This window comes from Shewanella sp. NIFS-20-20, from assembly GCF_019209865.1.
Classification (GTDB): domain Bacteria; phylum Pseudomonadota; class Gammaproteobacteria; order Enterobacterales; family Shewanellaceae; genus Shewanella.
Map to the genome: position 1 here is coordinate 1 of NZ_JAHUTT010000016.1, position 55,738 is coordinate 55,738.

General features: G+C 46.8%; 66 protein-coding genes, 4 tRNA genes and 1 other RNA gene (1 of these 71 cut by a window edge). 21 read left to right on the forward strand and 50 right to left on the reverse strand.

Going from position 1 to position 55,738, the window contains the following annotated elements; translation table 11 throughout:
* Positions 1–164 precede the first annotated feature (164 nt).
* The 6 genes from KU855_RS07100 to nagA all read left to right on the forward strand — a co-directional run bounded on the left by KU855_RS07100 (position 165) and on the right by nagA (position 8,888).
* Entirely contained in the window at positions 165–1,682 is a 1,518-nt protein-coding gene (locus KU855_RS07100; RefSeq protein ID WP_218529612.1) for a tryptophan halogenase family protein, read from the forward strand.
* A gap of 144 nt (positions 1,683–1,826) precedes the next feature.
* A complete protein-coding gene (locus tag KU855_RS07105; protein ID WP_218529613.1) occupies positions 1,827–2,525 on the forward strand; it encodes a SapC family protein in 699 nt (232 codons plus the stop codon).
* Between the two features lie 433 nt (positions 2,526–2,958).
* Complete coding sequence (locus KU855_RS07110) at positions 2,959–5,631, forward strand: family 20 glycosylhydrolase (RefSeq protein ID WP_218529614.1); 2,673 nt, start codon at positions 2,959–2,961, stop codon at positions 5,629–5,631.
* A gap of 179 nt (positions 5,632–5,810) precedes the next feature.
* The gene (nagK, locus tag KU855_RS07115; protein WP_218529615.1) at positions 5,811–6,713 is read left to right on the forward strand and encodes an N-acetylglucosamine kinase; all 903 of its coding nucleotides are present in this window, start codon (positions 5,811–5,813) and stop codon (positions 6,711–6,713) included.
* A 10-nt stretch (positions 6,714–6,723) separates the two neighbouring features.
* Positions 6,724–7,722, forward strand: a complete 999-nt coding sequence (gene nagB-II / locus KU855_RS07120) for a glucosamine-6-phosphate deaminase NagB-II (protein WP_218529616.1) — start codon at positions 6,724–6,726, stop codon at positions 7,720–7,722.
* A 29-nt stretch (positions 7,723–7,751) separates the two neighbouring features.
* Entirely contained in the window at positions 7,752–8,888 is a 1,137-nt protein-coding gene (gene nagA, locus KU855_RS07125; RefSeq protein WP_218529617.1) for an N-acetylglucosamine-6-phosphate deacetylase, read from the forward strand.
* Between the two features lie 127 nt (positions 8,889–9,015).
* On the opposite strand, the gene KU855_RS07130 is transcribed toward nagA, so the two are convergent.
* The 46 genes from KU855_RS07130 to KU855_RS07355 all read right to left on the reverse strand — a co-directional run bounded on the left by KU855_RS07130 (position 9,016) and on the right by KU855_RS07355 (position 40,391).
* Positions 9,016–10,650, reverse strand: a complete 1,635-nt coding sequence (locus KU855_RS07130) for a hypothetical protein (RefSeq protein WP_218529618.1) — start codon at positions 10,648–10,650, stop codon at positions 9,016–9,018.
* Positions 10,651–10,717: 67 nt separating this feature from the next.
* Complete coding sequence (locus tag KU855_RS07135) at positions 10,718–11,302, reverse strand: YmfQ family protein (protein WP_218529619.1); 585 nt, start codon at positions 11,300–11,302, stop codon at positions 10,718–10,720.
* A complete protein-coding gene (locus KU855_RS07140) occupies positions 11,292–12,353 on the reverse strand; it encodes a baseplate J/gp47 family protein (protein ID WP_218529620.1) in 1,062 nt (353 codons plus the stop codon). The genes KU855_RS07135 and KU855_RS07140 overlap by 11 nt, the downstream gene beginning before the upstream one ends.
* Positions 12,343–12,807 (reverse strand): phage GP46 family protein, encoded by a 465-nt coding sequence (locus KU855_RS07145; RefSeq protein ID WP_218529621.1) that lies wholly within the window; start codon positions 12,805–12,807, stop codon positions 12,343–12,345. Before KU855_RS07145 ends, KU855_RS07140 begins: the two co-directional genes overlap by 11 nt.
* Positions 12,808–12,814: 7 nt before the next feature.
* On the reverse strand, positions 12,815–13,417 hold the full coding sequence (locus KU855_RS07150; protein WP_218529622.1) for a phage baseplate assembly protein V: 603 nt from the start codon (positions 13,415–13,417) through the stop codon (positions 12,815–12,817).
* The gene (locus KU855_RS07155) at positions 13,407–14,507 is read right to left on the reverse strand and encodes a phage baseplate assembly protein (RefSeq protein ID WP_218529623.1); all 1,101 of its coding nucleotides are present in this window, start codon (positions 14,505–14,507) and stop codon (positions 13,407–13,409) included. Before KU855_RS07155 ends, KU855_RS07150 begins: the two co-directional genes overlap by 11 nt.
* The gene (locus KU855_RS07160) at positions 14,507–15,823 is read right to left on the reverse strand and encodes a DNA circularization protein (protein WP_218529624.1); all 1,317 of its coding nucleotides are present in this window, start codon (positions 15,821–15,823) and stop codon (positions 14,507–14,509) included. Before KU855_RS07160 ends, KU855_RS07155 begins: the two co-directional genes overlap by 1 nt.
* 23 nt (positions 15,824–15,846) lie before the next feature.
* Positions 15,847–17,562 carry a hypothetical protein gene (locus KU855_RS07165; protein WP_218529625.1) on the reverse strand — a complete coding sequence of 572 codons (1,716 nt, stop codon included), beginning with the start codon at positions 17,560–17,562 and terminating at the stop codon, positions 15,847–15,849.
* 125 nt (positions 17,563–17,687) lie between these two features.
* Positions 17,688–18,032 carry a phage tail assembly protein gene (locus KU855_RS07170; RefSeq protein WP_218529626.1) on the reverse strand — a complete coding sequence of 115 codons (345 nt, stop codon included), beginning with the start codon at positions 18,030–18,032 and terminating at the stop codon, positions 17,688–17,690.
* Positions 18,032–18,385 carry a phage tail tube protein gene (locus KU855_RS07175; RefSeq protein WP_218529627.1) on the reverse strand — a complete coding sequence of 118 codons (354 nt, stop codon included), beginning with the start codon at positions 18,383–18,385 and terminating at the stop codon, positions 18,032–18,034. The genes KU855_RS07170 and KU855_RS07175 overlap by 1 nt, the downstream gene beginning before the upstream one ends.
* Before the next feature lie 19 nt (positions 18,386–18,404).
* Positions 18,405–19,883 carry a phage tail sheath subtilisin-like domain-containing protein gene (locus tag KU855_RS07180; RefSeq protein WP_218529628.1) on the reverse strand — a complete coding sequence of 493 codons (1,479 nt, stop codon included), beginning with the start codon at positions 19,881–19,883 and terminating at the stop codon, positions 18,405–18,407.
* Positions 19,884–19,885: 2 nt separating this feature from the next.
* A complete protein-coding gene (locus tag KU855_RS07185) occupies positions 19,886–20,083 on the reverse strand; it encodes a DUF2635 domain-containing protein (protein WP_218529629.1) in 198 nt (65 codons plus the stop codon).
* Between the two features lie 14 nt (positions 20,084–20,097).
* Complete coding sequence (locus tag KU855_RS07190) at positions 20,098–20,691, reverse strand: hypothetical protein (RefSeq protein WP_218529630.1); 594 nt, start codon at positions 20,689–20,691, stop codon at positions 20,098–20,100.
* 10 nt (positions 20,692–20,701) lie between these two features.
* A complete protein-coding gene (locus tag KU855_RS07195) occupies positions 20,702–21,244 on the reverse strand; it encodes a phage virion morphogenesis protein (RefSeq protein ID WP_218529631.1) in 543 nt (180 codons plus the stop codon).
* Positions 21,244–21,675, reverse strand: a complete 432-nt coding sequence (locus KU855_RS07200) for a gp436 family protein (RefSeq protein ID WP_218529632.1) — start codon at positions 21,673–21,675, stop codon at positions 21,244–21,246. Before KU855_RS07200 ends, KU855_RS07195 begins: the two co-directional genes overlap by 1 nt.
* 10 nt (positions 21,676–21,685) lie before the next feature.
* Positions 21,686–22,297: a hypothetical protein gene (locus KU855_RS07205; RefSeq protein WP_218529633.1), complete on the reverse strand. Its 612-nt coding sequence runs from the start codon at positions 22,295–22,297 to the stop codon at positions 21,686–21,688.
* A gap of 38 nt (positions 22,298–22,335) precedes the next feature.
* On the reverse strand, positions 22,336–22,539 hold the full coding sequence (locus tag KU855_RS07210) for a hypothetical protein (RefSeq protein ID WP_218529634.1): 204 nt from the start codon (positions 22,537–22,539) through the stop codon (positions 22,336–22,338).
* 84 nt (positions 22,540–22,623) lie between these two features.
* A complete protein-coding gene (locus tag KU855_RS07215) occupies positions 22,624–22,875 on the reverse strand; it encodes a hypothetical protein (protein ID WP_218529635.1) in 252 nt (83 codons plus the stop codon).
* A 1-nt stretch (position 22,876) separates the two neighbouring features.
* Positions 22,877–23,134, reverse strand: a complete 258-nt coding sequence (locus KU855_RS07220) for a hypothetical protein (RefSeq protein ID WP_218529636.1) — start codon at positions 23,132–23,134, stop codon at positions 22,877–22,879.
* A gap of 63 nt (positions 23,135–23,197) precedes the next feature.
* Positions 23,198–24,097, reverse strand: coding sequence for a Mu-like prophage major head subunit gpT family protein (locus tag KU855_RS07225; protein WP_218529637.1), 900 nt, complete (start codon positions 24,095–24,097; stop codon positions 23,198–23,200).
* Positions 24,097–25,014 (reverse strand): phage protease, encoded by a 918-nt coding sequence (locus tag KU855_RS07230; RefSeq protein ID WP_256260916.1) that lies wholly within the window; start codon positions 25,012–25,014, stop codon positions 24,097–24,099. Before KU855_RS07230 ends, KU855_RS07225 begins: the two co-directional genes overlap by 1 nt.
* 360 nt (positions 25,015–25,374) lie before the next feature.
* Complete coding sequence (locus tag KU855_RS07235) at positions 25,375–26,172, reverse strand: phage minor head protein (RefSeq protein ID WP_218529639.1); 798 nt, start codon at positions 26,170–26,172, stop codon at positions 25,375–25,377.
* Positions 26,165–27,733, reverse strand: a complete 1,569-nt coding sequence (locus KU855_RS07240) for a DUF935 domain-containing protein (protein WP_218529640.1) — start codon at positions 27,731–27,733, stop codon at positions 26,165–26,167. Before KU855_RS07240 ends, KU855_RS07235 begins: the two co-directional genes overlap by 8 nt.
* Positions 27,730–29,316, reverse strand: coding sequence for a terminase large subunit domain-containing protein (locus tag KU855_RS07245; RefSeq protein ID WP_218529641.1), 1,587 nt, complete (start codon positions 29,314–29,316; stop codon positions 27,730–27,732). Before KU855_RS07245 ends, KU855_RS07240 begins: the two co-directional genes overlap by 4 nt.
* A complete protein-coding gene (locus KU855_RS07250; RefSeq protein WP_218529642.1) occupies positions 29,316–29,894 on the reverse strand; it encodes a DUF3486 family protein in 579 nt (192 codons plus the stop codon). Before KU855_RS07250 ends, KU855_RS07245 begins: the two co-directional genes overlap by 1 nt.
* Positions 29,895–29,907: 13 nt before the next feature.
* Entirely contained in the window at positions 29,908–30,201 is a 294-nt protein-coding gene (locus tag KU855_RS07255; protein ID WP_218529643.1) for an ArsR family transcriptional regulator, read from the reverse strand.
* A 121-nt stretch (positions 30,202–30,322) separates the two neighbouring features.
* Entirely contained in the window at positions 30,323–30,646 is a 324-nt protein-coding gene (locus KU855_RS07260) for a DUF2730 family protein (protein WP_218529644.1), read from the reverse strand.
* The gene (locus KU855_RS07265; RefSeq protein ID WP_218529645.1) at positions 30,647–30,865 is read right to left on the reverse strand and encodes a TraR/DksA family transcriptional regulator; all 219 of its coding nucleotides are present in this window, start codon (positions 30,863–30,865) and stop codon (positions 30,647–30,649) included.
* Positions 30,865–31,464 (reverse strand): hypothetical protein, encoded by a 600-nt coding sequence (locus KU855_RS07270; RefSeq protein ID WP_218529646.1) that lies wholly within the window; start codon positions 31,462–31,464, stop codon positions 30,865–30,867. The genes KU855_RS07265 and KU855_RS07270 overlap by 1 nt, the downstream gene beginning before the upstream one ends.
* Positions 31,465–31,716: 252 nt before the next feature.
* Positions 31,717–32,139, reverse strand: coding sequence for a DUF5675 family protein (locus KU855_RS07275; RefSeq protein ID WP_218529647.1), 423 nt, complete (start codon positions 32,137–32,139; stop codon positions 31,717–31,719).
* 77 nt (positions 32,140–32,216) lie between these two features.
* Entirely contained in the window at positions 32,217–32,666 is a 450-nt protein-coding gene (locus tag KU855_RS07280) for a hypothetical protein (RefSeq protein ID WP_218529648.1), read from the reverse strand.
* A gap of 10 nt (positions 32,667–32,676) precedes the next feature.
* Positions 32,677–33,171 carry a Mor transcription activator family protein gene (locus KU855_RS07285; RefSeq protein ID WP_256260917.1) on the reverse strand — a complete coding sequence of 165 codons (495 nt, stop codon included), beginning with the start codon at positions 33,169–33,171 and terminating at the stop codon, positions 32,677–32,679.
* A 34-nt stretch (positions 33,172–33,205) separates the two neighbouring features.
* Positions 33,206–33,718 (reverse strand): gp16 family protein, encoded by a 513-nt coding sequence (locus KU855_RS07290; RefSeq protein ID WP_218529649.1) that lies wholly within the window; start codon positions 33,716–33,718, stop codon positions 33,206–33,208.
* A gap of 10 nt (positions 33,719–33,728) precedes the next feature.
* Complete coding sequence (locus KU855_RS07295; RefSeq protein WP_218529650.1) at positions 33,729–34,235, reverse strand: hypothetical protein; 507 nt, start codon at positions 34,233–34,235, stop codon at positions 33,729–33,731.
* 9 nt (positions 34,236–34,244) lie between these two features.
* Positions 34,245–34,481 carry a hypothetical protein gene (locus tag KU855_RS07300; RefSeq protein WP_218529651.1) on the reverse strand — a complete coding sequence of 79 codons (237 nt, stop codon included), beginning with the start codon at positions 34,479–34,481 and terminating at the stop codon, positions 34,245–34,247.
* A gap of 11 nt (positions 34,482–34,492) precedes the next feature.
* An RNA gene (locus tag KU855_RS07305) (hammerhead ribozyme type II) lies at positions 34,493–34,569 on the reverse strand.
* Between the two features lie 3 nt (positions 34,570–34,572).
* The gene (locus KU855_RS07310; protein WP_218529652.1) at positions 34,573–35,052 is read right to left on the reverse strand and encodes a hypothetical protein; all 480 of its coding nucleotides are present in this window, start codon (positions 35,050–35,052) and stop codon (positions 34,573–34,575) included.
* Positions 35,045–35,221, reverse strand: a complete 177-nt coding sequence (locus KU855_RS07315) for a hypothetical protein (protein ID WP_218529653.1) — start codon at positions 35,219–35,221, stop codon at positions 35,045–35,047. Before KU855_RS07315 ends, KU855_RS07310 begins: the two co-directional genes overlap by 8 nt.
* Complete coding sequence (locus tag KU855_RS07320) at positions 35,218–35,514, reverse strand: hypothetical protein (RefSeq protein ID WP_218529654.1); 297 nt, start codon at positions 35,512–35,514, stop codon at positions 35,218–35,220. The genes KU855_RS07315 and KU855_RS07320 overlap by 4 nt, the downstream gene beginning before the upstream one ends.
* On the reverse strand, positions 35,507–35,728 hold the full coding sequence (locus KU855_RS07325; protein ID WP_218529655.1) for a hypothetical protein: 222 nt from the start codon (positions 35,726–35,728) through the stop codon (positions 35,507–35,509). The genes KU855_RS07320 and KU855_RS07325 overlap by 8 nt, the downstream gene beginning before the upstream one ends.
* A 274-nt stretch (positions 35,729–36,002) precedes the next feature.
* Complete coding sequence (locus KU855_RS07330; protein ID WP_218529656.1) at positions 36,003–36,617, reverse strand: DUF3164 family protein; 615 nt, start codon at positions 36,615–36,617, stop codon at positions 36,003–36,005.
* A 13-nt stretch (positions 36,618–36,630) separates the two neighbouring features.
* Positions 36,631–36,927: a hypothetical protein gene (locus KU855_RS07335; RefSeq protein WP_218529657.1), complete on the reverse strand. Its 297-nt coding sequence runs from the start codon at positions 36,925–36,927 to the stop codon at positions 36,631–36,633.
* The gene (locus tag KU855_RS07340) at positions 36,924–37,151 is read right to left on the reverse strand and encodes a hypothetical protein (protein WP_218529658.1); all 228 of its coding nucleotides are present in this window, start codon (positions 37,149–37,151) and stop codon (positions 36,924–36,926) included. The genes KU855_RS07335 and KU855_RS07340 overlap by 4 nt, the downstream gene beginning before the upstream one ends.
* Before the next feature lie 8 nt (positions 37,152–37,159).
* Positions 37,160–38,104 carry an AAA family ATPase gene (locus KU855_RS07345; RefSeq protein WP_218529659.1) on the reverse strand — a complete coding sequence of 315 codons (945 nt, stop codon included), beginning with the start codon at positions 38,102–38,104 and terminating at the stop codon, positions 37,160–37,162.
* A gap of 45 nt (positions 38,105–38,149) precedes the next feature.
* Complete coding sequence (locus KU855_RS07350; RefSeq protein ID WP_256260918.1) at positions 38,150–40,162, reverse strand: transposase domain-containing protein; 2,013 nt, start codon at positions 40,160–40,162, stop codon at positions 38,150–38,152.
* A gap of 4 nt (positions 40,163–40,166) precedes the next feature.
* Positions 40,167–40,391, reverse strand: coding sequence for a helix-turn-helix transcriptional regulator (locus KU855_RS07355; protein WP_218529660.1), 225 nt, complete (start codon positions 40,389–40,391; stop codon positions 40,167–40,169).
* 172 nt (positions 40,392–40,563) lie between these two features.
* Here KU855_RS07355 and KU855_RS07360 point away from each other — a divergent pair, with 172 nt between their 5' ends.
* The 3 genes from KU855_RS07360 (at position 40,564) to KU855_RS07370 (ending at position 44,246) form a co-directional block, all read left to right on the forward strand.
* Positions 40,564–41,298: an XRE family transcriptional regulator gene (locus KU855_RS07360; RefSeq protein ID WP_218529661.1), complete on the forward strand. Its 735-nt coding sequence runs from the start codon at positions 40,564–40,566 to the stop codon at positions 41,296–41,298.
* A 372-nt stretch (positions 41,299–41,670) separates the two neighbouring features.
* Positions 41,671–42,756: a transmembrane glucosamine N-acetyltransferase NagX gene (nagX, locus tag KU855_RS07365; RefSeq protein WP_256260919.1), complete on the forward strand. Its 1,086-nt coding sequence runs from the start codon at positions 41,671–41,673 to the stop codon at positions 42,754–42,756.
* 173 nt (positions 42,757–42,929) lie between these two features.
* On the forward strand, positions 42,930–44,246 hold the full coding sequence (locus KU855_RS07370) for a sugar MFS transporter (protein ID WP_218529663.1): 1,317 nt from the start codon (positions 42,930–42,932) through the stop codon (positions 44,244–44,246).
* Between the two features lie 132 nt (positions 44,247–44,378).
* Here the strand turns inward: KU855_RS07370 and KU855_RS07375 are convergent.
* The 3 genes from KU855_RS07375 to KU855_RS07385 all read right to left on the reverse strand — a co-directional run bounded on the left by KU855_RS07375 (position 44,379) and on the right by KU855_RS07385 (position 45,567).
* Positions 44,379–44,454: transfer RNA gene (locus tag KU855_RS07375), tRNA-Thr, on the reverse strand.
* Between the two features lie 6 nt (positions 44,455–44,460).
* A tRNA-Phe gene (locus KU855_RS07380) sits at positions 44,461–44,536 on the reverse strand.
* A 164-nt stretch (positions 44,537–44,700) separates the two neighbouring features.
* Complete coding sequence (locus KU855_RS07385) at positions 44,701–45,567, reverse strand: DMT family transporter (RefSeq protein ID WP_218529664.1); 867 nt, start codon at positions 45,565–45,567, stop codon at positions 44,701–44,703.
* Positions 45,568–45,788: 221 nt separating this feature from the next.
* On the opposite strand from KU855_RS07385, the gene greA reads away from it, so the two are divergent.
* Positions 45,789–46,265, forward strand: a complete 477-nt coding sequence (gene greA / locus KU855_RS07390; protein WP_218529665.1) for a transcription elongation factor GreA — start codon at positions 45,789–45,791, stop codon at positions 46,263–46,265.
* A 46-nt stretch (positions 46,266–46,311) separates the two neighbouring features.
* Here the strand turns inward: greA and yhbY are convergent, their stop codons facing one another.
* Entirely contained in the window at positions 46,312–46,611 is a 300-nt protein-coding gene (gene yhbY / locus KU855_RS07395) for a ribosome assembly RNA-binding protein YhbY (protein ID WP_218529666.1), read from the reverse strand.
* Between the two features lie 90 nt (positions 46,612–46,701).
* Here yhbY and rlmE point away from each other — a divergent pair, with 90 nt between their 5' ends.
* From rlmE to infB, 11 genes are all read left to right on the forward strand, one after another.
* Positions 46,702–47,331: a 23S rRNA (uridine(2552)-2'-O)-methyltransferase RlmE gene (gene rlmE, locus KU855_RS07400; RefSeq protein WP_218529667.1), complete on the forward strand. Its 630-nt coding sequence runs from the start codon at positions 46,702–46,704 to the stop codon at positions 47,329–47,331.
* Between the two features lie 44 nt (positions 47,332–47,375).
* A complete protein-coding gene (ftsH, locus tag KU855_RS07405; protein WP_218529668.1) occupies positions 47,376–49,352 on the forward strand; it encodes an ATP-dependent zinc metalloprotease FtsH in 1,977 nt (658 codons plus the stop codon).
* A gap of 56 nt (positions 49,353–49,408) precedes the next feature.
* Positions 49,409–50,251, forward strand: coding sequence for a dihydropteroate synthase (gene folP / locus KU855_RS07410; protein ID WP_218529669.1), 843 nt, complete (start codon positions 49,409–49,411; stop codon positions 50,249–50,251).
* Between the two features lie 103 nt (positions 50,252–50,354).
* Positions 50,355–51,689 (forward strand): phosphoglucosamine mutase, encoded by a 1,335-nt coding sequence (gene glmM, locus KU855_RS07415; protein WP_218529670.1) that lies wholly within the window; start codon positions 50,355–50,357, stop codon positions 51,687–51,689.
* 148 nt (positions 51,690–51,837) lie between these two features.
* On the forward strand, positions 51,838–52,620 hold the full coding sequence (tpiA, locus tag KU855_RS07420) for a triose-phosphate isomerase (protein WP_218529671.1): 783 nt from the start codon (positions 51,838–51,840) through the stop codon (positions 52,618–52,620).
* Positions 52,621–52,623: 3 nt separating this feature from the next.
* Complete coding sequence (gene secG, locus KU855_RS07425; RefSeq protein WP_218529672.1) at positions 52,624–52,950, forward strand: preprotein translocase subunit SecG; 327 nt, start codon at positions 52,624–52,626, stop codon at positions 52,948–52,950.
* 10 nt (positions 52,951–52,960) lie between these two features.
* Positions 52,961–53,047: transfer RNA gene (locus KU855_RS07430), tRNA-Leu, on the forward strand.
* 82 nt (positions 53,048–53,129) lie between these two features.
* A tRNA-Met gene (locus tag KU855_RS07435) sits at positions 53,130–53,206 on the forward strand.
* A 165-nt stretch (positions 53,207–53,371) separates the two neighbouring features.
* Positions 53,372–53,827 (forward strand): ribosome maturation factor RimP, encoded by a 456-nt coding sequence (gene rimP / locus KU855_RS07440; protein WP_218529673.1) that lies wholly within the window; start codon positions 53,372–53,374, stop codon positions 53,825–53,827.
* Positions 53,828–53,854: 27 nt separating this feature from the next.
* Positions 53,855–55,354: a transcription termination factor NusA gene (gene nusA / locus KU855_RS07445; RefSeq protein ID WP_218529674.1), complete on the forward strand. Its 1,500-nt coding sequence runs from the start codon at positions 53,855–53,857 to the stop codon at positions 55,352–55,354.
* 24 nt (positions 55,355–55,378) lie between these two features.
* Positions 55,379–55,738 carry the beginning of a translation initiation factor IF-2 gene (infB, locus tag KU855_RS07450; protein ID WP_218529675.1) on the forward strand. The gene runs 2,307 nt beyond the window's last position, so 360 of the gene's 2,667 nt are visible here — the first part of the coding sequence; the start codon lies at positions 55,379–55,381; the stop codon falls past the right edge of the window.

Here is a 55,738-nt window from a genome sequence, read left to right on the forward strand (position 1 = left end):
CGATTGATATGAGTACGCGCCAAAGCTTCTGAAAGTTGCATAAAAAAATCCGATGACAAGGGGTCATCGGATTTTGATCCTTTCAGTGAGATCGTCAAGCGATCTGTCTTAACTGATCGGCATTACGGCATTTGCTGGGCTTTTTTGCAGCAAAGAGAATGATAATGAAGATAACACGTATCGTGATTGTTGGTGGCGGCACGGCCGGCTGGTTGGCGGCTAATCATCTTGGTAAGGCTTTGATGCATCGGGATGATGTTGAACTCACTTTGATTGAATCGCCAAAGGTTGCCACGATTGGAGTGGGGGAGGGCACAGTGCCAGCGATTCGCCAGTCACTGCAATCCTTTGGTATTAGCGAAACTGAATTTATTAAACATTGCGATGTGACCTTTAAGCAATCTATTAAATTTGTTAATTGGTTAGATAGCGCCAAGCACGGTTCGCTTAATGCTTACCATCACTTGTTTGATAAGCCGAGTCCAAATGGCGAAGACCTCAGCCCATTATGGTGCCAAGACCGTTCGCAAACTTATGCCGATTTAGTGTCATTGCAATATCAGGCGTGTGAAGCGGGTAAGGCACCAAAATCAATCACTACCCCAGAATGGCAGGGGCAACTTGGCTATGCGTATCATCTCAATGCGTTAAAGTTCGCGCAATTATTGGCTGCGAATGCCAAGCAAAAATTTAAGGTTGTGCATAAACAAACCCATATCGAACAGGTTGTGGTGGATGAGTCAGGTCATATTCGCGGCTTAGTCAGCCAAGATCAGGGGTTACTCAACTACGACTTTTATATCGATTGCAGCGGCACTGAAGCCCTGCTGATGTCAAAAGCCTTGCAAGTGCCTTTTCATAGTGTCGCCGAGCAGTTATTGGTCGATACCGCATTAGCGGTGCAAGTACCGACCGCGCCACAGCAAGCGATCCCCCCTTATACCGTGGCTACCGCACATCAAGCCGGTTGGATATGGGATATTGCCTTAACCCAGCGGCGCGGGGTCGGTTTAGTGTACTCGAGTCAACACATGGATGAGGAAACAGCAAGCGCTAAGCTGCGAGCATACCTCGGCCCTGAGCATAGCCAGCTGCCCTTTAGGCGTATCGATATGAAGGTGGGTTATTTAACCGAGAGTTGGCGTGGTAACTGTGTCGCCTTAGGCTTGGCTCAAGGTTTCTTAGAACCCCTCGAAGCAACCTCGATTATGTTGACCGACTTTTCCGCCAAATTATTGGCCGAGCGGATCCCGCAAACGGTCGAACAATTACCTCTCTTAGCGCAGCGATTTAACGCGATTGTCGGCCATGGTTGGCAACGGGTGGTGGACTTCATTAAGTTGCACTATTACTTGTCAGATCGCAGCGATAGTCAGTTTTGGCGCGATAATCGCAATCCGCAACACCTGTCGAGCGAGTTACAGCAGCGATTAGCCCTTTGGCAAGACTCACTCCCTCAGCGTGCAGATTTTTTCAGTAAGTTTGAAGCCTTTGATGTCGATAATTATCTCTATGTCCTTTACGGCATGCATTTTTCGACGCAGTTGCCAGCAAATCCTCCACCTGGCTTATATCAGCAGGCACAGCAATTAGCCGCGGCGGCGCAGCGAGTGCGACAAGCCTTGCCAGAGCACAGAGACTTAATCGAACGCATTCACCAATATGGGCTTCAAAAACATTAATTTCGGAGGCGATGTTGCGTTTGTGTTGAATAACTTTTTATTTTTGCGTCAAAAATAGGTATAACTGTTGCGTCTTTGGCGTAATTGCACGGACAAAAAGCCGAGCCCGCCACCAAAATAAATAATAGGAAAAGGGATATATTCATGACTCAAGCCATTACTTTGCTGGATCATACCAAACACGGTCAATTGAAAATCGGTGCTCAGGATCTGTCGCACTTACAAGACCAACATATTGTTCCAGTGACTCTCCATGAGTTTCCACGTGTCGCTGTTGAATTCCCCATCGTGTTTGTTAAAAATACTGAAACGGGTGAGTTTCAAGCCGTTGCCATGTTAGGGTTAAAACCTGGCCAAAATTTATATGTTAATGACGGACGTTGGACCGGTTTATATCAACCGCACGTGGTCCGTGATTATCCACTGGGCTTAGTCTTAAACCCAGAGGTGAAAGATAAGGTTTGGATTGGAATTCGTGATAGCAGCCCAAGTGTGAACGATAACGAAGGAGAAGCCTTATTTAACGGCGACCAAGAAACCGAGTTTTTAGCCACTCGTAAGCAAGCTTTAATTGAACACTTCCAACAAGATCAAGTAACTAAAACGTTGCTGAATAAATTAGCCGAACTCGAGTTGCTCGAGTCGCAAACTTTAAATGTCGACATTAAAGGCGAAAAGCGCAATATTAATGGCTTGTATTTGATCAGCGAACCTAAGCTGTCGGCCCTGTCGGAAGAGCAATTTAGCGAGTTACGTCGCTTAGGTCTGATTGGTCCTATCTATAGTCACTTGACCTCGCTTAACCAAATCCAGCGTTTAGCGCGGACTGAAGCCAATAGCTAATCAGCGATGACTGCCAAAACAAAAACCGCGACTTAGGTCGCGGTTTTTGTTTGATGGTGAGAAAGTGTCAGTCGGCGATGTTGGTAAAATGATAATAAAAGTAAAATAGATGTAGAAATCTTTTGGTGGCTTGTGTAATCTTAAATGACAGCGTTGTCATTTGCTTGTATGACAGCGCTGGTGAAGGTCTGCATGAATGGATGAGGTCTCCTTCATGCTTGTTGATTGCTGTTACTGTGTTGGTGACGGTTATTTGGAAGGCAATTGCCGACCGTAATGTTTACTAGTCTCTCCCCAGATACTACATGGGCTGGGTTCATCTATGCGATGTATCCAGCCATTTTTTTATCTGGCGTCAGGCGCTGTCAAGCCAGAGTGTCGTCCTTCTTAGGCATGATTGGACTAGACAGAAACAGTTAAACCAAGGAAATCGATGAAACCTATCATTAGCGCATGTGCGTTTGTTATGACGATGTCCGTGTGTGAGTTCAGTTATGCCAAGGCTCACCTTGAAGTCGCAGCCAGCCACCAAGCCACAGTGCTGGCAAGTTCTGCCAGTCAACCCCCAATCAATGAGTCAGAACGCGCTCAGGCGCAGCTCAAGGCGATTGCTGATAATCTTAAGGTGAATTATCAATTGCTCACCAATGTCGCCGATGATGATTGCGTAGCGCTTACCGGCAACAAGCAATGCTTCAGAGCGCAGTTGGTCTTTACTTCCGCTCAGGAGCTTGACCTGAATCAGGTCGCGATATATTTCAGCCATATCCGCCCCATTCATAAAACGTTAGTGGCGGCTGCTAACATTGAACGCCTGCAAGGGGATTTACACCGCGTGGAGCTAAGTGGCGCCGCTGCCCACATTTCGGCGGATACCCCGCTCGTGATCCCATTTATTGCCCAGTTATGGCAATTAGCCGAAAGCGATGTCATGCCTAATTATTATGTGGTTAAAGCGGGACTTGAACCGGAGATCATCGCCAGCACCCGTTTACTTACCGATGCTGAGACTGGCATGGAAGTTAAGCCGTATGCGCAAGCTTTTAGCGATGAGAGTAAGCATTACCGCCGTGGTAGTGAAGATCAACTATCATGGATAACTACCAGCCAATTATATGATGAAAATCAGCCCATTGACTTGAGCACCGCACGGATTGATAGCCAAATTATCCCCAGCCCTACTGATATTAAGCGCCTCGGCTCAGGGTCATTATCGCTGGCGGCGGGAATTAAGGTCAGTGGTGAGGTAAAAGTGGCCGATGTCGCACTCGAGCGCTTAGCCAGTTTGGGGCTAACTCAGCAGCCGGCGGGGGTTCATTTACAGCTCGACTATAACCAGCAATTGGCGGATGAGGCATATACCTTAGTGGTCAATGATGACGGCATCAATATCCAAGGAGGCAGTGCTCGCGGGATGTTTTATGGCTTGATGTCATTAGCGAGTTTGCTCGATGTCGCGCAGCAAAGTGTCGCCAAGGTGTCGATAAGTGACAGTCCGCGCTATCCATTTCGTGGCGTGCATATTGATGTTGCTCGTAACTTTCATGATGTGGGGAAAATCCACAAACTGCTTGATCAAATGGCGGCCTACAAGCTAAATAAATTGCATCTGCACATGGCCGATGACGAAGGCTGGCGTTTGCAAATTCCTGATCTGGCTGAATTGACCGATATTGGGGGTAAACGCTGTCATGATCTCAGTGAGCACTCTTGTTTACTGCCGCAATTAGGCAGTGGTCCCGATCCCCGATCGGCGGTGAATGGTTATTACACGCGCCAACAATATATCGAGCTGTTGCGCTATGCCAAGGCGCGTCATATTCAGATCATTCCCTCAATGGATATGCCGGGGCATTCTCGGGCTGCCATTAAAGCCATGGACGCGCGTAGTGCTAAGCTCAGTGGTGCAGCCGCGCAGCAATATCGCTTAAGTGATCCCCAGGACACCACCCAATATTCGTCTATCCAGCACTATAACGATAACACCATGAATGTTTGCCTCGAGTCGAGTTTTCGCTTTATCGATAAAGTGATCGACGAAATCGCGCTTATGCATCAAGAAGCCGGAACGCCATTGAGCTTATACCATATCGGTGCCGATGAAACGGCAGGCGCTTGGCTTGAGTCACCGGCATGTCATGAATTTGTCGCAAATAACCCCTATGACGTGACGAGTATCGAACAACTGGGAGGCTATTTTATTGAGCGCATTAGTCAGTTGTTAGCGGCCAAGGGCATTGCCGTAGCCGGTTGGAGCGATGGCATGAGTCATACTCGCTTGGGGTATATGCCTGCCAATGTGCAATCTAATATTTGGGATAGCCTCTATCACCAAGGGCATGTGAGGGCGCACCAACATGCAAACCAAGGCTGGGATACCGTGGTGTCCGTACCGGACGTCTTATATTTTGATATGCCTTATGTGGCCGACCCTAAAGAGCACGGTTATTACTGGGCGATGCGGGCGAATTCTACGCGTAAAGTATTTGAGTTTATGGCGGGCAATCTCGCTGCCAATGCCGAACAATGGCACGATATCAATGGTAAGCCTTATGTCGCCGATGACACCAAGCAACTGGACGCAGCAGGCGTCACAATCCAAGCGCCTCTCGCCCCAGGCCGTGATGTTATTGGTATTCAAGGCCAGATTTGGAGCGAGACGATTCGCTCTCATCAGCTGGTGGATTATCTGACGTTTCCGCGCTTGCTAATGTTGGCTGAGCGCGCCTGGCACAAGCCTGAGTGGGAGGTCCCCTATCAAGCGGAAGGGGCCATCTATCATCAGGACAGTGGTTACTTTACTCCATTAATGCGTCAGCAGCAGCTACAGCAATGGCAGGTCATGGCCAATACTTTAGGTCATAAAGAGCTGCGTAAATTAGATCTGGCCAACGTCGCCTATCGAGTGCCTTTAGCTGGCGCGCGGGTCGTCGACGGTTTGCTACACATGAATAGCCGCTTTCCTGGCCTGCCGCTGGAATACCAAACTCAAGATGGTCGCTGGCATCGCTGGATCCAAGCCGTTGCTGTTGATTTACCCGTGAATGTCAGGGTGCGTTCAGCCACTGGCGAGCGAGCCGGTAGGCAATTGACCCTAACTAACTAGCTGAATATATAAGTTTTACTTTCTGGCGAATCTTAATGTTGGCCGCTCAAATCATAACTGGAACCGCTTGAATAATTAAAAATGACAACGCTGTCATTTTTGCGGTAACATGTTCTTAACGATATGCGCTTGCCGTTAACAGGGCGGCGCCCATGGACAGATGTCAAATGAGGGATGAGATGATCTCTAATGCGCACATTCAATTGCCACTGTATTTAGGCATAGATGGCGGAGGCACTAAGTGTCGAGCTTTACTGTATTGTCAGCAACGCGGCGCGTTAGGTGTCGGTGTTGCTGGACGAGCCAATCCTTTACACGGTTTACAGCAAACCTTTGATTCGATAACCCAGTCAGCCTTATTAGCGTTGGCTGATGCTGGATTAGCGGCGAGTCAAATATCAGAATTAATCGTCGGTGCTGGGCTGGCAGGGGTTAATGTGCCGCGGTTATTTGAGCAGGTGATTGCATGGCAACACCCGTTTAAGGTGTTGCATTTAACCACGGATCTCCATACTGCCTGCCTCGGGGCGCACGGCGGAGAAGATGGGGCCGTCATTATTACTGGTACCGGTTCTTGTGGCTATGCTCACATGGGGGATCGCCAAGTTATCTTGGGCGGGCACGGGTTTGCCCTCGGTGACAAAGGCAGTGGGGCATGGCTTGGGCTGAAAGCGGCCGAACATGTACTTTTAGCCCTCGATGGCTTTGCGGAACCTACGAGCATGACCCCCAAATTATTAGACTTTTTTGACTGCAAGGATGCTATGGGGATTGTCGGGCAATTAGCCGGTCAATGTTCTAGCGCTTATGCCAAGTTGTCTCACATCGTTTTTAGCAGTGCTGAAGAAGGCGATGAAGTCGCTCTGGCGATTGTTCACGACGGGGCTGGGTATATTAATCAACTGGCCAGAAAGCTCCTCAGTGTTAGCCCCAGTCGTTTTGCAATGATTGGCGGATTAGCCGAGCCTTTGCATCAATATTTAGCTAGCGATGTGACTCAAGCGATTAAGCCTATTGTAGCCGCACCCGAAATGGGGGCGGTCATGTTTGCCCAATATTCAGAAAATTATGCCGGACATTAAGGAATTACACATGACTCAAACAATTATGGAGCGCGAAGCTCGTCAAGCCCCAGCGTTGATCCGCGAACAGTTACAAGCAAATCAAGACTTAGCCACTGAAATCGGCCAGAAATTACGTGAATTCAAGCCAAAATTTGTGATGATAGTCGGCCGTGGTTCATCTGATCATGCGGGCGTATTTGCCAAGTATTTATTGGAAGTCGAATTGGGCGTGCCAACCTTTGCCGCCGCACCATCGGTTGCCAGTGTGTATGGTAAAACATTGCAACTTGAAGGTGGCTTGGTGATTGTGATTTCACAATCCGGGCGTAGTCCTGACATCTTAGCTCAAGCGCGAATGGCCAAAAAAGCCGGTGCGTACTGTATCGCGTTAGTGAATGACGAGACTGCCCCTATCAAGGATATAGTCGATCAAGTTTGGCCGTTACGCGCAGGTGAAGAAAAAGCCGTTGCCGCCACCAAAAGCTACTTAGCCACCTTATCGGCCTTGTTGCAATTAGCGACTAATTGGTCACAAAGTGATGAGTTGCAAGAGGCTCTCGAGACGTTACCTGGTGCATTACAAGGGGCGGTTGATGCCGAGCCACAGTTAACGGCAACCGCTTTAGAAGGCGTGAAAAACCTAGTGATTTTAGGCCGTGGTTTTGGCTATGCAGTATCGAAAGAAATAGCCTTAAAAATGAAAGAAGTCGGCGGCGTGCATGCCGAAGCCTTCTCCAGCGCAGAGTTTCTCCATGGTCCTGTGACCTTGGTGGAGCAAAAATTAACTGTGATTGATGCTTGTGTGGCCGACGAATCTTATGCCAGCCATATTGAACAAATCGAAAATGTCGCGGCCCGTGGTGCCAATATGATCCACTTAAACCAGACGACTGAAGGCTTAGCCGCCCGAGTCGCGCCCTTGGCATTGTTACAACGTTTTTATATTGATATGGCTGCGGTGGCGATTGCTCGTGGTATCGATCCCGATAATCCTAAAGGTCTGAAAAAAGTTACCCAAACTTTATAATCGATAGTTTTAGTAAGAGGTCAATTGCAATGAGTACACACTTTCGGGCGGAACAACTGTTTGATGGACAGCAATGGTTGTTTAATGTGGATTTCTGTGTAGAAGCGGGCCGCATAGTGTCCTTAGGTGCATGCTCAAGCAAGCGGCAGCCCCAACAACTGTTCGGTAAGGTGGTGCCTGGCTTTATTGATATACAAGTCAACGGCGGTGGTGGGGTGCTATTTAACAGTACCCCGAGTCAGGAAGGCATACGCGCCATTGCCAAGGCGCATGCACGCTTTGGCACCACGGCGATGTTGCCGACCTTGATCACCGATGATATTAGTGCCATGACGGCTGCCAGTGAAGCGATGGCTCTGGCTATCGCGGCGGGAACTCCTGGGATACTTGGCATCCATTTCGAAGGGCCACACTTATCAGTCCCAAAGAAAGGGGTGCATCCCGCACCGCATATCCGCCGCATTGCCGATGCTGAATTACATCAATTTTGCCGGCAAGACTTAGGACTTAGGTTGGTAACCTTGGCGCCGGAAAATGTCTCGGCCGACGTTATACGTCAATTGGTGAACGCTGGGGTTAAAGTTTGTCTTGGTCACTCCAATGCCGATTATGACACCGCCATGGCAGCCATCACCGCCGGTGCTGATGGATTTACTCATTTATTTAATGCGATGTCAGCGCTAGGCTCTCGCGAGCCTGGGATGGTGGGTGCAGCGCTCGACAGTGATGCCTGGTGTGGTCTGATTATGGATGGTCACCACGTTCATGCCGCCAGTGCTCGGATTGCTATTCGCGCCAAGTCCCCAGGCAAAGTATTGTTGGTTACCGATGCGATGCCGCCGGTTGGCGATGAAGAGAACAATAGTTTCGAACTATTTGGCCAAGAGGTGATCCGTGATGGTGACCGCTTGAATGCCAGTACCGGCGAGTTAGCCGGCTGCGTGCTCGATATGGCTTCAGCGGTGCGTAATAGTGTCAACATGCTGGGACTGTCGTTAGAGGAAGCATTACGCATGGCCTCCTTATATCCTGCCCAGTACCTTGATATCGCGGAAGACCATGGTCATCTACAAGTGGGCGCGCGAGCCGATTTCGTCGTGCTCGATGAGTCGTTGACTGTCGCTAAAACCTTTATTGGCGGTGAACTGGTCAGTGACAACGTTTGAATGAATAGGGCTGAGATAATAATAACAAGGATGCCTCATGAACCAATGTAGCGCGCCGATACTATTGAGCAGGGGAGACTAGATAAACGAGCAAAAAAAATAGTGCTGATTTATCTAGTCTCTGGCTTTATATATTCCGATAGGAAACTGTTGATCCAATTTTAACCTTGGTGCCAAAATAGCCTGCAGGGCTGCGCAATCTAAACCCAAGCTGCGCTCCTTTAGATGCTGGATAAATGAAGGATCCACTCGCTGAAGCACTGGCAGCTGAAAGGTAAACAACAGGTATTATGCCAAGCACAGCCCACGTACCTGAGCCTGCGTCGTCTCTCAAAATTTCTACAAACTGGCCAACACCTTGTTCCGTTGTAGAAAGTTTAAGATTAATATTCCATTCGTATAAGCCATAGTTAGGAGTCACAAAACTAACTCCCATGGTCCCTCTAATATCTACCTGTTCAGTATCGAAAACATATAACCCATACGGATCTGTTGTTACGTTATCATCGGATAGTGTTTGCATTGATAGACCCAGCGCATAGGCTAGATCGTTGAAATCCCATGACCCGTTAATGTCAAAGTTATCTTTCACAATCAACTTCGTTCTGTCAAAGTTCGGTAATCCGGTGATAATTGGCTTATTAAGTTCAACTTTGTTATTACTGATACTGTTATAGCCAACATGCACGTGCCCATCATTAGTGTATTCTATCGCCGCGCCAATGGTACCGCCGATAATGTTGATACCACGGCAATTATCCAGCCTAATACGCCCGGTTGCTGCATTGCCATTGTCGTACAAGTGACAACCTACTAAATCATAACCAAAGGCCACCTTTTCAGCCCAAAGTTGGTAACTATTGTTGTGATTAATATTTGTACCAACAAACATGCCATGATGTGGATTCCCGCCTGCGGTTGGGTGGCGTAAATGCAGGCCACCTCCGTTACCAGAAATAGTCCCACCAATCCAGTTAGTATTGCCAGTCTCTTCCAGCACACCTCTATTGGCATTGTCTGTCGAAAAACAATTGGTTAACGAATGGTATTCTGCAGGGAAACCGTCTAAAAATTGAAAGCCGTCCCAGTTTTCTCGACATGTAAGACCGTTGGTGTAACTGCGTCCGACCGTGCCAGATAATAATCCTCCGCCATTAAACTTGACACCAACCGATTTAAAACGTTCAATAATGATGCCACCATCAATCGTATGCTTAAGCGCATTTGGTCCAACACTTAATCCAATAGAACCCGCAACTTCAGACGTTGGCTTATTCGTTCCCCGTGTAATTATGCCTTTGCCGCATAAGCGCCAACCTATGGAGTCTCCTAAAAAACAAACACCGTCATCAGACTGCGTGATAGTCGCGTTTTGGAATTTCACTACTTGACCAGCTGGGATGACGTAAACCCCCGATTTAGCATCATCAATATCGATCAAAAAATGCCGATAATTGGCAGCCTGCGCCCATGCTGCTATACCATACTTTTGTTTTAACCTGCTTAATGATGCACTATCAGATGACGATAAATTTCCATTAATAAACGCCTGTGCCAGATGGTCATCATTCTCTGGATCAAACTCCACCCCCGTCTCAGCCAGCGCATTCTGAAACTCAGCAATAACATGATTAAACCAATCCGCACCAGGGTAACTGGGAACATTGTTTTCACCTGACTCAGTAAACCAGCCTGCTAGGCCTGTTAGTGGCTTACTGGCTGGGCGCTGTTCGGCTTGTGAACCATTCTGTAACGGATGCATGTTAACTCTCCTAATCGAAACTCATTTAAACGCTGTTTAAAGCGGGTTTATTGCTAAAGAAAAATGCCTAAACGGCGTAGTAAAATTCGTAATACAAACCGCCTAATTTGTAGCGGTTTAAAGTGCATTCAAGCACTCTGGCGTCACTGGCCAGCAGTGGGGTTAATACGTCATCTAAACAGGTCATATACGCACCTGGAATACCAGTTACTGTTACACGCAAAATATAGCGATATTGCTGCGGCCATAATGGGTAAGTACAACCTCGTAAACAGTGGTGGGGGAACACCTCATCAACGCTTACAGTAAATCCCAAATCCTCTGCTAGTCGCTGTACGTTCCAAGCCTGTAAACCACCCTTGCGATGATACTTTTCAACCACGGCATAACGGCGATATTCAAAGTTAGAATTAGGCTCTGCTATACACTCAGGCAGGCCTAAATATTCTTCCCATTCATCAAGCAATTGCTGAGTGGTTTCTGGGCGCATTTCTAACAACAAGTTATCAGCGCTTGCCTCGGCTCGCTCTAGCCTTGGTGCGTAACCTTGGGCGTACTTATAAAGGTCTAACGACGTAGCGCGCTGCCAAATTACCCCGCGGGGCATTTGGGCCATAATGGCGTTAGTCCACTGCGCTACGCTATGCGCCATTGATAGTACCTAGTGCGTGCAGCTCTGTTGCTAACGCGGTTACGTCTGCATTTAAATCTAAGGTGTAATCAGTCACGCCAACGGTTGATCCAATGGCAGTGCGCACCCCACTTAACAGCAAGGTATCACCTGGTCCTAAAGTGTTAATGTACGCCTCGATGCTGGCTTTTACACTTAGCTGTAATTCAGGTGATTCAGGCGTTAAGCCAATCACTAAATTGGTGGTTTTCAGTGTTAGCGGAATATAAACCGCCTCAATGCCTCCTGGACGGCCCACATCAACACCAGTTGCAGGGTCAGAATGACGATAGATATAAGCCTCCATCGCCACTTGGTCTTGGTAAGTAGGTAAGATGTCCACTCGGTCATCAAAAACAAACGCATAACCTACGGTGGCAGGGCCTTGATAATTGTCCTCAGCCCAGGCGCGGTTAACGCCTGCCACTTCACGGCACCATGCCACATAATCATGCACAGCGCCGCCCATAGGCGGGTTACGCTTGCGGAATAAAAGCCGCTCAAGCACCTTAGCAGCAGACTCTAAATCGGCACCGCCAATCAAACCACTGCTAATACCGTTTGGCTGTATGCCTGGCACAGTAGAAACTAAGGTTAAGGTTTCACCTGCAGGCAGGTTACCTGCTGCGCCTGGCTCTTCTGCTTCAACTTGCACAATAACATTGCCAACCGATGGCGGATTAGATAGCGTCACTCGATACAAGCGGCCATCTGAATGCGTCATCACGGTGTCAATAGGGATAGCGGTATTACCCGCAAAAGTAACTTGGCCTGCCGCGCTTGTGGCCAGCTTTTGAATAACGCCTTCATATCTGGCGGTATCAATAATGGTTTGGTCTTCTGATTCAGAAGAGGGGATTATCTGGCGTACTATCCAGCTTTGAAAATCATACAGGTCACGAACGCTACCACTCACCGCAGCATTAAGCGCCTGCTCAATGCCAAACTTAGGTAAGATGGTGTCTAACGAGGCTTCAATATCAATTAAGCCGCTGTCGATTAAACTGCGTAGCGTAGGTACATTAAACGGCACGTTGCGTCTCCCATCGTTTTGACACGGTAAACGAGATAACCTCGTCATCAGGTTTAGTGATCACAATGTTCAAGGCCAAGGTTTGAAAACGCGGAATAGACCCCGTCACTTTTACGCTTTTAGCCAACGCACCATCACCGGTATCTTTAAGCATCCAAGCCAGTGCATCTTCGGCATATTTAACCGCTTTATTACGCACTTCTGTTGTCAGCTTTTCGCGATACAGTAACCACAATTTACTGCCCCAAGGCGCATCGTAAAAAGTGTCACCTGGCCAACCTCTAAGGTCGTTAGATGCATCGGGCAATTCATCTGAATCATCCGCTCTTGCATCAGTAAACAGTGAGATCAAAACGAGGGCGGATATCTCACCATCGATATCACCACCCTCGTTGCTGCCATCAATCAGCACACCTGAATTTTTCACCATGTCGAACACGATGCTTACACTCATAAAAAACCTATTGCGGTGTGGTTGTTGGTCTACCTTCTGCGTCGTTGTGGGTGTGGCCTAGGTAAGAAATATTATTAGCGCTTAAATCAGATCCAGTAACAACACTGTCTGAGGTAATACCGCTAACGGCATAAATACCGAGGTCTGTTGATATGCCACCTGTCACATGCAAAGGGCCTTGAATTAATGTTTCAGGTGAGATGATAGTAAAGGAGTTGGCGACTTCGAAAATAACGTCGGTTGCTGTAACCAGTATCTTTCCGTCTTTGGTCAAGCGGATTTTATGCCCTTCAAGATGGTATAGAAAAACATCACCACTTTCACCTTTTGGACGATATTTTTTATCTTCAACGGCAATGGCCACCAAACCAGAAAGCGACCCACCCAGCGCGGCCAATATCGCCTCAGAGCCAGCAGGCGGAACCGAGCTAATACCATAATTTTGAAAGCGCTCAATATTATCTGCTGACTCATCGGCATGCATTTTTACCTGTAGGTTTTGCCGCTGCAGGTCTTCAACAAGGTCAGTCACAATGGCACGGGTCAGCATGCCAGTAATGCGGCGTCTAATCGGTGCAAGTAGGCGATCAATATAACGTTCAGTTACCACTTTTCACACTCCATTGATCACCACTTAACTTCGTTTCTTTTGAAGCTTCTGCAGGTATATCCATCGCATCAGGTTTAACCACACTAATCACCGCCAAACGGCCTGCATCGTCTTCGCTAAACATTATCGAGGCAATCAACATCTCTTCATCTAAACCTAATATCTCATCGATAACAGGGGTAATGGTATTAATGTTCCAAAGCTTGCCCGTTTGCGGAATGCGCCAGCCTGTTACCGTATATTCAGCAGTGTTTGATTTACCTATGCTGCGTTGGCGTTCCCACTGGCCGCGCTTAGCTGCGCCCTCTGCCGTAGTGATCTCTTCATTGACAATAATCATAGGGCGATAACGGCTAATATCACTGTCTGTAATATCGGCTTTAATACCGCCAACGGTAGATAATGCCGAACCATCCCACTTTTCACCAAAGGCAGCACCTGCGGCTTTAACGGTAAACTTGCTATACCGCTGACGCCAACTAAAACGGCCACGGGCAGCAAGCACGTTTTCACCCAGTATCAATGACACACCCGCCTTAACTTTACTGGCACGGGTGATCACCAAATTACCAAAGGTATCGCTGGTCAACAGTACGCCACGCTGTCTAGCCAAACGTGATAACAACTCATGCGGGGTTTCACCTTGCTCAATTTGAATGCGCGCAAAGGCCTCACCCACATCAGTATTAACAACCACTTTTATGCCAAACGGCTTGCATACTGTGTTCGCTATCTGCGTTAAGGTTTGGTTGTTAAACTGGCCGCTTGGGTGGTCAACTGAGCAATCAACTAGGTCAGCGGTTTTATCACGACCACTCACACTAATGGTCACCGTGGTGGCATCATAGCTTGGGATCCAATCATCAACGTAACCCGTAATAACCCGCTCGCTGCCAATATCAACCGTGCATGCTTGGCCTTGCTTAATGGGTTCAACAAACGCTTTATATTGCTGCTCGCTGCCTTGCCACTTCCACGTTAGCTCTAACGAGAACGATCCAGACATCGCCTCAAGCGAACGAGTCACCTCAACCTTAGTCCAGCCCTGGTAAACATTGCCACCGGCTTTTAATACAATCGGTTCAGCCATCAGTTTATTACCTCAACCTTATCAGTAGGCAAAATAAACGCAGGGTTAGCAAAACCGTTACGCTGCACTATGCTATCGCGGCGCTCTGTGTTGGCCGTTTCTTGCCATGCAACTAATGCAACCGGTACCGACTCAATAGGCTTGTAAATGCTCACCTGTGGCAATAACTCTGCACGGGCGCGCGTATCGGCTAGCACTGACTGCCTTAACACACGCATATTACGCCACACGGACGAACGGCTACTCTCTACTGCAGCTGCTGCGTAAACAGCTAATCTATCAGCAATGCCATAACCAATATTTTTAAGCTGCTGCCCCGTTAATATCGCATTACGCTCAGCACCAGACAGGCTTTGTAATACTGTTGCTTCATCATCAAGCTTTTGCACAATATCGGCATCGCCCAACGCCAAACATTCAGACAACACCGCACGGTTAAGTGTTAAGTTTTTAAACGCCGCAGCATTGGCGATTACCGCTGCCTGCTTTGATGGATTAGCCAGCTTAGGTACTGAGCCAGCCTTACCCCCTTCGCTTGATATATCACGTGCTAAGCCACCGGTAATAGCCAACTCTGCACGGGTACCTTGCCAACGGTTTTGCACGTTCTGATAAACACCTAAAGCGCGGATTGGGTCTTTAACCACGCCTTTAATGTCTTCCATCAGGCCCATTGCTTCACGTGCCAATTCACCCGGGTAAGCAAGTAGCTCACCTATAGAGTCTTTAGCGCGCATCAATCTATCGGTCCACTCACGCAGATCATCAGGCAATGAGGGCAGGTTGCGGGTCAGCTCATCTAAATCATCTAAAAACAGATCAACCATATCGCCAGCACCTTCTAAGGTGTCGGTATCAAACTCATCTTCAAAGGCTTTATCAACGGCATCTTTGGTGTTATCAGCATCAGCATTAATCTGTTTAGCGGTATCTGATTTGGCATTAGGAAATAGGTTTTCACCCACTTCAAATACTTCAAAGTTAATGGTGGCGGTACCATCAATGCGATTAACCAGCTTGTGGCTAACCTTGCCAACTTGCACTTTACGAATACCAAACCATGGGTGAACAAGCTCACCGGCACCAGGCTTGTTTAATGCTTCAAGAATAGCTTGCAACTGCTCAAAGTAATCAGCACCCACCACGCGCCCACTAATGCGCTCTTGGGTAAGCACCTTGCCGTTATCTTCGGTATAGCCAATCTCTTTTTTTGGGTAAGCATGGGGAATAGCACGACGGCCACTTTCGCCATCGGCTTCTTCTAATAAAAATTCAACACCTCGAAACGAGGCAGTTAAACGGTCTTCAAATGCCATTTAAAGCTCCTATAACTTTCGAGTTAATTAATGCCGGTATCGGGATCAACAGTAACGCCTAGTGGAACATTGCGAGGGGTAACCTTTATACGATCATCGGATACAGCAATATCAAGTGCTAGCTTGCTACTGACACCATTGACCATGCCTGCAATGTCAGAGCCCGCATTAACATCTTTAATGCCGCTGCCAAATACACTGGGTAACAAATCAGATAACGTGGTGGCCTTAGCCCACTTGGCAAAATCAGTATCACCCACGGCAGCATCGGCAATTGATTCAACAATGGGATACATCAGCAAAGTCGCTAAGCCGCCCTTAGCAGCTGACCCAGCCTTACTCCATTTACTTTTACCTTTATTGCTGCCACCCATAGCATCGGTAATGTCGGTACCCATAGCACCGCCCATACCACCTTTACCCATGTTCACTACATACACAGGCATCACGCCCATATCGGCAAAGCCACCTTTACCGCCGCCAGCGCCACCTTTGCCACCGCCAAATACGCCTTTAATAGAGCCAGCAAGATCTAATCCTTTCTTGGCTGCGACCAAACCACCTACTACCCACAATGCGGCCTCGCCCCATTTAAGCCAGTTATCAATGGTTTTATCGTCAACACTATTAATCGCATCGGCTAAATCTTGAATGGGTTTTGATAATCTACTTTCAGCAAATTTATTAAATGAGGTATTTAATGATTTAATTGCATTATTAAATTCAGCGGCATTTTTAGCAGAGGCTTTTTGTGTTTCACCATATTCACCAGATGAAACTGTCATCTGAGTTAATAGATCTTTATTCTCTTGCGAATATAAAGCTGCCAAACCCTGTAATGATGTTTGGTCAAATATATCACCCAATTTAAGCGGGTCGTTTTTAGCCTTATCTAATATCTCTAATAATAATTCAACAGGCTGGCGTAATTCTTTAGTGCCTTTTTTAAATACTTCGATACCTTGCTGATTTAAAAACTCAACTTTCTTCTTATCTGAAAAAGTTGCAAACACGGCTTGAATAGATGTCAATGATTCATTGGCATTACCCTTTGCTTTAGCAAACAATTGCACTAATGCGCCCATCTGGGTAATAGCTTGTGGCCCTTTACTTTGATACGTCGCAAATAACTGCTCTGATATTGAGGCTAAATCTTTAACGTTCACACTACCCACCGCAAACTGGCTGTATAAATCATCGATAGTGTTCATTACGTCTTTGGCATCTTTAATGCCTTTCTCGCGGAACTGGGCAAATATCGCCCCGCTTGATTTAGCATCAGCGCCAAATGCCTGCATAAACAAGCCCATGTTTTCTAGGTTAGCAATGGTAAATTCAAAGTCACCCGTCTTACCCAACAGCTCATCAATGGCCGAGGCGAACTCTGTGGTGTCAATGCGAATGTCTTGCTGATTAGCCAGTTCAAGAATATTGTTTTTCAGTGAGGCGACTTGATCATCGGTTAACTTGGCGTTGGTACCAATGCGGGTCATCTGCTCTGAGAAGTTACCAATATTGCGCACCGTTGCACCGGTAGCGAACGCAGCAGCCATACCCACATAGCGATTACCCAAGGTATCAATACCGCGCCCTGCAGCAGCGGCAGAGCTGCGCACCAGCGTCATTGCCTTTTCGTTACGCTTGGCAAAGTCGCTCATTGAATTGCCGTACTGACGCGCTTTAGCCGCAAGGTTGCCAGCAAGGTTTAAAATGATATCGGTTTTAAGTTGCTGGGCCATGAATAAGATCTCTTAACTTATGATAGGTGCGCACCAAGCGGCGCAGTGACATAGCGCATGAGACGCTAAGCGGAACGCGAGAGCTAATGGCTAGCTGCATGCTCTCGCAAATATCCCCCAGCGCCCTAAGGTCGCCCCCGAGTAGCTAGCTCCTGTGCAATTAACTGATCAAGCTCGCTGGCTTTGTTTTGCAACAAGGTAAAATCATCCTGGTGCAACTTGCGCAGCTCTTTAATACTAATCGGCCCTTGCACTGCACCAATGTATTCCACTTGGCGCACTAGCAGCTCTAGGCCATAAAGCACATCACTGGTATAGGCTATGGCTTTACCGTCTTGCACCACTACCTTTTCAGCCGCTAACTGCGCATCAATGTAATCACCTGAGGTCAGCTCTTTAAGGCCCACCTCAAGGTGGGTACTTTCACCCGCCTTGAGGCCATGCACTAAATCAAACGTCATCACCGCCATTAGATACGCTCGACTTTGTTGCCCTGGAACGTGCCGGTCACATCACCACTATCGCTAATGGTAAAAGGTGCCTGTGGCGCGCAATCGGTCATCATATAGTCAACGCCGTTATCGCCTTCCCACGTTAATGTGGCATTGGTAAGGGCGTTAATTTCAAGCACGTCCACATCTTCATCGGCAGCAATCACCACAGCAATGGTAGGCACAGTGTATTCGTTAGACTGCCCCCACACACGACCAGGGCCAACATGTGGAGTACGGGTATAACCGCCTGGGCTTAGGGTAGATCCCTTTTTCGTTTTCAGCTGCTTGCTGTTGGCACGAATAACCACTTCACCTAGGATTTGTCCCATGTGCTTATGCTCCTATTGATTAGAGTTTAAATTGCATCAGCGCCGCAAAAATACGGAACTGGTTAACAATGTCTGGGTTAAATACCGTGTTAAGGCGGTTTTGATCGCTACCGTCACGATACACTTCTAAGCTATCTTTAAAGCCGTCAAAGTCTTCCATTAGGCCGTTAGGTACCCAATCGTTATTGGCAAGCTCTAACATGGCATTGCGCATAATTTTAGGGGTAACCACTGGCTGAGCTGGGTCTAAGCGCGCTAACACATCATCGTTAGCCAACTTATGTCGTGGGAAACGATTCGTCACCATAGTGCGCAGCGAGTAACGCAGATAGCCTAGTGTGGCTGGGGTGGTGATATCTAAATAGCTTGGGTCTGGGTCACCAAAGGCATTGACGCGATACATAGACACTTCACGCTCAATCGCCACTTCACCGCCTGGCGTTACCATGTAGGTGGCAATACCATCACCCAGTAACAGATTGCGCTCGGTCATATCCCACTGCACCGCTTTAGCCGGTGGCAAAATACCTGTCATGACTAATGTCTGCAGTGGACGCGCAGGATCAATGCCTAACGAGAAAGACGCTTTACCCGCATAAGCCGCAGCAAACTCAAATGGCGAATGAGGTGAGGCGTTAGTACCCATACAGGTAAATAAGAAGTCATTACGGGCAGTACCAAATGCGCCAGTTTCAGCAAAGGTGCCACGGAACGCGGTATAAGCAATGCCTTCAATCATCTTAAGTGGGCCCCAACGGGTCACCAGTTCATCACGTAAATCGTTCATCGACTGCGTATCGTTAAACGGCATCACGATATGGTTGTACCATTCGTTAGGTATAGCCGCGATAACTTCGTCCATATCTGGGGTGCCAGCGCCGCCCGTCATTTCAACTAAGGTTAAGCTCACGCCACTGGGCAGCACTTCACCATCGTAGTAGTTATAACGCACATCAATGTCGTTGCCGGTTGCGCCATTCCATTTACAAGTTAATTCAACCGTTTCAGTGGTGGCCGTTTTTAGCGCTGCGGTAACAGGTAGATTTTTGTTAGCCGTAACCGCTGCAATAATCGCAGTAGCAATGGTGGCGGCATCATCATCAGCAGCAACTGCAACCTGCACAGATTCACCAGCAATCAGCAGGGCAAGTACACCCGCCTTGGCATTAGTGGCCGCAACAGTAATTTCGCCCACGGCTTCGCTACCGGTTAAGTCAGCCACACCTAGCGCATACACATCGGTATAGCCATTTGATTTACGCAATGTTTTTAACATGCGTGACATCATCGACCCATAACCATAAAGCGAGTCCATTTGGCTTTCGCTTGTGGTAATGCGGCTAAGGGTTAACGGCGTAGCGCTACCCGTTGCCAGCTGCTGACCAATCACCAATAACTTTTGCGCCTGGGCTGGCGTACCTGAGTTGGCTTGGCTGTTGTCAATCTCGATATAAACGAGAGGGACCTTAATATCATTTGGGATGCTACCGAGTGACATGGTTATTCTCCTGCCTTGGCTTTGTTAGCTGGCGACTTTTTAGCAGACGCAGCGGCTTTAAATTGAATGACATCGCCGTCATTAATACGACGAACCCAGTAAGACGAACGCTTAACCGCTTCACCGTCAGTGGCAAGATAACCGCCATCAGGTTTACGAACGGGCACATTTGGCTTTGCTGGTTTTAGGTTAATTAACATATTCATTTCCTGTTTTACTGCGGTAAATCCACTACGCCTTCTAGCTCTGGCGCGCCTTCTGCAACTTGGCCTGTCATACCAAAGCGCAAGAAATCATCTAAGGTTGCAGGGTCAATGGCTTCATCTAGGTACCATTGCTGCGACCAGGTAACCGACCACACTGACACGCCTAACTCATCAATCTTGGTGGTGTATAAGTTGTCACTTCTTACTGCCATGGCTTTGCTGTATGCCGTTGGCAATGCGCCACGCTGCAGCAACAACCCGGCAATCTTGCCCACTATCACTTCGGCGCGAGTGTCCTTCTCGTAGCCGAACTGGTCGGTGGTAAACACATAAGCCACAAAGTTCACGTTACCTACTAAGCGACCGCCAATGGTTTCGTACTGCGGCACACGTAGCGCAGCAACACGCACCCCACCATCGCGGTTAGACAGCCAACGCTTAACATCAGCAGGGGTATCAAACTTACCTATGTGGCGCTCAACGGTTTGTACTTTATCTATTTCACGATCGGTACCTTCAAGCGTTGGCTTGAGGTAATCAACAATTTGCTGACAGGCCCATACGGTTGAGCCGGTCACATTAAAACTTGGGCGAGTGGTCATATTGTTATTCTCACTGCATTAGCTCCTGCCAAAAGCTTCCCAGCACGGCATATACCTCTTGCTGGTTGTCACGGCTTAAGCCTAAAAATTCGCGCTGTGGTATGTTCATTAAGCGCGTAAATGCGCCTACCGACTGATACACCGGAAACGCCAACGCTTTACCAAAGGCTTGTGTAATAAGGCGCGTATGTGCATCCACTTGCACTGCGCCGCTAAAGCCCTCTTGATGCACTTGCGCATACGCCAACGGCGAACCAATACGCACTTGGTTTTTCTGGACCACATATTGGATGGAGTCCAACAAATCTCCGTCACCTTGAAGTAACGACTGATTGCCTGAGCGAGTGGCACCATACGCATCAGACCACTCAACCCAAGGCTGACCATCAGGAGATGTTTTTTCATCGGCTATGCGTCTCCGCGTTTGGCTTTCAACAAGGCTACCTAAGCTGTCTAGCAGCTCGGCTTTGTGCTTGGGGTCACCTAAGGTATCCATTAACTGCTGATAACGCAGCAGGTCTTGGGTGCCTGTCACCTGCACACTGATTGACATTACAAAACACCACGCAGGCTATTACGGGTAAACAAGCGCTCGTTATCTTGCACTAGCTCAACCTTGCCTATGCTGGTTTCGGTGGGTTTATCCACCGTGGGTAAACCTAGGTCGCGTTTGCCTGCACCTATTTCACGTAGAGTAGTAAGCGCCATTTTATAGCGCTCTTCTAACAAGTTAGTGGCCTGTTGGTCACGGTCTGCTAGCCAGTAAAAAGCAATAGTGATGGCAAGCTTATTCAACATGCCTGGCACGGTGGCCAAGGGCAGCACATAGCGGGTTAAAAATGAGTTAATCTCATCATCTGCTTGCTCTAGTGCTTGGTCGATATAGGTGTCATTAAGCTCACCTGTGGTTCGATCAATCGCAAAGTTCCATAGCATGGCCTCGTCGCGGTCAATCAAATCTTGCTTGGTTGCATAAACTGCCATCACTGCCGCCTTACTGGTTAATTACACTGGCTGGATCAATAAGATCTTCTAGCGCTACGTCTTCAACGTTTAAGTTTGGCTCGTCATATACGCGCTTCGCCTTCGCAGCAGTGAGACACACCACGCGTTCTGGTTCATAACCTTGCGGAGAAACTCCTTCAATCGCATCCGACTCTTGCTTAACCACAAGCACCAAAGTTTCTTGCTGACGATGAAACTGTACGCCACTGCGCCAAAATCCAGCGTCCGACTTAGCGCATGCTGTAAAAGCGCCAAGAATGTGCACAGCATCAATGCCAGGCTTAGCACCGTCATCAGTGCCTTTTTGCTTATCCAATTGTTCATGAGTACCTACTTGTTGTTGTGCGTCAGAGGTTGACGCTGCATTAGCCTTTGCTTCTTCATTAGCCTTTGCTTCTTCATTAGCCTTTGCTTCTTCATTAGCCTTAGCTTGTGCCTCAGCCTCTTCATTAGCCTTGGCTTCAATTTCTGCTAATGCCGCGTCCTGTTTGGCTTGCGCCTCTTTGACGGCGGTATGATTTTCCACTGTGTCACCTGTGCCGGCATTCGCTGACGCTTTGGCTTTGGGTTTTCTTGGTTTGTTGGTTGTGACATTGCTCACGTTGAACTCCTTTTAAATCGGGTTTAAACCATCTTTACTTAGGGCTTAACGCCCCAAAAACTCATTACAGCTGCAGCACTAGATGGCAACAGCCCAGCTGCAGCAAATGAAATTAACGATACTTGCTTGGTTGCATCGCTGGTGTAATGACGCCATCTAAACTTTTCACCAGCACCAATAGTCACTGAGGCGGTAAAGTCAAAGGGTCTTATCTCGTACGCGGCTTGTGTGTCTATTGACATACTGCGAAGTGAACCCGGATAAGCTATCCATTGACCAAGCGTTTGGTCATACACTTCAATAAACACCCCCCATTGAATTAGCCCTCAGCCAGTGGCTTCACGTATCACATTAAGCGACACCGTTACCATGCCATCAAACGCTTTAACCATGGTGGTTTCACCATTAACGGTATTAATAACTAGGGCAGTAGAGGCCAACGGCACCACATTAAACAACACGGTTTGCGGAACATTGCTGGCGGCAAGTGTCTGCTTTAAATTGTTGGCGGTTTGGGTCAGTGATATTGCACGGGCCAACACCTTAGGTACAACAAACGGACAGCATTCGCCAAACATATTAATACTCCGTCACAATGACATTACCGTTGGTTGACAAGGTTCTTGCCCATAGCTTCATTGATAGCGTGTCATCAATTTGAAAACCTTTGTCGTGTCCAGTACTGAGCGAATGCCCAATCACCTGCGTTGATAATGGGGCCACATCAGATACCCAATAAATTAATGGCGCACTGCACTGATTTTCAAAACAGCCTTTAGGGGCTGCTGAAAGCTCAGTCCAATCATTACCAACCACTGGTACAATTTTGCTGGCCATGTTGTTCTCCGGTTAAGGTTGGCGCGTCCTTGCGCCAAAAATCATCTTTGCCTGGCCTAAGCGTTAGGCACTAATTAACGGTGACACAACAATCTCAACATCGTTGTAGTAGATGTTGGTATCGCCACCTTCAATTAACATGCGAGCAATTAACTTCTTCGCTGCAGCTTCATTGTCAGGGCCAACCACTAACTTAGTCGCGCGCACACCAATCGGCGTACCGTCAACTTTTTTCATCTTCTGCAGAAGCTTTTTAGCTTCGGTATAGTTGGCTTCGGTCAACGCAGCCTTTGAACCAATCGCTAACTGCGGGAACGAGAAGCCCACGTTACAACGACCATCAACACCGGCAGCGTACTTGTTGTTAAACCAGGTGTACTCTTCGTTCGGGTTCATGTTTTTAAACACAAACGGACGACGATTTTGAAACACAACTGGCTTAAGCACTTTAGTGTCATCAATTAAGAACCACGGTTCACCGGTGTCGGTGGCTGGATCACCAATCACGTTAGTGAAGGTAGTCGCGGGTGTGGTTTCTAGCGGATGGTCGGTATCAAAATAGTTTTGGCCGTCATAACACAAGGTGGTAAAACCTGCCGCCAATAACGGATACGCCAAGGTGTCAGGGAAGTACGCCACTTGGTCGCCGTAGTTCTGCGCAATCACGCTGTAGTGACCAATTTGATCATCGTCTACGTTTTCACGTGATACAGAGATAGAGCTTTCAAACGTTTTGTTGTCAATTGAGTAGCCATGCTTACCCATGTCGGCAAGTTGACGATCACCCGTCCATTCAACAATGCCTGGCAAATCTTTTAGCCAACCATAAAAGTTCGCTGCGCCCGCGCTAGGTACTTCGGTGGCAATCATTGACCACTGCGGCTTAGCGGCGCTTAAGCCTTTGGTGTAGGCCGCTGACATAGTGGCCTGTAGTGCTTCTAATACTTGTGCTGGAGTAGCCATTACTTAGCTCCTACGTTAAGTTGTTTTTTGGCCGCAATAAAATCTTCATGCGACACGCCCATTTTGCGACACATGGCCAGCTCATGCTCTTCCAGCTTTTGCTCACCTTGGTTGTCTTTAGGCAATTTCTTTTGCGAATTAGTCGCAATAGCCGGTGCGGTTTTAACAAACTCGCTAAACTGCTCAACGCCACCTTCACTGCGACACAGGCCGAGATACATGGCTTTGTTAGCAGGGGCAACTTTTCCTTCATCAATTGCGGTTTGTACAAGCGCTTCAATTTCTTGTTCAGCAATTTCAGCAAGTTTTGACTCAGCATTCACAGCACGGTTAAGCGCAACTTGGTGAGTTTCAATCGGGATAAACTTATTTAAGTCAGGCGTAATAGCGCGGTTTAATGCGACTTCTTTATCCTGCTTAAGAGAGTTAATCGCCACTACGGCTTGCTCTGCAGTGGCTTCTGCATCAATGCCAAGCGCGGCAATAATCAGCTGGGGCAGCTTCATTGGGTTGTCCTCTTTACGGTTAAGGGCGGGTACATTTAAATTGGGGTCGTTCGTTAGGCCAGAGCTAGCCAGCGCTAAAACTTGTTTGGTGGTTTCATCAAATGTAAATGCAGGAGAGTAAAAAGCGTATTGCTTCTGCTCTATCATTTCTTTGCCTTCACTGTTCCACTCAGTAAAACCCCATATCTCACCATTACGGTTTTCAACTTTCGTTATCCAACCATAGGCGGGGGCTGGCTCGCCAGCAGGTCCCTTGATGTGGGTTGAGTGTTCAATATCAAATGGGCGCTTTTTTACAAAGTTAGCCACAATGGCATCTGGATTGTCGTTTACCCAGCTGCGGCCATCTTTACCTGTAAAACTGCCAGCTGGCACCATTGGCAACCAAATGCCATTTGTATCAGGTGACATGGCCATCATGTTGAAGCAAAGCGCAGTGAGAGCGTTGACTTGCATTTAAGAACTCCAGTTAAGATTACATAGCAACCTCCTTAAAGGCGGAGAGTTACAAACCATCGGATTTCAGAATGCGCAATAAACGCCATTGACGATAAATAACGTCAATTGCTCAATGCAGTGGTATTGAAAATGGGGAGAGTGACAATGGGAGGGTCTAACTGAGGGCTTAAAGATTACCCTAAAAAATCAGCTTGGCAAGCGAACAAACGCAAGCCAAGCTAAAACATCAATCCAAACCATGTTTAAACTATGTTTAAATCGCCTCAGAAACGTTTAAACTTTTTTTCGAGTAACTTTGTAGCCAGTAGATAGTTAAGCGCTGTTAGAGAGCGTTTGACGCATTCGCGCTTCTTTTTGGGCAAGGTCATTTGCAAGCATGGTTTCACGCCCTTTACCTGGGTTGTAGTTCCAACCGGGTTCAATCCCTTCTGGCAACACTTCAACTTCACCGGTGCGCTTATTTACCCACTGCTTAGTTTTGCCTGCGGGTGATTCGGTTGTCACTGTTTCTGAGGCGATAAGTTTCTCGGCTTCAAATTGTGACACTTGTCTTATCCAACATTTACAGCCCCATCCGTTGGGGGTCATGTGATCATCCCACCATGGATCATCAGCAGGCAACAGGGTGTTGTTCCATTTAACATGTTCTATGCGGTGTTGCTCACTGGGACCAAGTTGATACAACAAATAGGGCAGCACTCGTTTAGTGCGCTGAATACGTTCCCACTGGCCAGCGCTTCTGGCCGTACGCATATTGGTTTTGTAAATGGTTTTTAAACGGCCTTCACTCCCAAGTTGCACCAGCTTGGTTTCATCGGTTAATGGATCTTGCATGGTTTGCACGCCCCACCAACCCGACTTAACTAACAGCGGCTTTAAGATATCGCGGAACTGCTCAAAGGTTTGGCCGCGTTCTATGGCATCCTCAACAATCTGCTTAACGTCAACCAGTAGATCGGCATTCAGCATCTTGGCCACGGTAAAGGCGTTGGCCTGTTCTTCTTTCCATACGTCACGATAATCAAAGCCTGGCTTAATGCCTTTGCGCTTAAACCAAGCTAGCGCCTCTTTAGGGACTAGCTCCGTAAACGTGAAATTAGGATCAGCCATCTTGGGTATCTCCTAGGCCGCGTAGCTGAAACATATACTGCGCCATCTGGGCAATAAACTCATCCGCGCCTAGCTGCTCCTGCAGGGCAGGCAATGCCGCAATAAAATCATCGTAGTTATCAACGTTATTGGCCAGTTCAATAATCGGATTCATAAACTCGTCGGCAACTTGTTCCCACTCATTCATGGCTTGATTAGTGAGTATGTCTATCTCTTTTTCGGCGGTGTTCATCACTCGGTTAATCGCAACCGATGGCGTATGCCGATTCATTGCAGTATCTGTTAACGGTGGTGATTGCATTAGCAGCTGCGCGGCTGGCTGCAAAATATCTTCATCTGCTTTTGGTTCACGCAGGCCAAACTTTTCACGTACCTCTTGCGCTGATACCTTCATACCGCTTTCAATCATCGGCTTAAGACTATCGACCAGCATTTTAAGATCTTCTGGCTCAGGTACCTTAATGCGCACCTTGGGGTAACGAACTTGCACACCCCAATTTAATATGATGTACGGCTTAATTAAATATTCGTTGATAGACGATTCAAGTTGGCGCGCATCCCACTTAGCAATATCAATACGCACTTCGTTATGCACAGTGGCTTGTGATTGTGAGCTACCGTTATCAGCGGTCATGGTTTGTCCAAGCACCGCTTTTGATACCTGTTCATCACACCAACGTGCCATGTTTTCAAACAGGGTATTACCACCATTACCTTTAGCGGTTTCAACCAGTTCAATTTTCATCGACTCAGGAATAACCGCACCGGCATCAGAGGCAATACGGCCAATGGCATTAATCAAGGTACTAATGTCATCTTCACTGGCGTTCGCGCCATACTTACCAATACGCACTGGAATACCGAACACCTCAGCAAACGCCCACCAATCACGAATGGTAAATGACTTAAGCATATACATCACAGCCACTAATCGCGCTAAACCGTTACGCCACACACTGCCTGACTTAGACCGTGGGGTATGTAAAATAAACTTGTAGGGTTCAAGCACTTCGCCTGTTGGCGCTTCTTCACTAATTAATAGTATTTGGTCTAGCGTGTCCTGGTCTTGACGCAAATACCGTGGGTCAACCCATTTGTAATCCTGTGGCTTCCATGGGGTTGTTTTTGTGTCCCATAGTATTTGCACTACCGCTAAGCCTTTACCCAGACCATCAAGCAAATCAAAAAACAATTCCGGTATTTGATCATCATTCATAATGTCACGTACCCGCTCGGCCATTTCCACATCAGCGGGTTCATCGCTGGCGGCTTCTACCGTTGGCGCAATAGCAGCAACGGCTAGCTTACGAGTACGCAGCTGCGCGGAGTAGTGCAAGTCGCGCTCTTCAATTTCTTCTGCCAATGTCATGTAGGCTTCGGGGTCGTTACCGTCAATCACACTTCGTAGCACGCTGGCTAGTCGTTGCGGGGTTAACGTTGATGCCACACTAGCAGGACGAGGATTACGCACACCAGTGGTATAAGCCCTGGCAATGTCATCGCTCATTATTTGCTTATCTATTTTAAATGGCTTGCCATTGGCATCTAATATTGCACTCATAGTCTAATCCCTTTGCCGCGCAAGTCTTGGCGCAGCGTGTCGTCAAATCGGTTGTTTTCTGCTGCACTGCCAAAAAACCGCCGTTGCGACTCATCAGCAGTGGCTTTAATGGTATGCAGTTCGTAACGGGTAAGGTCGGCTTTTGATGCTAGGTACCCTAAAAAAATAGCAATAGCACTGTCACCGTGGCGCTTATTACCATCGCTGCCTTTGGTGCGACTATCATCAATACCAGGCACACCCCGATAGATTTGAATTTGCCCAAGGTCAGTGATCACATCTTCATGCTTAGGTAAAATAATTTCGTTATCTTCAAATGCCGCTTTAAAACGTGGCATGTTCTCACGGTAAAACGCCACCGACAGCATCACCTCAACCACTTCTGCACCGTATCGATAACGGGCCTGCTCGGCGAGGTACTGACCATTACCACGGGCATCAAGAAATATTCCATCACGCCTAGGCAGGCGATCACAAATAAAATACAGCGCTTGCTCTTGCTGTTTAAATGGCACGTTTTTAAGCTCAACCAAAAAAGGTACCGTGCGCTTGGTGTCGTTCTCAACTGTGATAGGCGCAAATACAGTTAAGTCACCCGAGCGCGCAAAGTCTTCCCCTAGTGCATGGCGTAAATCAGGCGGTAAGGTAACAAGCACAGGCAATACATGCTGCTCTAACCACTCTTGCATTTCACCAATACGGGCATGCTCGCTGGCCTCATTAAAAGTAGTGGTACCGGTAAAGCGTAAAACAGGGGCATTAAGTATGGCCGCACGTTCACGCAGGCCACGGCTAATGTAAGCGCCACCACCATTTTTAGGCACACAATAGTATTCTTCTAATGCGTCTTCTTCGGTGGCCGTATCTTTTAATAGGTTGGCTTTCCACTCATCTTCTAGCGCTTGTGACCAGGGCTTTTTAGTGACCTGACAAATACGCTGATACAAGCCCTCATTACAAGCATCATCTAAGGTAATAGAGTGTACTGAGTAGCGTTTCTTGCCGGCGCGGCTATCGTTGATTAATGTGTTAAATAAGTTATCGATACCATTATGGGTACTGATTAAACGAACCTTCGACCCCCACATAGTTAATGCCAGAGCCGCTTTTAATACTTCTGCTAAGCGTTCATGAAATGCGGCTTCATCGATGATAACCGTACCCTGCATACCACGCAGGTTAGAGGGGTTACTTGATAGCGCTTGCACTTTAAAGCCTGACTCAAAGTAAATAACAAAGGTTAAAATGTCTTTGTCTTCATCATTGAGAATATCTTCTTGTATTTCACCCGCAGCCTTGTCAAACATCTTGGCCCATAGCGCAACAGCGTCAATAAACTCACGCGCCATTTCTTTGTTTGAGCCAACATAAAAAACATTATTACCGCCTTCGCCTTTAGCAGTTCCCGCACTTAATGCTGAGTCAGCGGCCTCGGCAAACGTTAAACCGGTACGCCGTGACTTTTCAGCAATCTTAAGCACCGAGGTATCAGCTATCCAGCGTTTCTGGTAGCCAAGTAAAAGCGCAGTTTTATCAAACTCAATAAGATCATTAGCGCTAACGGCTGGCAGTGGCTGGTTCATTATGCTATCCCCAAAAACTCTGCTTTAAGCATCTTCACCGTTTCTTCGGTTAACCCTGCGCGTTTAGCAACAGCCTCTGTGGCATCGGCCACCTCTGACGCAAACGCTGCACGAATTTCTTTCTCAACTTTATGGCTGGTCATAGCTGCTTGCTCAATACGTTGCACCACAAGCGCTAATTGATTTAAGGCTTTAGGGGGAATAACTTCACCATCTGCATCGGCGGCTTCCATCATCTTCATTGAGGTTTCAAATGCCATGGTGCGCACAAACTCTTGCAGCAGCTTGCTAATATCTGAGGTAGGTTTATCACCTAGCTTTGAGGTCCACACTTCGGCCACTTCACGTGACTGACGTAAACGCGCCCCCATATCTTCCATTTTTTGCGCATAACGATTAAAGCCGGTGCGGCTGAGTTTGGTGTCTTCACCTAACCCTGCCTCGTCTATCATTTTATTAATTTCAAGACGTATGTCTTTTTGGGTCATGTCGCCACTGCGAATAAGCGCGTTAAGCGTTTGGCGAATATCCTCTGGCAGCAGGTTAACTTTTGACTTGCGATTGCTCGAACGTTGCATAGTTATTACCTGCTTAGTTAGCGCGTGGGCGTTTTACACCTGGCACAGTGGCTTGTCCTGTTGCCACATCTTCACCACGCCCAGTAAGGCGCGCAATTTGGCAATCAGACACAGTGCGAATGGTGATCAAACCTTGCTCGTCTAACCACGCTAAATGATTGCGCACTTGGTCACGGCTGACATTATGACCATAGGCATCAAGACACGAATCAACAATTGACTCGTTAGCCTCGTAACCCTGCATCTCTTTTAATGATCGCAAAATCACTAAACGCTGGTCTTCGATTAATAATGTTTTGAAGCTCATACTTATTCCTTAAACATATAAATTAAAAGCTCAATAAAAGCCCAACTCATAAACATGGTACCTAAACAACTTAGCGCAAAAACAACCAATAACCATTTATGAATGCTGTCCATACAAACCCCTATTTATCATCCTTTAAACGCTGTTCTAACAGCAATTGAGCCAAATGCTCTACGGGTTTTATCTGCGCCCTAAGCTCTTTCATCTCACCGCGAGTATCGGCCATTTCAACTAATAGCGCGGTAATTTGTTGTTGGGTGGGTAGCGCATCAACATGGGCTTGCAGCTCATCAACCTTTTTATCGACCTTGGCAATGTCCGTTCGCACCTCTACCAGCTCATCACGCTTGGCGTAGGTCTTAGACAGTAGTGCCAGTATTAACATGCCAATTGTGCTTAACACTGCCCACATCATAGGCCAATAGGTTTTAATCCATATTTCCATTTACTTGCCATCCTTAAGCGACTGACAAAACACGCAGCGCACGGCAGTTGGCCAAGCAATTAGCCTGGCTTTAGGCACTTCGTTACCACAACTTAAGCAGTAGCGATTGCCTTGATCATCTTCATCTGGTTGCTCAACTTCACGGCGCAGCTGCCGCGCGATGGCATTGTCACGAAACGCTTGCTCGACTGCTTGAGCACCATCTAAATAATCGGTCATTAGCGCCCCTTTATCACACTGGACAACATACCTGCTACTTTGTCACCGCTCGATTTTGAATAAGGGGCAAAGCCGTCAAGGGTACGTAAACCAAGGTAAGCAAAGGCGGGTGTACCTATGGTGAGTGCCATGTAAACATCCGCGCCACTGGTACTTACACCAAAGGCTTTTAATGCTTCAAAGGCCATGATGTATAACACCATCATGATAAAAGATTGCCGTGCTAACTTGGGGCGAGTCTGGCGAACGTACTCATCGTTAGCGTTATCACCATTACGAATAGTGGTTTGCGTTTCGTGATGTTCGGCTTGCTTATCATTAAGCGTTAGCGCTTGGCGGCGGGTGATTTCTTTTTCCATCTCCACTTTAATGCGCTCAAGATCGACCAAACTTTCAGGCGGTAGCTTTTGCATCTCGCGGGTGAGGGCCATTTCCTTTTGGTCTTTATTCATGCCCAGTGCGCCGTCAACTTGCTCAACCATGTCGGCCACTTTTTCTGCGGTTTCACTGCCACCAAATAATGATGAAATACCACGAATGGCCGCTGGCCCAACATCCATTGCCAGTTTTGCTGCGCCTAATATTAAAGAGAGTGACATTGCCGTAAGCTCCTGAGTTTTGTTAACTTGTCTGTGCCTGTGGGCACTATTGATTTCTTTAAATGAATACGAATATCGCATGGTGTAATACTGTGCCATCCTCTTTCAAAGTACGATTGCATGGTGCCGCAATGGCTAAAAAATGGCGGCGGTGAAACCATAGGTAGGCCGTTTTCATGCGCTAATAATTCAGCATCAAGGCGCATTGCCTTGCCTTTTGCTTTTGAATAGTCCCAGTTTTTACCCATTTTATTATGCTCTTCGCACAACAAGCTTGGCCGTTTCACCACCTAGGTGAGCCATAAAGTAATCAAAAGCGGTGCGAGAATTAACCACTGCCCACTGGTTATTGACCACACCAAACTCAGTGCCTGGTGCAATACAACCTTCAAGCTGTGAAACTAAATTAGCAGGGTGAATTAAAATGTGAGTACGTTGCGACGGGCCGTATCGAGTGACCCCTAGTGTTGTGGCTTCAAGTGCGTAGCATTTGCCAAACTTAGGGCTGTCATGTGGCAGCAGATCATAAGTGCCTTCGGGTACGCATGAAATACCCGCTTGATTGTTTTTCCAAGGGCGTTCAATCGTATTAAGAATAGCGTTGCCATTTTCATCACAAAGATATGAGAATGTGCCGTGGGGGAAATAATTTCGATGTAATGTGAGGGTTTTCATTGCACAACCAGTTTTATAAAACATTAAACTGATTGTGCTTTTTATAGAGATGAGTAATTAATTAACTTTGATTGTTGCTATTGTTTGGCCACTTCACAACTAAACATATTTGAATAACGTTTCATTGTTAACTTCCAGCCATTTAATGAAACTTGTTTTTCTTCTCCATTTTTTACAATTTGATAAAACACAGTCTTTATTAATTTTTCATCTTCTGTTTCAGGGTCGTTCCATGTAGGTGATTTATCGTAATCAATAAATGCAGTGAGTTTATAGCATGGCATTATGGAAATAATATCTGGCTCTTTAGAAGCAGGCAATTTTATTGTTAATGCGCCTTTTGTTTCAGATAGATTTATTTTTAAATCACGATACTCATTATGAGATTCAGCAATCAAACTATCGCCTTTTCGGTACCAGTCTGCAACGTAGACATTTGACATTTCAAAGCTCTTGACAATGTCATCAATGCTAGCTGCATATGATGGCATCACAAACGCCATAGTTAATAAAAGTAATTTCTTCATAACCCTATCCTTAAAACAATTCTGGTTGTCGGTTTTTAGTTTCGCGTTTGCGCATCTTAGCAATAACACGGTAAACATGCTGCATCGATTTATCATACTTGCGTGACAGTTCTTCAACGTTATCACCTTTAAACTCATGCCAAATAGACAAGTTTTGAATTTCAGCCTCAAGCTGACGACCACGGGGCAAGTACAGTTGCACGCCACCAAACTCACGGCAAATACGATTAAGCAAGGCGATGGCTATTTTGCTATCAACTTGATGGGTTTCAAGCTCATGGCGGAACATGGCATAAAGTTGGCGCATGGCCTCAGGCCAACGAGCAGATTCTTCATCGTCGGCAATGCGTTCAACATCTTCTAGACTGATATTGTCATAACCAAAAAAGTCGCTGTTATCTGCATGTTCTGTTTTGTCACTGTTCATGGCCACTACCTCACTTAAATGCGCTAACGCTAAATACAAAAACACCCCGCATGGCGAGGTGTTGTTAGTATATGGCATAGGTGATCCCATCGTCATGGGATCGTCATTTAGCTTAGGTACTGAAATGCTCATTATAATAGGCTGCTAATTTATCATAACCCGCTGGACCTGTGAGCTTGTCGTTAGCAGGAACCTTCCCACCTTTGGCAATAATGGCATCAGCCATACAGCGGTAATGCCACTTTTTTAACGCCTCTAACACCATTGCCGCTTGTGCTGGCTTTAGCCATTCAATGCGTTCAACCCCTTGGCCATTGCTGGTTTTTGTCATGCGCTTAACATAGGTGTTAATTGACACATCGGTTTTGCTACGAACAAAGTCCTGGTCAAACATGGTTAACCAAATGGCGCGTATCTTAGCCACTTCTGCTGCTCTGGCCACAGGTTTTTTCTTAGGTTTAAACCCGCGCTTTTTCATCAATGCAACAACATCATTAAGCTGTGAGTCACTTAACCCTTTCGCGCTGCGCTGACCTGTGACTTGCTCTAACAGATTACGATACATATCATCATCCAATTGCAGATCACGCTTACCGATTTGTACTAGCTTTAATGCGTTAGACATAGTTATGCCTCTAATTTTCTTCATTGACAGAATCAATCTGCTCAAATAGATCCCAAGAACCTTCTAAATCACTATAAATATATGTATCAGTTGATTCGTCATGTATAGGTAAGTAATCAAAACAATTAACTGATGTTTGGTTCCATGCAATTTTATGTTCTGGCAATAAGTCTGCTGACTTTAAAATTATAGCTTGCTCATTAAACGAGCTTTGAAAATGCTTTTCCCCATATTGTTCAAAAGCCGAAATTAGCCTAGGCAAATCACTAGACTTAACAGTTACTCGATCCATTGTTGAAGCGAGCACAATAATTTCAGACTGACTCAAGTCATGATAATTAGCAGCATTCCAAACTCGTTTTTGTAAATCGCTATCGAAGTGAGGGAAACAATCAAGCCCAAAGTATTCTCTAGCTATTTGATTCCATACATACATTGCACCACGCCATGCATTCTTAACCTCACCTAGCTCTAAACAATGATTACTACCAATCGAATAAATTTCTGTGTACGACATTCCCACCTCCTATGCAGCATTGCTGCGTTGTTGTCTATGTTCAGCCTGACAGGCTTTACAGCGACACTGTAAGCCGTCAGCCTCACGGCTAGCTGGCGACCAAAACAATGTGTCTTGCGGCCAAAACTCTAAACAGCGAGGGCAACGTTTTAGCAAGCCAATCTCGCCATCAATGATTGCTGTGCCACGTTGAATGCGTCGTTCAATCAGTGCTGGATTAATTAATGGCGTGTATTCACCAAACATAGCTGTCCCTTAATTAGCTGCTCATCAGTGCCTAGCAACCACGCTAGGCAGACAAGTAAGGCACTGCTTGGCCTTACCTGTTTCGCATTACTTACGCTTCACCGCCACTGTTTGCCGCAGTGAGGCAATCGGCTTTAATCAGCGCTAACCCGTCAAGCTTTTTAAACTGGCTGCAAAGCACCGAGGCTTTAGCGAAATAGGGCAAAAGGTATTCAATCCGCTGATGAAGATCTGGGCACTCTTTTTTGGCGCGGCGTTTGCCGTAAATTTTTTCGATATCGGCAATCATTTTAGGTTTGTATTTAGCAATGCTTTTCAACTTCCAAACGTCCCGCAAAATACTGGGCGCATCATCAGGCTGTTTATCCAATCTACTAATCCAAGCGCCTTCAATTACGCCATCGATATATACCGACAAACAGGTTTTTGATTCACTTTGACGCACACGGGCAATAGACACTTCATAACCCTTATAGCGAAAAGCAACATTAACCCAGCCACCGGCAAGTTCCGCTTCTAGGGCTTTCCACATCGGCTTACTAATCAGGGGTTGCTTTGTTAATTTAGTCATTATCGGTTTCACTCTCTGTTAATTCTTTCACTATGATCCGTTTAGTTTTGGTCGTCTTACGACTGCGCCAGTCACTACCCAAATGTTCATTAGCCCAATCATTTGCCTCATTTTGGTTGCAGCGCCGATGCTGCATAATGTAGGCGATAAGTTGATCATGCCGTTTCATATTGACGCCATGTCACTCATGCTTATCCCCAGTTCTTGTGCTATTCGAATATCTTCAATACTGCGGCGAACAATAAGCTTTTGCGGATTGACCACTTTTGATTTATCTGCCTTTTTTGTTTCACTAAAATTCGAACTACATGCATTAATGCTGGTGTTAAAAACCTGTTTAGACGTTGGCGACACCGCTGAATTAGCGGCGTACTGCGTGCGCTTTTGTTGGCATATTTTTGCTTTATTACGTTGGTAATATTCACGGGCTTTTAGTTGTTTTTCAGTGAGTGGTTTATTCATCTTGATCACCTCTAAGTTGCTTGTATTCTTCTTCAACATTTGACATCTCATTACCCAGCACAAAGTTAATGGCCGCTATGTAACCATCTTCAAAACTGCTATCCGGAAACCCTGTTCCATCGTGTTCAATTAGCGCTTCTGCCATTGCTATTTCGCGCTCTAATTCACTGCGGGTTAATGCGGTAGTGAATAGGCGTTTAAACTCATTACACATAGCGTTCAATCCTTCTGGTTTTGTCGTACACAGTGACAATGTTGTGATTAATAATTAAAAAATAAGCGCAGTCGCATTCCAGTATTCGCCTGGGTTGCCAGCCTGACGCTTTGTTAATCCGCCGCAATTGCTGTTTGCTTGGCCGTTTGGCTGTGGCTATGGCTTCAACTAACTGCGGATAATTACGCCCTGTTCGTTGTCGCCACCGCAAAATAGCGTGGCGACTTAGGCGAACCTCTCCATATCGAGTCAGTAGCACCACAATATGGCCTCGTTATAACTTGGCGATATCAAGGGCTATTTGTTTGTAACTGCCATCATCTTGGCGCTCATAAATGCGCAAGTAAGGTGTGGTGCCCATCACCTGAATAGAATCTGCAATGGCGTCCATGGCATCACGCCAATCAGCATCAGTAATGTTTAACTGGCGCAAACTGAGCACTTGGTTAACGTCAATGTGGCCTTGCTTATTTACCCGAAACGCCAGCTCAACTAAGGCTTTAATTTGGTCACTTGACCCAACAGACCAACGCTTAATGCATTCATCAATTTTTGATTTAGCGGCTTGTATCCGTTCATCAAAAACACGGTGTTCACCCATGCTGCGCTGCACCTTGTATTTGCCGTCAAACGACACTAGCGAAACGTTGCCTTTAGTGCCGCCAAACTTAACCCCAAACTCACTGGCGCTAAGGTCAACAAAGTCGGCTACTTGTGCCATGGCGTTGGTTTTATATATCGCCATTTTGCCCTGTAACATTTTTGCGGCTTCAACAATATCCAGCACGATGTCGTCACGCAGTTTGTCGATATCTTTTACTTGGCTTTCTGGTACGGCATGGCCTAAAGCGTTCATGCGGAAGCCTTGTGGAACAGTATTGTTAGTCATGTGTTTTTCTCTCTTAGCTTGCCAATCTTGGCATATGAATGATGTTGTTTACGGTAGGTTGTGGTGCAAGCTGAAAGTCATCCCAGCGCACTAGACAACCGTTAAATTCAGCAATGCATACATGGCTTGTTTGGCCATAATGCACCTCAGTAAGTTGCACCGCTTTGCGTTGCAATTGCGCATCTGGCTTGGCGATATAAATCACTGGCTTAGGTGCAAAGTGGTTTTTATCAATCACTGCTATACCCTTGTTGTTTAATCGGCCAATGGCAGTCAGCATCAGCGCTTGATTTTGTTGTCTGGTATTCATGATGCTTTCCTTGTTTCAGTTACTTCACGGTAGATAAGACCAGGGGCAATAATCACTTCATCTTCACGCATTTGGTCTAAACAAAAGCCACCTTTCACTTTCATTGCTACGCGGTCAAACTGGTAGGTTTTGCCTTCGCGATTAGTGATAAAGCGCTTGGCTTCAACTGGCTTACCGTTAACGACCACAATCACGTTTTCGTCCATCTTGTTTACTGTTTCCATTACTCACCTCACTCGTTGGTTTCTAATTCAGTAAATGCAGTGCGCAGCAGCTGCTCGGTAATTGCGGCACCTTTGGCAAACATGGCCGCAAGTTTTAGGGTTTTACTTAATAAACGCAGGCCACCTGGGCGCTCGCTAATTTGCAGCATTAAGCTCATTTCACTGCTGCCGTTAACATGCCAAGCCTCAGCAATGGCACGAACGTCAGCCTGTTTGGTTTTGTGTATGCCGCGCTTTTTAGCTATGCGACTAAACAAGCGAGCAAAGTCTTCGTTACGACGGCCACCGGTTAACTGGGTGTAAACCTTGTTGTTACCCACTAGCACCATGCCAATGCCGGTTTCTTCTTGCAGAATGCGCAGTTCTTCTAATGTCGGGTAATCAAGGTGGTCGGCTTCATCGATAATAATTAAGCCTTCGCTGCCTTTAAGGCGCTGACGAATAACCCGCGCTAATGGCCCTTTGGTGCGTGGCGCTTGGTCCATGCCTAGTTCCATCGCGATTTCGTACAAGCATTCTGTAAGGCTTGAGCGACTAGGGCTGGCGGTAACTTTCCACACGTTGTTATTGCAGCGCTGGTACTCGTCTAAGGTTTTGCTTTTACCTACCCCTGATGCGCCGTAAATAACCACGATTGATTCGGTAATTTGCGCATAGGCTAAGTCATCCATTATCTGTTTTGCGGTAACGGTCATCACAAAGCCAGGGTCAACACTTGGGGTAGCGTCACGCTGCTCACGCATGCGCAGCCACTTATCCAGTTTTTCGATCATCTTGGCGGGGTTAGCTTTGTATTGGCCGTTTAAAATTTGACTCAGCGTTGACGGTGATACGCTAATTTCTTGCGACACTTGCGATGACGTAACGCGCTTGGCTTCAATTAAGCTACTTACACGCATTACTACATCGGTTGCTGTGGTTTTGGCCTTGGTTAGGCTGGTTACATTGCTCATATATATCCTCTTTTATCGCGTGTTTATTGCGTTGTTAAACGGGGTTTAAAGTCGGTTTTTATTTTTAAGTTCGCGCAGGTAGGCAACGCTTTCACTAAAGTTAGCGGCGCACTCTGCTTGGTGTTCGTTTTGGTAGTCTTCGTCGTGCTGATATGCCACTGCTGTAGCTGTGTTACCTATTGATGCTGGGCGAGTCATGATCACCACTTTGCTCTCGGGTATAACCTCTTCTTTAAGCGGCTTCATCATGGCGGCAAGTTCTTGCTGCGCTATGCTGATTTGTGCCTCTGCAGCAAGCTTATTTGCCTTAGTAAACTGGGTGCGTTTACGCTTGGTTTCACGGGCAGCTTGAGTGTCGCCATAACCTGATTTTTCTAGGCATTCTGCAGTGCAAATATGCACACCATTTAGGGCGTATATTTCAAGCGATTCATGCAGCTTTAATGGGTCAAAACGAGCCACTAATTTTTGACCAACGTAGTTCATCATGGTCTCGTTGAAATAACGGTTTTTACGCCCCTTAATACTGCCGCCTGCATCAAGTGAAATAGTGCCGTGTTTGGTCACACGTACGGCCTCTGCTTGTAGCATCATCATCTGCAGTTGTTCTTTAGTCGCTTTGCGTATTGCTGCGCTTTCGTAGCTGCTACTAAACGCTTGATCAAAGCTCATAAAGCCTTTGCAAATTTCGGTGTTACGGTTGGCCTTGGCGTTATACATTTCAACGCCTTTGGCAATGGCTTTTAAAAAGTCTTCTGCGGCAATAGCTTTGCTGCCGTAGTTGTCTGGTTTTGCCATCGGATTAGGGCCGGTATAAGCACCACTGCATAGCGGGTGTTTGTCGATGTATTCATCTAATCCGCCCACACCAAATGCGCGTTCAATCGGTTTTGCCTGGCCGTGACCTTTACCCAAAATCACACTTGACCAATGCAGCTTAATCCCCAGCATCGGGATGATGCCTAACGGGTCATCCTCTTTAACTTTAAAGCGGTAACGATTAGCTACACCGCCTGTCATCCATTTGTTAGCAGCTGCACGGGTGTTATCTATGGTGAGTTCTTTGGGTATGCCAAACTTCTCGCACACATCCATTAGCGATAGACGAATACTGTCGGTGTTTTCGCTAATGTCACAGCGCCATCCGATGATCTTGCGGCTGTAGATATCCTGCCAAAACCATGTTTTTGGGCGTAATATTTCACCGTTAAACCACTTAACAAATACGTTGTGTTGGTAGCCGTCACCGTTGATCCACTCAAGCGCATGTAAACCTTCAACCGAGCGTTCTTGGGGTGGGTATAGCTGATGCAAGGCATGTTCACCTTCGCGCAACATAATGCGTTGCTGTTTAGTGACTTCATGATCCATGCGACGGCTTAAGCTTTTAAGGCTGGGGTAATACCAGTTGTTTTCCTCTGCGGCATCTTTAAGGCGCTCATAACAAACCGTCATTGGCGGCTGCTCAAGTCTTAAAAAGTCGGCTTTAAAAAACTCCCATGCTTCCGGTGTTATCGGTGCAAACTGGTTAGCCTTTTTGCTTTGGGCAACTTCAAAGTGTTTAGGTAAAAGCGCAGGGGCCCAATCGGCTTCGTCTATACCTTTTACTTTGGCGCAGTGACGACGAATAGAGCTAATAGCAATACCAAACTCATCACTAACAGACTCGTAAGCATCCATTAATTTCACCCCGTTACGCTTTAACGTAAACACGGCTTTAACAGCATTAAGTGCATGTTGAGCTTTGCCTTTGGCAGCACTGCTGGTTTTATTCCAGTTAGCCCAAAGGGCTTCGCGGCAATACGACTGCTGGCTTTTCTTCTTAGGTAAAGCAAGCACCTGATCGCCAACTTGTATTTTGCCTTGACGCTTATACAACGCCGTTTGTGTTGCTATGGGTAATAGGCTGATATGGTATTCAAACGCCTTAGTACCTTGGCGCTTTCTTCTTTCTATTCCACTAGATGCCGACAAATTCTCAACTAGCTTTCGAATACCGCGCTCAGTAGTTGGTAATCCAGGCATACCTGTAAGATCACTGATAACAAACCATTCCATGCTGTTACCCCGCTTGCTGTAGTTCTGCATAGCGGCTTGGCCAAACTTCAGAAGGAGTTAAGCCAAGAGCTTTAGCGATAATTCGTTCACCTTTAGGCCATGGTCTATCTAAAGCATTTGCCAAAGTCGTAGAAGCAAGCCCGTTATCACGACTTAATTTACTCATGGAAATGCCCTTCTTTTTCAATGCAGCAATAATGTCTGCTCTATGTAAATCTGTGCGTTCCATTCCCATTCCTCGCTTTTTCTGTATGATTAGCTGTTAGTTAGACAACTAAATTGACTAACTTAGTTAACTTAGGAACAGTATTGATCAACAAAAGGAACAGGTCAATAGTTTTCTGTTCCTTTTGTTGTTCAGCGGAAACTGGGTTTTAAATTAATAATCGGACTAAGTAACAATGACTTATAGTGAAAAGGAACAGAAAAGCCAGAAAAGGAACAGCGTTCCTTTAGCGGAGCAAGCAAACGGATCTACTTTTTCTCAAAGGCTAAGCATGGTTTTAGGTAATAAAAGCGGAAGGGCTTTTTCAAAGGAGATAGGAATCTCATATAGCACCTTGCACAATTACCTTTCAGGAGTAAGCTCACCGACACTAGAAAACTTGGTTGCGTTAGCTGCTAAAACGAATGTATCAATTGAATGGTTAGCTACTGGCAACAATGATGAAGTTAAAGAGCCAAAGGCCTTATACAGCATCAGTTTTGATAACGAGGAGTTCGCTTTAATACCCGGGTATCGTATTCAGGTATCGGCAGGCCATGGCGCGTTAAACCCTGACCAGCTTGAACCAACCAGGCATTTAGCGTTTAGGCGCAAGTGGTTAAAATATAGAGGTTTCTGTGAAAAGGACTTAGCCATCGTATGGGCTAAAGGTGACAGCATGGAACCGACGATCCACAACAACGACACGCTAGTGGTTCACACCGGACGCAATAAACCTGCAGATGGTCACATCTACATTTTCAGAAACGGTGACGAGCTTTTTGTGAAGCGCTACCAAAGCATGTTAGGTACCTGGCGCTTGATAAGTGACAACAGTTTTTACAGCGCACTAGATGTTCCAAAACAGGAACAACATCAATTTGAAGTAGTAGGCCAGGTGGTACACATAGCCAAAGACATCGGCGATTAGTTTAAATGTTTAAACGGTTTTTAAATTATCTTTCAACGTGGTTTGCTGTTGCTCATTCTACTAGACTATAAACGCACTTTTAAAAAGGATTGCTCAAACCTGCTCAATTTTACAAATCCCACAAACAAACACGGGGCCGACGATATTCAAATCATCAGCCCCGCGCCATACCTAGGTTTCATCAACAATACGATCCCATCTGATCCTCAAAGATCCAACCTAATCCCTATCCTTTGGTATTGTTCATTATCCTAGTCCCTATACAACCAAGAACGACTCGCGACACCAACTCATCATAATACTGGCAGCGACTGCGCTAGCGTATCACTCAATCAGCCTCAGCCAGCGGCGGCTAAAGTTGCTAAGCCTAGATTGCAGTCACTCGATGCTCTTCGCGGCTTCGATATGTTCTGGATCTTAGGCGGCGAGGCCATCTTTGCCGCGCTATTTGTTGTCACCTCCTGGCGCGGATTTCAATGGCTAGATAGCCAGATGCACCATAGTGAATGGCATGGATTGACGTTTTACGACTTAATTTTCCCGCTGTTTATTTTCTTATCAGGCGTGGCCTTGGGCTTATCGGCTAAGCGCCTCGATGGACTGCCATTCGCTCAGCGCTTGCCCAACTATCGTCACGCGTTCACTCGATTATTGTTGCTCGTGCTATTTGGGATCTTATACAACCATGGCTGGGGCACGGGGGTCGAACTGGATCCCGAGCAAGTGCGTTATGCCAGCGTCTTAGCCCGCATAGGCTTTGCTTGGTTTTTTGCCGCGTTGATCGTGTGGCATACCTCAGTGAATAGCCAATATTGGATAGCCGCTGCTATTTTAGTGGCCTATAGCCTATTACAACTGAGCCTTGGCCAGAGCGGGCAGCCATTCAGTCCCCATGGTTCAATCAATGCCTGGGTTGATAGCCATTGGTTGCCTGGGATCACCTATCAGAATAAAGCCTATGATCCCGAAGGGTTGTTATCGACCTTACCGGCGATAGTTAATGCGCTGGTGGGCGTGTTTGTTGGTCGCTTCATTAAACAGCAGTTAAGCGCAATCCGGGTGATAGCAGGCTTGTTGTCTCTGGCATCTGTCGCTATTCTTGCCGGCTTATTGTTATCGCCTTGGTTGCCTATCAATAAAGACTTATGGACAGCAAGCTTTGTCTTAGTGACCAGTGGTTACAGTATCTTATTATTTGCCTTGTTTTATTTCATGGTGGATGTGCTCAAATGGCACCGATTTTCACTATTTTTTGCGGTTATTGGCACCAATGCGATTGTCATTTATCTAGCCTCGAGCCTAGTGAATTGGCGTTACCTTGCTGACAGTGTGTTTGGTGGGCTGGTGGCCGCTGTACCATTGACTTGGCAGCCATTGCTGGCGGTGATGACATTACTGTTAGTGCAATGGTTGGTGTTGTATTGGTTATATAAACGTCAGATATTTTTTAAAGTGTGATGATATAGATGTTAGCACTGGCCACGAGGATGACAGCGCTGTCTTTTTGTGGTTTGATAGATTAACAAGCCTGAAACAAAAACGATTTACCTCCAAGGTAAATGGCACGTAGCCATTAGGCGGGATGCCTATCGCTTAATAATGATAACAAGGATATGAGGCAGGATATGAGTATGAGTGCGGTAAGTGAAGCTAAGGGTCGACCACAAAGTAGTGTGTTACCCATGACCATCATCGGCATATTATTTTTTATTTTTGGTTTTGTCACTTGGTTGAATGGGTCGTTAATTCCCTTTCTTAAAATCATATGTGAACTGAACGAGTTCCAAGCGTTATTTGTGACATTTGCCTTCTACATTGCTTATACCGTCATGGCATTGCCGATGTCGCATATTCTTAAGAAAACGGGGTATAAAAATGGCATGGCCATTGGCCTAGGTATTATGGCGGTAGGTTCCTTGTTATTTATCCCTGCAGCGCAAACCGCCAATTATATGTTGTTCTTGGTGGCCTTGTTTGTTTTAGGTACTGGCTTAACTATTCTTCAGACCGCATCGAACCCTTATGTGGTGCATATTGGCCCGCGAGAAAGTGCGGCGATGCGTATCAGTATCATGGGGTTGATCAACAAAGGTGCTGGCGTATTAGTGCCAATCTTATTTACCGCCTTGGTACTGGCTGGGTTAGATAACTTCAGTGCCGATCATCTCGCGGCATTAAATCCTAGCGAGCGCGCGGCGCAAATTTCTGAGCTCTCCTCACGTTTAGTGGTGCCCTATCTCTATATGGCGGTTGCATTAGTCTTTTTGATTGCTTTGGTGAAGTTTTCCTCTTTGCCAGAACTGCAGTTTGATGAAGATGAGACTGAGCATATGGATGCCAAGGGGATTATCCATTTCCCACAAGTGGTTCTCGGCGCGATTGCCTTATTCTGCTATGTAGGGATTGAAGTAATTGCTGGTGATACCATTGGTTTATATGGCGAATCCATCGGTGTGGCTCATTTTGCATCATTAACCTCATACACAATGGTGTTTATGGTGGTGGGTTACTTGATTGGCGTAACCTGTATTCCACGGTTTTTTAGCCAAGAAACTGCCTTAATTGGCTCGGCCATTGCGGGTGTCGTCTGTGTGCTTGGTGCCACATTGTCCTCAACGGAATCGACCCTGATGGCTGATATCATCTGGGGCTGGTCTGGCATTCCGGTTATCCCTGACTCAGTGACATTCGTCGCCTTGATGGGGCTAGCTCATGCCTTGGTCTGGCCGGCGGTCTGGCCGTTGGCCTTGCAAGGCTTGGGTAAATTTACCGCTCAAGGCTCAGCTTTACTGATCATGGGCATTTCGGGTGGCGCTATCTTGCCACTGGTCTTTGGTAAAATCGCCCATTTTGCTGATATCCAATTGGCTTACTGGATAGGCTTACCTTGTTATCTGTTTATTTTCTTTTATGCGATTAAAGGGCATAAGATGCGCCGCTGGCAATAGCCGGCAGCCTCTGGATAAAGTCACCTGCGGGTGGCTTTTTTTATGGGGTGCTTCTGGGGCGGCAGTGCAGTGACACGCTGCCGAATCGTTAGATACAAAAAAACCACCTAAAAGGTGGTTGTTTTGTTTATATGGTGCCGGCACCAAGAGTCGAACTCGGGACCTACTGATTACAAGTCAGTTGCTCTACCAACTGAGCTATGCCGGCTAAATTTGGTGCCCGAACCCGGAATCGAACCAGGGACACGAGGATTTTCAATCCTCTGCTCTACCGACTGAGCTATTCGGGCAACTAACGTCAGAGTTAGTCTGCTATCAAACCGCTGTCGCTGCTTGATGGCGCTATAATAGAGGCCTGCTTCGGTACTGGCAAGTCGTTTTTTTAAAGTAACGAGTTGTTTGCTCAGCTTTTAGCCTGTTGGTTGCATTTATCATCACAATGATTGAAAACTGACTATGTCTTCATTTGGTGATGGCGTATTTGCCAAATAGTGTGCACGCCTAACGTCAGTAAAATGATCGCCCCGCCGGTCAGATCATTGTTTGATGGCACATCGCCGATGAATAAATAGACATATAAAGGGCCGAGTAGGACTTCGGCTAACAAAATAAAGCTGGTTTGCGCCGCTGGAATATACGCGGGCGATTTTGAAATGCACAGGTAAGCGCTAGGCACGACCACGCCGCCTAAGATCACTAAATAAATAAACTGACTTTGGCTAACGCTCAAGGGGCTGGCGCCTTTATATAATGAGAATAGCGCGATGAGAATACCTGAGTTAATTAAGAAATTGGCAGCATGCTGGCCCTTGGTTTTACGCATGATAACTAAGTAGATGGCGGTAGACATGGCGGTAAATAGGGCGTAGAGATTACCGACCCATTGGCCTTGGCCTGGCGCAAAGGCAAAGATAAGCCATATCCCGGAGACGGCAATGGCGATTGCCAGTTGGGTTGGACGTTCAATTTTTTCCTTGAGCAACAACAAGGCAAGCAATGCCGTAAATAATGGCGCGGTATTGACTATCACCAAGGTACTGGCGACTTGCGTGTGATCGAGCGACTCCACAAAACAGATAGTCGACGCGGCAAATAATATCCCTGCTAGTAGCACCAATTTAGTCGGTGGAGTAAAATCACTCACTAATTCATCACGATTACACAGTAATTGGATGAATAACAGCGAGGTTGCTTGCAATGCTCCCCGCCAAAAGAGCAAGTCCCAAGGCGAACCACCGATAAGGCGAACTAACAGGCTATCAAAGCTTAGGATCATGATGCCTGCAAAGGCCAACCAAAGACCTCGTTGTTGATCTGTCATAAGGCTTCTCGTTTTATCTGACTGGCAGAAGTATAGAACACCTGCTTAGCAAATATTTTTTCATGGAGATTCTTTCATATGGACGCAAGCTTGGGTAAGCTGTAATACATTCTTATGCACCGCCTCATCCACGAGCTGCGGCAGCAATTCCACCCTATTTTGAGCCAAATGAGCACTGTCTTGTTTGGACTACTGTTGTTTAATGGAGACACAGGACTGTTATGAATAAGGTTCCAATGACCGTCGTTGGCGCAGAAACTTTGCGCAAAGAGCTGGACTTTTTAAAGTTTGATAGACGCCCTAAGATTACCGAAGCCATTGCTACGGCGCGTGAACTTGGTGATTTAAAGGAGAATGCTGAGTATCACGCTGCGCGTGAAGAGCAGGGCATTTGTGAAGCGCGAATTCGGGATATTGAAGGCAAACTGTCGAATGCACAGATCATTGATGTCACTAAAATGGACAACACAGGTAAGGTCATTTTTGGTACCACAGTGACCATTTTGAACTTAAATACCGATGATGAAGTGACCTACCGCATCGTCGGTGACGATGAAGCCAACTTTAAACTGAACCTCATTTCCGTCAATTCACCGATCGCTCGTGGGTTAATTGGCAAGAACATCGATGACGAAGTGACCATTGTCACTCCCGGTGGCGTGACAGATTTTGAAATTGTTGCCGTCGAATATATTTAATGGATACAAAAAAGCCGCTAATCGTTAGCGGCTTTTTTGTTGAAACTTACTTGGCTCGTGGCAAAGCAATCTTCATTTCTTCTGACTGACGGAACAACACCAGTATATGGCCAATTACTTGGACTTTTTCAGACTGAGTTTCACGGACAATAGCATCTACAATGGCGGCTTTCATGTCGCGGTCACTGGTGGCTACCTTCACTTTAATCAGTTCATGATGACCGAGTGCATTATCGATTTCAGCCAGTACACCTTCGGTTAACCCGTTGGATCCCAGCAACACCACAGGCTTTAAGTTGTGCGCCAATGCTTTGAGGTGTTGTTTCTGTTTGGTTGTTAAGTTCATTTCTACCAACTTTATGCTGAGTTACTGTTGAAAAACCGCTATTCTACCCTTATATAGGCTCAGTGTAATACTCATTTTCACGGAAATTCGATGTCAGGTAAAAAACGTTCAGCCAGCTCAAACCGCTGGATGCTCGAGCATTTTGATGATCATTATGTCAAATTAGCTCAAAAACAAGGTTTGCGATCGCGAGCAGCATTCAAGTTAGAAGAGTTGCAACAAAAGGATAAGTTAATTAAACCCGGCATGACAGTCGTCGATTTGGGGGCTGCGCCTGGGGGCTGGTCACAAGTGGCGGTGAAGTTGCTTGGGGGTAAGGGTAAGGTCATTGCATGTGACATTTTACCGATGGATCCGATTGTGGGTGTTGATTTCTTACAAGGCGATTTCCGTGAAGATAAAGTATTGGAGGCTCTATTAACGCGAGTCGGCGATGCCAAAGTCGATATCGTGTTGTCAGATATGGCGCCCAATATGAGTGGTACCGGGGGGGTTGATCAGCCCCGAGCTATGTATTTGGTGGAACTGGCGCTTGATATGTGTCACCAAGTTTTAGCACCCAATGGTAGTTTTGCCGTTAAGGTCTTTCAGGGGGAGGGCTTTGACGAATACATGAAAGCGGTGAAGGATGCCTTCCAGGTAGTCAAAACCCGTAAACCAGACTCATCACGCCCACGTTCGCGTGAAGTCTATCTTGTGGCGACAGGTTACAAGTTGTAGTAATCTAGCGTTAATCATCGCAAGACTTTAAGAGGTCGAGTAATTTGAGTGACATGGCAAAAAATCTAATACTCTGGGTGGTCATCGCCGTCGTACTGATGTCGGTGTTCCAGGGATACTCCCCCTCTTCTTCCTCCGCGCAGAAGATGGATTATTCAACTTTTTTGGATGCTAACCAAAAAAGTAATATCGCGTCGGTAGTTATTGCTAGCGACCAACGGACTATTGATGGAGTTAAGCGCAGCGGTGAAAAATTCACCACTATCATGCCGATTTACGATCAAGATCTGATAAATGACTTGATGAGTAAAGGTGTCATAGTGTCGGGTAAAGAAGCCGAACAAACGGGTTTTCTAACCCAAATCTTTATTTCTTGGTTCCCCATGCTGTTGTTGATTGGTGTGTGGATCTTCTTTATGCGTCAAATGCAAGGTGGCGGTGGTAAAGGTGCGATGTCGTTTGGTAAAAGCAAAGCCAAACTGATGGGCGAAGACCAAATCAAAACCACCTTCGTTGATGTGGCCGGTTGTGATGAAGCCAAAGAAGAAGTGAAGGAGTTAGTGGATTACTTACGTGACCCGACTAAATTCCAACGTCTTGGCGGCCGTATTCCAACGGGTGTGTTAATGGTTGGCCCACCGGGTACCGGTAAAACCTTACTAGCCAAAGCCATTGCCGGTGAAGCTAAGGTGCCTTTCTTTACCATTTCGGGCTCTGACTTTGTTGAAATGTTTGTCGGTGTCGGTGCATCTCGTGTGCGTGACATGTTCGAGCAAGCGAAGAAATCAGCCCCTTGTATTATCTTTATCGATGAAATCGATGCGGTCGGTCGTCAACGTGGGGCCGGTTTAGGCGGTGGACATGACGAGCGTGAGCAAACATTAAACCAAATGTTGGTTGAAATGGATGGTTTTGAAGGTAACGAAGGCATTATTGTGATTGCTGCGACTAACCGTCCTGACGTATTGGATGCGGCATTATTGCGTCCAGGCCGTTTTGACCGCCAAGTGGTGGTGGGGTTACCGGATGTTCGCGGCCGTGAGCAGATCTTGAAAGTTCACATGCGTAAAGTCCCCATTGGTGATGATGTCAAAGCCAGCGTGATTGCACGTGGTACGCCAGGGTTCTCGGGTGCTGATTTGGCTAACTTAGTCAACGAAGCCGCTTTGTTTGCTGCCCGTGGTAATCGCCGCGTCGTAGGCATGGAAGAGTTTGAGCGCGCCAAAGACAAGATCATGATGGGTGCTGAACGTCGCTCGATGGTGATGTCTGAAGCCGATAAAGAAATGACGGCTTATCATGAAGCTGGGCATGCCATTGTCGGTTATTTGATGCCGGAACATGATCCCGTCCATAAAGTCACTATCATCCCTCGTGGTCGTGCTTTAGGGGTGACCTTCTTCTTACCTGAGGCCGATGCTGTCAGCCAGAGTCGTCGTAAGCTCGAATGCCAAGTGTCGGTGGCGTATGGTGGCCGTTTAGCCGAAGAAATGATTTATGGCCGTGATCAAGTGTCAACGGGCGCCTCACAAGATATTAAGTATGCGACGTCGATTGCTCGTAACATGGTGACTCAGTGGGGCTTCTCAGACAAGCTTGGACCGTTATTGTATGCCGAAGAAGATGGTGAAGTCTTTTTAGGGCGTTCAATGGCAAAATCTAAGCATATGTCTGATGAAACTGCCACGATCATTGATGCTGAAATTAAAGCCATTATTGATAGAAACTATCAGCGTACTCAGCAGATTTTGACAGATAATTTAGATATCTTACATGCCATGAAAGATGCCTTAATGAAGTATGAAACTATTGATTCTCCGCAGATTGACGATTTGATGGCTCGCCGTGAAGTTCGCCCGCCAGCGGATTGGCAAGACGATAATCAATCGCGAGATGATAATAACACTCCTAATGCTCGCCCCGCTGAGCAAACTGAGAGTGACCATACTGAACCTAAGGTGACCTCTGAGCCTAAGCCAGAAACACCGCTCAAGGACAGTGGCGAAGCCGATATTAAATAATCGGTTGATATAAAAAAGAAAACCCCGAAAGGGGTTTTCTTGTTTACGGAGAGTAAATGAAAACACTTCACTCAAAAGGACTGGTGCTGGATTTGACCCAACCTGTGGTGATGGGGATTGTGAATACCACCCCTGATTCATTTTCAGACGGTGGCCATTTCTTCGGCGTTGAGCAAGCGTGTGCCCATGCTGAGCAATTGATTAGTGAAGGGGCGAAAATCATCGATATCGGCGGCGAGTCAACGCGCCCCGGTGCGCCGTTAGTTAGTGTCGAACAAGAGTTGGCACGCGTTATCCCTGTCATTGAATACATCAGTCGTCGCCATAATGTGTGGTTATCGATAGATACCAGTAAACCTGAAGTGATGGCCGGCGCCGTTGCTGCCGGTTGCCATCTGATCAATGATGTTCGCGCCTTAACTGAACCCGGAGCCCTTGCCATGGCCGCGCAATTGCAAGTGCCTGTTTGCTTAATGCATATGCAAGGTCAACCGCAAACCATGCAAGCGAACCCAAGCTATGATGACCTTATTAAGGAGGTGACTGAGTTTTTTAAGGCTCGTATCACAGCATGTGTGTCTGCAGGTATCAGTTTAGATAATATTATCTTGGATCCCGGATTCGGATTTGGTAAAACCTTGGCTCATAATTACCAGCTACTTGCTAACCTATCTAAATTTACTTCATTGCAGTTGCCCTTACTTATCGGGCTTTCTCGTAAAAGTATGATTGGTCAATTATTGGGGCGAGAGGTGGATCAGCGAGTCAGTGGCAGTGTGAGCGCCGCCTTACTGGCATGCCAGCAAGGTGCCAATATCATTCGTGTGCATGATGTCGCGCCAACAATAGATATGCTCAAAGTCTGGCAAATGACCCAGGCTCACGGCCAACATGGCTGAAATTAGTGGTGTAATCGTCGATAGTAAAGGATCATCGCTTATGATTTACTGGCGGTGGTGGTAAGTCGCTTTTTAAGCTTATACAGAAATAATGGATACAATAATGAGAAAGTTTTTTGGAACGGACGGTATTCGCGGCAAAGTTGGCGCGGGCAAGATGACCCCCGAATTAGCCTTAAAATTGGGCTGGGCTGCTGGGCGAGTATTATCTCGCAGCGGCACTCGTAAAGTCATTATTGGCAAAGATACCCGTATTTCGGGCTATTTATTTGAATCAGCCCTAGAGGCCGGTTTATCGGCAGCCGGCTTGAATGTGATGCTGTTAGGGCCGATGCCGACTCCGGCAGTCGCCTACTTGACTCGCACCTTCCGCGCCGAGGCTGGCGTGGTGATCAGTGCCTCTCATAATCCGTATTATGATAATGGTATCAAATTCTTCTCAACCACAGGCTGTAAATTAGATGATGTAGTCGAGCTTGAAATTGAAGCTGAACTCGAAAAGCCGATGACTTGTGTGGAATCTCATTTATTGGGTAAGGTCTCCCGCGTTGAGGATGCCGCTGGGCGTTACATCGAATATTGTAAAGGTAATTTCCCGGCTGAATTTACCTTAGAAGGCTTAAAGATAGTGGTCGATTGCGCGCATGGTGCCACTTATCATATTGCGCCCAATGTATTCCGTGAGCTCGGCGCTGAGGTTATCACCATTGGCACCAGTCCTAACGGCGTTAATATCAATCTTGACTGTGGCGCAACCTCGATGGCGGCCATTCAAGCTAAGGTGGTAGAAACCGGCAGTGATTTAGGTATTGCACTTGATGGCGACGGCGACCGGATCATGATGGTGAATCGACATGGTGAGGTAATCGATGGCGATCAAATTCTGTATATCCTCGCCATGGATGCCAACGCGCGTGACACCTTGAAAGGCGGAGTCGTTGGCACCTTGATGTCAAACCTAGGGTTTGAGTTGGCCCTGCAAGCTGCCGGTATTCCTTTTGCGCGTTCAGCCGTCGGTGATCGCTATGTCATGGAACTCTTAAAAGAAAAGAATTGGCGTTTAGGTGGTGAAAACTCCGGCCATATCTTAAGCCTAGATAATGGAACGACTGGCGATGGCATTATTGCCGGCGTGCTGGTGTTAGCTGCTATGCGCCGTCAGCAATTGAGCTTGGAAGCCTTAACGGCGGATCTCACCATGTTCCCACAGATATTGGTGAATGTTCGCTTTGAGGGCCAAAGCGATCCGTTATCATCTGAACGGGTCAAACAAGCCGTGAGCCAGGTTGAAGCGCAGTTAGGTCAGCGCGGGCGCGTGTTGTTAAGAAAATCTGGCACCGAGCCATTAATTCGGGTGATGGTCGAGGGCGAAGATGCGTCTGAGGTCGAACAATTTGCTCACCAAATCGCCGCAGCCGTAACTGAGGCCGCTAAGTAAATGATTGGGCAAGGCAACTTGCCCAATTAATGTTCTGCGGGAGCAAAAAGTAAGCATTCGCACTCACTTAGATGATTTTTATAAGTTTAGCTATTGTAACTTGCTAAGGGGTTCGATATTATCCCTCCCGCTTTCAGAGGAGACAGAGATGGCACTCAGACGCCCCATGGTTGCAGGCAACTGGAAAATGAATGGTAGTGCTGAATTGGCGCAAGATTTATTCAGTAAGTTTGCTCGCAAGATAAAGGACGATTCTGCTGAAGTAGTCTTATGTCCTCCAGTCATTTATCTCGAAAGTGTTAAACGACTGATGGAAGAAAATAAAGAGGCCTTAAGTGGCAGCTTAGTCAGAATGGGAGCTCAAAATCTGAGTCAGCATCAATTTGGTGCTTATACAGGTGAAGTTTCCGGGCAAATGCTTGCAGATGCCGGATGTCGATACGTGATTATCGGCCATTCTGAACGCCGCAGAATGTACGGCGAAACCAGTGATATCGTGGCCGACAAATTTGCGGCAGCTCAGCGACATGGTTTGACCCCGATCTTATGTGTTGGTGAGTCAGGTCCAGCGCGTGAAGCAAGAAGAACGTTTGAAGTTATTGCTGAAGAATTGGACGTGGTCATTGAAAAAAATGGCACCATGGCCTTTGATAATGCGATAATCGCCTACGAGCCACTTTGGGCAGTAGGTACTGGTAAAAGTGCGACACCAGAGCAGGCCCAGGAAGTACATGCGTTTATTCGTAAACGACTTTCTGAAGTGTCTCCTTATATTGGGGAAAATATCAGGATCCTCTACGGTGGTAGTGTGACTCCGGCCAATGCGGCAGATATTTTCGCACAGCCTGATGTTGATGGTGGACTGATTGGTGGTGCCAGTTTAAACTCGGCTGAGTTTTTAACCCTGTGTTCCATAGCGATGAGCGCATAATTTATGTTTAATGTATTAATGGTTGTTTACTTGTTGGTTTCTATCGCCTTAATCGGCTTGATCTTAATCCAGCAAGGTAAAGGAGCTGATATGGGAGCTTCCTTCGGTGCCGGTGCATCAGGGACTCTGTTCGGTTCAGGTGGTTCAGGCAATTTCCTGACACGCACCACTGCAATTTTAGCGATTAGCTTCTTTGCATTAAGCTTAATCATCGGCAACCTGAGTGCAAACTCAGCAAAAGAAGATGATAGCTGGAAAAGTCTTTCAACTGGTCCTGCTCAACAAGTTGAACAGCCAGTAACTCAATCACAGGATAAGATCCCTGATTGATAGCAAGTTCGCCGAGGTGGTGGAATTGGTAGACGCGCAGCCTTGAGGTGGCTGTGACCTAACGGTCGTGCGGGTTCAAGTCCCGCTCTCGGCACCAAATTTGAGAAAATATTGCGTTTTATTTTTCTCAAATATTGCAAGTAGATGGCAGAGTCCATATACTGGCAGCAGTTTTCGGACGCGGGGTGGAGCAGCATGGTAGCTCGTCGGGCTCATAACCCGAAGGTCGTCGGTTCAAATCCGGCCCCCGCAACCAAACTCCCAGTGGCGCTAACATTAAGTTGAGCGTAACTGTTTATAGGTTCTTATATCAATAGCCTCGTAATTACGGGGTTTTTTGTTATTTGCGACTTTTAAATTGGCCGGAATACGGCGAAATACTGGGGCTTATTAGCCCTTTTTTTGTTTTTTGGGGGTTACCTTGGCAACACTAGAATCCAAACTGACCGAGATGTTACTGCCACCTGTGGCGGCTCTGGGTTTTCAGCTGTGGGGAATTGAATACCTGCAGGCGGGTAAACATTCCACCTTACGTGTATATATCGACAGCGATAAGGGTATCAATGTCGAAGATTGCGCCGCTGCCAGTCGTCAGATCAGTGCGATCATGGATGTTGAGGACCCAATTACACACGAATACACGCTGGAGGTATCCTCTCCAGGCGTCGATCGTCCTCTGTTTTCGGCTGCACACTATGCGGCTTATCTCGGGGAAGATGCGAAAGTTCAATTGACCATGCCAGTCGATGGCGGCCGCAATATGAAAGGCGTCATCACCAAAGTTGAAGGTCAAATGCTGACTTTGACTGTCGATGGTAAAGAAAAATTGGTTGCTATTGATAATATTCGCAAAGGCAACTTAATCGCTAAGTTTTGATAGATTCAAGGTGAACGAGGCAAGATCATGAATAAAGAAATTTTGCTGGTCGCTGAAGCAGTGTCCAATGAGAAAGCAGTTCCGCGTGAGAAGATTTTCGAAGCGCTAGAATTTGCCTTAGCGACTGCGACCAAGAAGAAATATGAAGGTGATATCGACGTCCGCGTTGCTATTGACCGTAAAACCGGTGCATACGAAACCTTCCGTCGTTGGCAGGTCATCGATGATCAGGGTGAAGCGCTGGAAAATCCTTTCCGTGAAATCACCTTAGAAGCCGCTCGTTATGAAGAGCCTGGTATTGAAGTGGGTCAGTTCATCGAAGATGAAATTGAATCGGTTGTTTTCGATCGTATTACCACGCAAACCGCCAAGCAAGTCATCGTGCAAAAAGTACGTGAAGCTGAGCGTGCTCAAGTGGTTGAGCAATTTGCTGACAAAGAAGGTGAGTTGATCACTGGTATTGTTAAAAAGAGCAATCGCGATAGCGTGGTTGTTGATTTAGGCAATAACGCTGATGGTGTATTGTATAAAGAAGACTTGATCAGCCGTGAAAGTTTCCGCCCAGGCGATCGCGTTCGTGCCTTACTGTATTCAGTTCGTCCCGAAGCTCGTGGTGCTCAGTTATTCTTAACTCGTACTAAACCTGACATGCTGATTGAGCTGTTCCGCGTTGAAGTACCTGAGATTGCTGACGAAATGATCGAAATCATGGGCGCTGCCCGTGATCCAGGTAGCCGCGCTAAAATCGCGGTGAAGTCGAACGATCGTCGCATCGACCCTATCGGTGCCTGTGTGGGTATGCGTGGTGCACGTGTGCAAGCGGTATCCAATGAATTGGGTGGCGAGCGCGTAGATATCATCATGTGGGATGATAACCCAGCACAATTTGTGATTAACGCCATGGCACCTGCCGATGTTGCGTCAATCATTGTCGATGAAGACAACCATTCTATGGATATCGCAGTTGAGGCTGATTCTCTGGCTCAAGCGATCGGCCGTAGTGGTCAAAACATTCGTTTAGCTACCCAGTTAACTGGTTGGGAATTGAATGTGATGACGGTTGAAGACATGAATGCCAAGCATCAGGCTGAAAGCGCTAAAGTGGTTAACCTGTTTGTTAATGCATTAGAGATTGATGCTGATTTTGCTCAACTGTTGGCAGACGAAGGCTTTACTTCATTAGAAGAGATTGCCTACGTACCAGAAGCTGAGTTACTGACTATTGACGGTCTGGATGAAGACATTGTTGAAGCCTTGCGTGAGCGTGCTAAAGCAGCGATTTCAACCCGAGCGTTAGCTTCTGAGGAAGCATTGGATGGGGCTGAGCCAAGTGATGACTTACTTGCGCTGGCCGGAATGGAACGTCACCTCGCGTTTGTGTTAGCAAGTCGCGGTATCGTGTCGTTAGAAGATTTAGCCGAACAAGGCATTGATGATTTGATCGAGATTGAAGAATTGACAGAAGAAAAAGCGGGAGAGCTGATCATGGCTGCCCGTAACATCTGTTGGTTTGGCGAAGAAGCCTAGTCGATCAACAGGGGGAAATAACTGATGTCAGGAACAACAGTCGAAAAACTTGCGCAAGAAGTCGGAAAAAATGTTGATCGTTTGATTGAGCAATTTTCTGCCGCAGGTGTGAAAAAAGTTAACGGTGATACTGTCTCTGAGCAAGAAAAGCAGCAGTTACTGGATTATCTTAAAAAGCAACATGGTGGTGATGCCGTCCCGACTAAGATGACATTGCAACGCAAAACTGTGCAGACTTTGAGTGTGGCCGGCAACGGTGGCCAGTCTAAAGATGTTAAAGTTGAAGTGCGTAAGAAACGGACCTTCGTTAAGCGTGATGAGGCAGCGATAGCGGCCGAAGCTGAAGCACAAGCTCGTGCCGAAGCAGAAGCTAGCGCAAAAGCA

Excerpts from the sequence above, each read along its gene's own strand:
- KU855_RS07100 (WP_218529612.1), top strand. The coding sequence starts at position 165 with ATGAAGATAACACGTATCGTGATTGTTGGTGGCGGCACGGCCGGCTGG.
- KU855_RS07105 (WP_218529613.1), top strand. The coding sequence starts at position 1,827 with ATGACTCAAGCCATTACTTTGCTGGATCATACCAAACACGGTCAATTG.
- KU855_RS07110 (WP_218529614.1), top strand. The coding sequence starts at position 2,959 with ATGAAACCTATCATTAGCGCATGTGCGTTTGTTATGACGATGTCCGTG.
- nagK (WP_218529615.1), top strand. The coding sequence starts at position 5,811 with ATGATCTCTAATGCGCACATTCAATTGCCACTGTATTTAGGCATAGAT.
- nagB-II (WP_218529616.1), top strand. The coding sequence starts at position 6,724 with ATGACTCAAACAATTATGGAGCGCGAAGCTCGTCAAGCCCCAGCGTTG.
- nagA (WP_218529617.1), top strand. The coding sequence starts at position 7,752 with ATGAGTACACACTTTCGGGCGGAACAACTGTTTGATGGACAGCAATGG.
- KU855_RS07130 (WP_218529618.1), bottom strand. The coding sequence starts at position 10,650 with ATGCATCCGTTACAGAATGGTTCACAAGCCGAACAGCGCCCAGCCAGT.
- KU855_RS07135 (WP_218529619.1), bottom strand. The coding sequence starts at position 11,302 with ATGGCGCATAGCGTAGCGCAGTGGACTAACGCCATTATGGCCCAAATG.
- KU855_RS07145 (WP_218529621.1), bottom strand. The coding sequence starts at position 12,807 with ATGAGTGTAAGCATCGTGTTCGACATGGTGAAAAATTCAGGTGTGCTG.
- KU855_RS07155 (WP_218529623.1), bottom strand. The coding sequence starts at position 14,507 with ATGGCTGAACCGATTGTATTAAAAGCCGGTGGCAATGTTTACCAGGGC.
- KU855_RS07160 (WP_218529624.1), bottom strand. The coding sequence starts at position 15,823 with ATGGCATTTGAAGACCGTTTAACTGCCTCGTTTCGAGGTGTTGAATTT.
- KU855_RS07165 (WP_218529625.1), bottom strand. The coding sequence starts at position 17,562 with ATGGCCCAGCAACTTAAAACCGATATCATTTTAAACCTTGCTGGCAAC.
- KU855_RS07170 (WP_218529626.1), bottom strand. The coding sequence starts at position 18,032 with ATGGCGGTGATGACGTTTGATTTAGTGCATGGCCTCAAGGCGGGTGAA.
- KU855_RS07175 (WP_218529627.1), bottom strand. The coding sequence starts at position 18,385 with ATGGGACAAATCCTAGGTGAAGTGGTTATTCGTGCCAACAGCAAGCAG.
- KU855_RS07180 (WP_218529628.1), bottom strand. The coding sequence starts at position 19,883 with ATGTCACTCGGTAGCATCCCAAATGATATTAAGGTCCCTCTCGTTTAT.
- KU855_RS07185 (WP_218529629.1), bottom strand. The coding sequence starts at position 20,083 with ATGTTAATTAACCTAAAACCAGCAAAGCCAAATGTGCCCGTTCGTAAA.
- KU855_RS07190 (WP_218529630.1), bottom strand. The coding sequence starts at position 20,691 with ATGACCACTCGCCCAAGTTTTAATGTGACCGGCTCAACCGTATGGGCC.
- KU855_RS07195 (WP_218529631.1), bottom strand. The coding sequence starts at position 21,244 with ATGTCAATCAGTGTGCAGGTGACAGGCACCCAAGACCTGCTGCGTTAT.
- KU855_RS07200 (WP_218529632.1), bottom strand. The coding sequence starts at position 21,675 with ATGGCAGTTTATGCAACCAAGCAAGATTTGATTGACCGCGACGAGGCC.
- KU855_RS07210 (WP_218529634.1), bottom strand. The coding sequence starts at position 22,539 with ATGTCAATAGACACACAAGCCGCGTACGAGATAAGACCCTTTGACTTT.
- KU855_RS07215 (WP_218529635.1), bottom strand. The coding sequence starts at position 22,875 with ATGTTTGGCGAATGCTGTCCGTTTGTTGTACCTAAGGTGTTGGCCCGT.
- KU855_RS07220 (WP_218529636.1), bottom strand. The coding sequence starts at position 23,134 with ATGGCCAGCAAAATTGTACCAGTGGTTGGTAATGATTGGACTGAGCTT.
- KU855_RS07225 (WP_218529637.1), bottom strand. The coding sequence starts at position 24,097 with ATGGCTACTCCAGCACAAGTATTAGAAGCACTACAGGCCACTATGTCA.
- KU855_RS07230 (WP_256260916.1), bottom strand. The coding sequence starts at position 25,014 with ATGTCACCTGATACAAATGGCATTTGGTTGCCAATGGTGCCAGCTGGC.
- KU855_RS07235 (WP_218529639.1), bottom strand. The coding sequence starts at position 26,172 with ATGGCTGATCCTAATTTCACGTTTACGGAGCTAGTCCCTAAAGAGGCG.
- KU855_RS07240 (WP_218529640.1), bottom strand. The coding sequence starts at position 27,733 with ATGAGTGCAATATTAGATGCCAATGGCAAGCCATTTAAAATAGATAAG.
- KU855_RS07245 (WP_218529641.1), bottom strand. The coding sequence starts at position 29,316 with ATGAACCAGCCACTGCCAGCCGTTAGCGCTAATGATCTTATTGAGTTT.
- KU855_RS07250 (WP_218529642.1), bottom strand. The coding sequence starts at position 29,894 with ATGCAACGTTCGAGCAATCGCAAGTCAAAAGTTAACCTGCTGCCAGAG.
- KU855_RS07255 (WP_218529643.1), bottom strand. The coding sequence starts at position 30,201 with ATGAGCTTCAAAACATTATTAATCGAAGACCAGCGTTTAGTGATTTTG.
- KU855_RS07260 (WP_218529644.1), bottom strand. The coding sequence starts at position 30,646 with ATGGAAATATGGATTAAAACCTATTGGCCTATGATGTGGGCAGTGTTA.
- KU855_RS07265 (WP_218529645.1), bottom strand. The coding sequence starts at position 30,865 with ATGACCGATTATTTAGATGGTGCTCAAGCAGTCGAGCAAGCGTTTCGT.
- KU855_RS07270 (WP_218529646.1), bottom strand. The coding sequence starts at position 31,464 with ATGTCACTCTCTTTAATATTAGGCGCAGCAAAACTGGCAATGGATGTT.
- KU855_RS07275 (WP_218529647.1), bottom strand. The coding sequence starts at position 32,139 with ATGAAAACCCTCACATTACATCGAAATTATTTCCCCCACGGCACATTC.
- KU855_RS07280 (WP_218529648.1), bottom strand. The coding sequence starts at position 32,666 with ATGAAGAAATTACTTTTATTAACTATGGCGTTTGTGATGCCATCATAT.
- KU855_RS07285 (WP_256260917.1), bottom strand. The coding sequence starts at position 33,171 with ATGCCATATACTAACAACACCTCGCCATGCGGGGTGTTTTTGTATTTA.
- KU855_RS07290 (WP_218529649.1), bottom strand. The coding sequence starts at position 33,718 with ATGTCTAACGCATTAAAGCTAGTACAAATCGGTAAGCGTGATCTGCAA.
- KU855_RS07295 (WP_218529650.1), bottom strand. The coding sequence starts at position 34,235 with ATGTCGTACACAGAAATTTATTCGATTGGTAGTAATCATTGTTTAGAG.
- KU855_RS07300 (WP_218529651.1), bottom strand. The coding sequence starts at position 34,481 with ATGTTTGGTGAATACACGCCATTAATTAATCCAGCACTGATTGAACGA.
- KU855_RS07310 (WP_218529652.1), bottom strand. The coding sequence starts at position 35,052 with ATGACTAAATTAACAAAGCAACCCCTGATTAGTAAGCCGATGTGGAAA.
- KU855_RS07315 (WP_218529653.1), bottom strand. The coding sequence starts at position 35,221 with ATGAAACGGCATGATCAACTTATCGCCTACATTATGCAGCATCGGCGC.
- KU855_RS07320 (WP_218529654.1), bottom strand. The coding sequence starts at position 35,514 with ATGAATAAACCACTCACTGAAAAACAACTAAAAGCCCGTGAATATTAC.
- KU855_RS07325 (WP_218529655.1), bottom strand. The coding sequence starts at position 35,728 with ATGTGTAATGAGTTTAAACGCCTATTCACTACCGCATTAACCCGCAGT.
- KU855_RS07330 (WP_218529656.1), bottom strand. The coding sequence starts at position 36,617 with ATGACTAACAATACTGTTCCACAAGGCTTCCGCATGAACGCTTTAGGC.
- KU855_RS07335 (WP_218529657.1), bottom strand. The coding sequence starts at position 36,927 with ATGAATACCAGACAACAAAATCAAGCGCTGATGCTGACTGCCATTGGC.
- KU855_RS07340 (WP_218529658.1), bottom strand. The coding sequence starts at position 37,151 with ATGGAAACAGTAAACAAGATGGACGAAAACGTGATTGTGGTCGTTAAC.
- KU855_RS07345 (WP_218529659.1), bottom strand. The coding sequence starts at position 38,104 with ATGAGCAATGTAACCAGCCTAACCAAGGCCAAAACCACAGCAACCGAT.
- KU855_RS07350 (WP_256260918.1), bottom strand. The coding sequence starts at position 40,162 with ATGGAATGGTTTGTTATCAGTGATCTTACAGGTATGCCTGGATTACCA.
- KU855_RS07355 (WP_218529660.1), bottom strand. The coding sequence starts at position 40,391 with ATGGAACGCACAGATTTACATAGAGCAGACATTATTGCTGCATTGAAA.
- KU855_RS07360 (WP_218529661.1), top strand. The coding sequence starts at position 40,564 with ATGACTTATAGTGAAAAGGAACAGAAAAGCCAGAAAAGGAACAGCGTT.
- KU855_RS07370 (WP_218529663.1), top strand. The coding sequence starts at position 42,930 with ATGAGTGCGGTAAGTGAAGCTAAGGGTCGACCACAAAGTAGTGTGTTA.
- KU855_RS07385 (WP_218529664.1), bottom strand. The coding sequence starts at position 45,567 with ATGACAGATCAACAACGAGGTCTTTGGTTGGCCTTTGCAGGCATCATG.
- greA (WP_218529665.1), top strand. The coding sequence starts at position 45,789 with ATGAATAAGGTTCCAATGACCGTCGTTGGCGCAGAAACTTTGCGCAAA.
- yhbY (WP_218529666.1), bottom strand. The coding sequence starts at position 46,611 with ATGAACTTAACAACCAAACAGAAACAACACCTCAAAGCATTGGCGCAC.
- rlmE (WP_218529667.1), top strand. The coding sequence starts at position 46,702 with ATGTCAGGTAAAAAACGTTCAGCCAGCTCAAACCGCTGGATGCTCGAG.
- folP (WP_218529669.1), top strand. The coding sequence starts at position 49,409 with ATGAAAACACTTCACTCAAAAGGACTGGTGCTGGATTTGACCCAACCT.
- glmM (WP_218529670.1), top strand. The coding sequence starts at position 50,355 with ATGAGAAAGTTTTTTGGAACGGACGGTATTCGCGGCAAAGTTGGCGCG.
- tpiA (WP_218529671.1), top strand. The coding sequence starts at position 51,838 with ATGGCACTCAGACGCCCCATGGTTGCAGGCAACTGGAAAATGAATGGT.
- secG (WP_218529672.1), top strand. The coding sequence starts at position 52,624 with ATGTTTAATGTATTAATGGTTGTTTACTTGTTGGTTTCTATCGCCTTA.
- nusA (WP_218529674.1), top strand. The coding sequence starts at position 53,855 with ATGAATAAAGAAATTTTGCTGGTCGCTGAAGCAGTGTCCAATGAGAAA.